This window comes from Cyanobium sp. Aljojuca 7A6, from assembly GCF_024346455.1.
GTDB lineage: Bacteria > Cyanobacteriota > Cyanobacteriia > PCC-6307 > Cyanobiaceae > Cyanobium.
On record NZ_JAGQCY010000005.1, the window covers coordinates 1 to 54325 of the forward strand.

At 68.5% G+C, this 54325-nt stretch carries 61 protein-coding genes (1 of these 61 cut by a window edge); 27 read left to right on the forward strand and 34 right to left on the reverse strand.

What is annotated here, in order from left to right:
- Positions 1–181 precede the first annotated feature (181 nt).
- Positions 182–469 carry a LuxR C-terminal-related transcriptional regulator gene (locus tag KBY95_RS05910; protein ID WP_254951512.1) on the forward strand — a complete coding sequence of 96 codons (288 nt, stop codon included), beginning with the start codon at positions 182–184 and terminating at the stop codon, positions 467–469.
- A 2-nt stretch (positions 470–471) separates the two neighbouring features.
- On the opposite strand, the gene KBY95_RS05915 is transcribed toward KBY95_RS05910, so the two are convergent.
- The 9 genes from KBY95_RS05915 to KBY95_RS05955 form a co-directional block, all read right to left on the reverse strand.
- Positions 472–1017 carry a CYTH domain-containing protein gene (locus KBY95_RS05915; RefSeq protein ID WP_254964047.1) on the reverse strand — a complete coding sequence of 182 codons (546 nt, stop codon included), beginning with the start codon at positions 1015–1017 and terminating at the stop codon, positions 472–474.
- Between the two features lie 30 nt (positions 1018–1047).
- Positions 1048–2037: an NAD(+) kinase gene (locus tag KBY95_RS05920; protein ID WP_254964048.1), complete on the reverse strand. Its 990-nt coding sequence runs from the start codon at positions 2035–2037 to the stop codon at positions 1048–1050.
- Between the two features lie 27 nt (positions 2038–2064).
- A complete protein-coding gene (gene nuoK / locus KBY95_RS05925; protein WP_254951518.1) occupies positions 2065–2394 on the reverse strand; it encodes an NADH-quinone oxidoreductase subunit NuoK in 330 nt (109 codons plus the stop codon).
- Positions 2391–3017, reverse strand: a complete 627-nt coding sequence (locus tag KBY95_RS05930; RefSeq protein WP_254964049.1) for an NADH-quinone oxidoreductase subunit J — start codon at positions 3015–3017, stop codon at positions 2391–2393. The genes nuoK and KBY95_RS05930 overlap by 4 nt, the downstream gene beginning before the upstream one ends.
- Positions 3017–3649: an NAD(P)H-quinone oxidoreductase subunit I gene (gene ndhI / locus KBY95_RS05935; RefSeq protein WP_254964050.1), complete on the reverse strand. Its 633-nt coding sequence runs from the start codon at positions 3647–3649 to the stop codon at positions 3017–3019. The genes KBY95_RS05930 and ndhI overlap by 1 nt, the downstream gene beginning before the upstream one ends.
- A gap of 78 nt (positions 3650–3727) precedes the next feature.
- The gene (gene nuoH / locus KBY95_RS05940; protein ID WP_254964051.1) at positions 3728–4879 is read right to left on the reverse strand and encodes an NADH-quinone oxidoreductase subunit NuoH; all 1152 of its coding nucleotides are present in this window, start codon (positions 4877–4879) and stop codon (positions 3728–3730) included.
- 40 nt (positions 4880–4919) lie between these two features.
- A complete protein-coding gene (locus KBY95_RS05945; protein ID WP_254964052.1) occupies positions 4920–6131 on the reverse strand; it encodes a citrate synthase in 1212 nt (403 codons plus the stop codon).
- A gap of 73 nt (positions 6132–6204) precedes the next feature.
- On the reverse strand, positions 6205–6729 hold the full coding sequence (gene sixA / locus KBY95_RS05950; RefSeq protein ID WP_254964053.1) for a phosphohistidine phosphatase SixA: 525 nt from the start codon (positions 6727–6729) through the stop codon (positions 6205–6207).
- Between the two features lie 2 nt (positions 6730–6731).
- The gene (locus tag KBY95_RS05955; protein ID WP_254964054.1) at positions 6732–8351 is read right to left on the reverse strand and encodes a DUF3352 domain-containing protein; all 1620 of its coding nucleotides are present in this window, start codon (positions 8349–8351) and stop codon (positions 6732–6734) included.
- Positions 8352–8405: 54 nt separating this feature from the next.
- Between KBY95_RS05955 and KBY95_RS05960 the strand changes: the two genes are divergently transcribed.
- The 3 genes from KBY95_RS05960 to KBY95_RS05970 all read left to right on the forward strand — a co-directional run bounded on the left by KBY95_RS05960 (position 8406) and on the right by KBY95_RS05970 (position 10641).
- Entirely contained in the window at positions 8406–8768 is a 363-nt protein-coding gene (locus KBY95_RS05960; RefSeq protein WP_254964055.1) for a rhodanese-like domain-containing protein, read from the forward strand.
- A 77-nt stretch (positions 8769–8845) separates the two neighbouring features.
- Positions 8846–9856, forward strand: coding sequence for a heat-inducible transcriptional repressor HrcA (locus tag KBY95_RS05965; RefSeq protein WP_254964056.1), 1011 nt, complete (start codon positions 8846–8848; stop codon positions 9854–9856).
- Positions 9856–10641, forward strand: coding sequence for a 20S proteasome subunit A/B (locus tag KBY95_RS05970; RefSeq protein ID WP_254964057.1), 786 nt, complete (start codon positions 9856–9858; stop codon positions 10639–10641). Before KBY95_RS05965 ends, KBY95_RS05970 begins: the two co-directional genes overlap by 1 nt.
- 30 nt (positions 10642–10671) lie before the next feature.
- Here KBY95_RS05970 and trpB read toward each other — a convergent pair whose 3' ends face one another.
- Complete coding sequence (gene trpB, locus KBY95_RS05975) at positions 10672–11931, reverse strand: tryptophan synthase subunit beta (RefSeq protein WP_254964058.1); 1260 nt, start codon at positions 11929–11931, stop codon at positions 10672–10674.
- A gap of 275 nt (positions 11932–12206) precedes the next feature.
- Between trpB and KBY95_RS05980 the strand changes: the two genes are divergently transcribed.
- The gene (locus KBY95_RS05980) at positions 12207–12530 is read left to right on the forward strand and encodes a translation initiation factor (protein WP_254964059.1); all 324 of its coding nucleotides are present in this window, start codon (positions 12207–12209) and stop codon (positions 12528–12530) included.
- Positions 12531–12572: 42 nt separating this feature from the next.
- Entirely contained in the window at positions 12573–13199 is a 627-nt protein-coding gene (gene cysC, locus KBY95_RS05985) for an adenylyl-sulfate kinase (RefSeq protein ID WP_254964060.1), read from the forward strand.
- Here the strand turns inward: cysC and KBY95_RS05990 are convergent.
- Both KBY95_RS05990 and purE read right to left on the reverse strand, forming a co-directional pair.
- Positions 13174–14259 (reverse strand): AI-2E family transporter, encoded by a 1086-nt coding sequence (locus KBY95_RS05990; protein ID WP_254964061.1) that lies wholly within the window; start codon positions 14257–14259, stop codon positions 13174–13176. The genes cysC and KBY95_RS05990 overlap by 26 nt on opposite strands.
- A gap of 79 nt (positions 14260–14338) precedes the next feature.
- A complete protein-coding gene (purE, locus tag KBY95_RS05995; RefSeq protein ID WP_254964062.1) occupies positions 14339–14896 on the reverse strand; it encodes a 5-(carboxyamino)imidazole ribonucleotide mutase in 558 nt (185 codons plus the stop codon).
- A gap of 48 nt (positions 14897–14944) precedes the next feature.
- Here purE and KBY95_RS06000 point away from each other — a divergent pair, with 48 nt between their 5' ends.
- Positions 14945–16171, forward strand: coding sequence for an N-acetylglucosamine-6-phosphate deacetylase (locus tag KBY95_RS06000; protein WP_255024596.1), 1227 nt, complete (start codon positions 14945–14947; stop codon positions 16169–16171).
- A gap of 31 nt (positions 16172–16202) precedes the next feature.
- The gene (gene bchM / locus KBY95_RS06005) at positions 16203–16937 is read left to right on the forward strand and encodes a magnesium protoporphyrin IX methyltransferase (RefSeq protein ID WP_254964064.1); all 735 of its coding nucleotides are present in this window, start codon (positions 16203–16205) and stop codon (positions 16935–16937) included.
- Positions 16938–16945: 8 nt separating this feature from the next.
- On the opposite strand, the gene KBY95_RS06010 is transcribed toward bchM, so the two are convergent.
- The 3 genes from KBY95_RS06010 to KBY95_RS06020 all read right to left on the reverse strand — a co-directional run bounded on the left by KBY95_RS06010 (position 16946) and on the right by KBY95_RS06020 (position 19316).
- Positions 16946–17836, reverse strand: coding sequence for an RluA family pseudouridine synthase (locus tag KBY95_RS06010; protein ID WP_254964065.1), 891 nt, complete (start codon positions 17834–17836; stop codon positions 16946–16948).
- Between the two features lie 103 nt (positions 17837–17939).
- The gene (locus KBY95_RS06015) at positions 17940–18731 is read right to left on the reverse strand and encodes a response regulator transcription factor (RefSeq protein WP_254964066.1); all 792 of its coding nucleotides are present in this window, start codon (positions 18729–18731) and stop codon (positions 17940–17942) included.
- Between the two features lie 9 nt (positions 18732–18740).
- Positions 18741–19316: a hypothetical protein gene (locus tag KBY95_RS06020; RefSeq protein WP_254964067.1), complete on the reverse strand. Its 576-nt coding sequence runs from the start codon at positions 19314–19316 to the stop codon at positions 18741–18743.
- A 6-nt stretch (positions 19317–19322) separates the two neighbouring features.
- On the opposite strand from KBY95_RS06020, the gene KBY95_RS06025 reads away from it, so the two are divergent.
- Both KBY95_RS06025 and KBY95_RS06030 read left to right on the forward strand, forming a co-directional pair.
- Positions 19323–20465 carry a cysteine desulfurase family protein gene (locus KBY95_RS06025; RefSeq protein WP_254964068.1) on the forward strand — a complete coding sequence of 381 codons (1143 nt, stop codon included), beginning with the start codon at positions 19323–19325 and terminating at the stop codon, positions 20463–20465.
- Between the two features lie 26 nt (positions 20466–20491).
- Complete coding sequence (locus tag KBY95_RS06030; protein WP_254964069.1) at positions 20492–21325, forward strand: hypothetical protein; 834 nt, start codon at positions 20492–20494, stop codon at positions 21323–21325.
- A 20-nt stretch (positions 21326–21345) separates the two neighbouring features.
- Here KBY95_RS06030 and KBY95_RS06035 read toward each other — a convergent pair whose 3' ends face one another.
- Genes KBY95_RS06035 through KBY95_RS06050 form a run of 4 tightly spaced genes read right to left on the reverse strand, consistent with a single transcriptional unit; the run spans position 21346 to position 24920 of the window.
- Positions 21346–21930 carry a DUF456 family protein gene (locus KBY95_RS06035; RefSeq protein WP_254964070.1) on the reverse strand — a complete coding sequence of 195 codons (585 nt, stop codon included), beginning with the start codon at positions 21928–21930 and terminating at the stop codon, positions 21346–21348.
- A 10-nt stretch (positions 21931–21940) separates the two neighbouring features.
- Positions 21941–22843 (reverse strand): 16S rRNA (cytosine(1402)-N(4))-methyltransferase RsmH, encoded by a 903-nt coding sequence (gene rsmH / locus KBY95_RS06040; protein WP_254964071.1) that lies wholly within the window; start codon positions 22841–22843, stop codon positions 21941–21943.
- Positions 22843–23952, reverse strand: a complete 1110-nt coding sequence (locus tag KBY95_RS06045; protein ID WP_254964072.1) for an FUSC family protein — start codon at positions 23950–23952, stop codon at positions 22843–22845. The genes rsmH and KBY95_RS06045 overlap by 1 nt, the downstream gene beginning before the upstream one ends.
- Positions 23943–24920, reverse strand: a complete 978-nt coding sequence (locus KBY95_RS06050) for an aromatic acid exporter family protein (RefSeq protein ID WP_254964073.1) — start codon at positions 24918–24920, stop codon at positions 23943–23945. The genes KBY95_RS06045 and KBY95_RS06050 overlap by 10 nt, the downstream gene beginning before the upstream one ends.
- 155 nt (positions 24921–25075) lie before the next feature.
- On the opposite strand from KBY95_RS06050, the gene KBY95_RS06055 reads away from it, so the two are divergent.
- From KBY95_RS06055 to KBY95_RS06065, 3 genes are all read left to right on the forward strand, one after another.
- Positions 25076–26260 (forward strand): NAD(P)H-quinone oxidoreductase subunit H, encoded by a 1185-nt coding sequence (locus tag KBY95_RS06055; RefSeq protein ID WP_254964074.1) that lies wholly within the window; start codon positions 25076–25078, stop codon positions 26258–26260.
- Entirely contained in the window at positions 26257–26670 is a 414-nt protein-coding gene (locus tag KBY95_RS06060) for a DUF2752 domain-containing protein (RefSeq protein WP_254964075.1), read from the forward strand. The genes KBY95_RS06055 and KBY95_RS06060 overlap by 4 nt, the downstream gene beginning before the upstream one ends.
- 117 nt (positions 26671–26787) lie before the next feature.
- Entirely contained in the window at positions 26788–27891 is a 1104-nt protein-coding gene (locus KBY95_RS06065) for a fatty acid desaturase (protein ID WP_254964076.1), read from the forward strand.
- Here KBY95_RS06065 and KBY95_RS06070 read toward each other — a convergent pair.
- Positions 27884–28579 carry a hypothetical protein gene (locus tag KBY95_RS06070; RefSeq protein ID WP_254964077.1) on the reverse strand — a complete coding sequence of 232 codons (696 nt, stop codon included), beginning with the start codon at positions 28577–28579 and terminating at the stop codon, positions 27884–27886. The two genes, KBY95_RS06065 and KBY95_RS06070, sit on opposite strands and share 8 nt — an antisense overlap.
- Positions 28580–28695: 116 nt before the next feature.
- Here KBY95_RS06070 and KBY95_RS06075 point away from each other — a divergent pair, with 116 nt between their 5' ends.
- Positions 28696–29151, forward strand: a complete 456-nt coding sequence (locus KBY95_RS06075) for a thioesterase family protein (protein WP_254964078.1) — start codon at positions 28696–28698, stop codon at positions 29149–29151.
- Here KBY95_RS06075 and KBY95_RS06080 read toward each other — a convergent pair.
- Genes KBY95_RS06080 through menA form a run of 5 tightly spaced genes read right to left on the reverse strand, consistent with a single transcriptional unit; the run spans position 29148 to position 32897 of the window.
- Positions 29148–29321 carry a hypothetical protein gene (locus tag KBY95_RS06080; protein WP_254964079.1) on the reverse strand — a complete coding sequence of 58 codons (174 nt, stop codon included), beginning with the start codon at positions 29319–29321 and terminating at the stop codon, positions 29148–29150. The two genes, KBY95_RS06075 and KBY95_RS06080, sit on opposite strands and share 4 nt — an antisense overlap.
- Positions 29321–29587 carry a TM2 domain-containing protein gene (locus tag KBY95_RS06085; RefSeq protein WP_216907804.1) on the reverse strand — a complete coding sequence of 89 codons (267 nt, stop codon included), beginning with the start codon at positions 29585–29587 and terminating at the stop codon, positions 29321–29323. The genes KBY95_RS06080 and KBY95_RS06085 overlap by 1 nt, the downstream gene beginning before the upstream one ends.
- A gap of 15 nt (positions 29588–29602) precedes the next feature.
- A complete protein-coding gene (locus KBY95_RS06090) occupies positions 29603–30856 on the reverse strand; it encodes an AMP-binding protein (RefSeq protein ID WP_254964080.1) in 1254 nt (417 codons plus the stop codon).
- Between the two features lie 56 nt (positions 30857–30912).
- On the reverse strand, positions 30913–31911 hold the full coding sequence (locus KBY95_RS06095; protein ID WP_254964081.1) for an o-succinylbenzoate synthase: 999 nt from the start codon (positions 31909–31911) through the stop codon (positions 30913–30915).
- Complete coding sequence (gene menA, locus KBY95_RS06100; RefSeq protein WP_254964082.1) at positions 31908–32897, reverse strand: 2-carboxy-1,4-naphthoquinone phytyltransferase; 990 nt, start codon at positions 32895–32897, stop codon at positions 31908–31910. Before menA ends, KBY95_RS06095 begins: the two co-directional genes overlap by 4 nt.
- Positions 32898–32968: 71 nt before the next feature.
- On the opposite strand from menA, the gene KBY95_RS06105 reads away from it, so the two are divergent.
- The gene (locus KBY95_RS06105; RefSeq protein WP_254964083.1) at positions 32969–34360 is read left to right on the forward strand and encodes an isochorismate synthase MenF; all 1392 of its coding nucleotides are present in this window, start codon (positions 32969–32971) and stop codon (positions 34358–34360) included.
- On the opposite strand, the gene gshB is transcribed toward KBY95_RS06105, so the two are convergent.
- Positions 34353–35342, reverse strand: a complete 990-nt coding sequence (gene gshB, locus KBY95_RS06110; RefSeq protein WP_254964084.1) for a glutathione synthase — start codon at positions 35340–35342, stop codon at positions 34353–34355. The genes KBY95_RS06105 and gshB overlap by 8 nt on opposite strands.
- The gene (locus KBY95_RS06115; protein WP_254964085.1) at positions 35339–35662 is read right to left on the reverse strand and encodes a glutaredoxin domain-containing protein; all 324 of its coding nucleotides are present in this window, start codon (positions 35660–35662) and stop codon (positions 35339–35341) included. Before KBY95_RS06115 ends, gshB begins: the two co-directional genes overlap by 4 nt.
- 88 nt (positions 35663–35750) lie before the next feature.
- Between KBY95_RS06115 and prfB the strand changes: the two genes are divergently transcribed.
- From prfB to KBY95_RS06145, 6 genes are all read left to right on the forward strand, one after another.
- A protein-coding gene (gene prfB, locus KBY95_RS06120) for a peptide chain release factor 2 (protein WP_254964209.1) occupies positions 35751–36876 on the forward strand; the annotation gives its coding sequence in 2 pieces (ribosomal slippage) (positions 35751–35825 and positions 35827–36876; 1125 coding nt in all).
- Positions 36877–36895: 19 nt separating this feature from the next.
- Positions 36896–37084: a DUF3285 domain-containing protein gene (locus tag KBY95_RS06125; RefSeq protein WP_254951583.1), complete on the forward strand. Its 189-nt coding sequence runs from the start codon at positions 36896–36898 to the stop codon at positions 37082–37084.
- Positions 37085–37092: 8 nt separating this feature from the next.
- Complete coding sequence (gene ybeY / locus KBY95_RS06130; RefSeq protein WP_254964086.1) at positions 37093–37641, forward strand: rRNA maturation RNase YbeY; 549 nt, start codon at positions 37093–37095, stop codon at positions 37639–37641.
- Positions 37642–37709: 68 nt separating this feature from the next.
- Positions 37710–38171, forward strand: coding sequence for a diacylglycerol kinase family protein (locus KBY95_RS06135; RefSeq protein WP_254964210.1), 462 nt, complete (start codon positions 37710–37712; stop codon positions 38169–38171).
- Positions 38172–38180: 9 nt separating this feature from the next.
- The gene (locus tag KBY95_RS06140; protein WP_254964087.1) at positions 38181–38777 is read left to right on the forward strand and encodes an aminodeoxychorismate/anthranilate synthase component II; all 597 of its coding nucleotides are present in this window, start codon (positions 38181–38183) and stop codon (positions 38775–38777) included.
- Positions 38778–38800: 23 nt separating this feature from the next.
- Positions 38801–39556, forward strand: a complete 756-nt coding sequence (locus tag KBY95_RS06145) for an MBL fold metallo-hydrolase (RefSeq protein WP_254964088.1) — start codon at positions 38801–38803, stop codon at positions 39554–39556.
- Positions 39557–39574: 18 nt separating this feature from the next.
- Here KBY95_RS06145 and KBY95_RS06150 read toward each other — a convergent pair whose 3' ends face one another.
- The gene (locus tag KBY95_RS06150; protein WP_254964089.1) at positions 39575–40729 is read right to left on the reverse strand and encodes a histidinol-phosphate transaminase; all 1155 of its coding nucleotides are present in this window, start codon (positions 40727–40729) and stop codon (positions 39575–39577) included.
- A 75-nt stretch (positions 40730–40804) separates the two neighbouring features.
- Between KBY95_RS06150 and speG the strand changes: the two genes are divergently transcribed.
- The gene (gene speG / locus KBY95_RS06155) at positions 40805–41353 is read left to right on the forward strand and encodes a spermidine N1-acetyltransferase (protein ID WP_254964090.1); all 549 of its coding nucleotides are present in this window, start codon (positions 40805–40807) and stop codon (positions 41351–41353) included.
- Here speG and argS read toward each other — a convergent pair.
- Positions 41331–43136, reverse strand: coding sequence for an arginine--tRNA ligase (argS, locus tag KBY95_RS06160; protein ID WP_254964091.1), 1806 nt, complete (start codon positions 43134–43136; stop codon positions 41331–41333). The genes speG and argS overlap by 23 nt on opposite strands.
- 555 nt (positions 43137–43691) lie before the next feature.
- Here argS and KBY95_RS06165 point away from each other — a divergent pair.
- The 5 genes from KBY95_RS06165 to KBY95_RS06185 all read left to right on the forward strand — a co-directional run bounded on the left by KBY95_RS06165 (position 43692) and on the right by KBY95_RS06185 (position 50897).
- Complete coding sequence (locus KBY95_RS06165) at positions 43692–44510, forward strand: hypothetical protein (protein ID WP_254964092.1); 819 nt, start codon at positions 43692–43694, stop codon at positions 44508–44510.
- Positions 44511–44638: 128 nt separating this feature from the next.
- Positions 44639–45484: a hypothetical protein gene (locus KBY95_RS06170; protein ID WP_254964093.1), complete on the forward strand. Its 846-nt coding sequence runs from the start codon at positions 44639–44641 to the stop codon at positions 45482–45484.
- A gap of 78 nt (positions 45485–45562) precedes the next feature.
- A complete protein-coding gene (locus KBY95_RS06175; RefSeq protein WP_254964094.1) occupies positions 45563–46438 on the forward strand; it encodes a hypothetical protein in 876 nt (291 codons plus the stop codon).
- A 318-nt stretch (positions 46439–46756) separates the two neighbouring features.
- The gene (locus tag KBY95_RS06180) at positions 46757–47599 is read left to right on the forward strand and encodes an HpsJ family protein (RefSeq protein ID WP_254964095.1); all 843 of its coding nucleotides are present in this window, start codon (positions 46757–46759) and stop codon (positions 47597–47599) included.
- Positions 47600–48608: 1009 nt separating this feature from the next.
- Positions 48609–50897 (forward strand): zinc-dependent metalloprotease family protein, encoded by a 2289-nt coding sequence (locus tag KBY95_RS06185; protein WP_254964096.1) that lies wholly within the window; start codon positions 48609–48611, stop codon positions 50895–50897.
- Between the two features lie 92 nt (positions 50898–50989).
- Here KBY95_RS06185 and grrM read toward each other — a convergent pair whose 3' ends face one another.
- The 5 genes from grrM to grrP (KBY95_RS06210) all read right to left on the reverse strand — a co-directional run.
- Positions 50990–52165 (reverse strand): cyclophane-forming radical SAM/SPASM peptide maturase GrrM/OscB, encoded by a 1176-nt coding sequence (gene grrM / locus KBY95_RS06190; RefSeq protein WP_254964097.1) that lies wholly within the window; start codon positions 52163–52165, stop codon positions 50990–50992.
- On the reverse strand, positions 52162–52551 hold the full coding sequence (gene grrA / locus KBY95_RS06195) for a GrrA/OscA1 family cyclophane-containing rSAM-modified RiPP (RefSeq protein WP_254964098.1): 390 nt from the start codon (positions 52549–52551) through the stop codon (positions 52162–52164). The genes grrM and grrA (KBY95_RS06195) overlap by 4 nt, the downstream gene beginning before the upstream one ends.
- A 73-nt stretch (positions 52552–52624) precedes the next feature.
- Positions 52625–53485 carry an extracellular substrate binding-like orphan protein GrrP gene (gene grrP, locus KBY95_RS06200; RefSeq protein ID WP_254964099.1) on the reverse strand — a complete coding sequence of 287 codons (861 nt, stop codon included), beginning with the start codon at positions 53483–53485 and terminating at the stop codon, positions 52625–52627.
- Between the two features lie 194 nt (positions 53486–53679).
- Complete coding sequence (gene grrA, locus KBY95_RS06205; RefSeq protein ID WP_254964100.1) at positions 53680–54075, reverse strand: GrrA/OscA1 family cyclophane-containing rSAM-modified RiPP; 396 nt, start codon at positions 54073–54075, stop codon at positions 53680–53682.
- A gap of 13 nt (positions 54076–54088) precedes the next feature.
- Positions 54089–54325: the end of an extracellular substrate binding-like orphan protein GrrP gene (grrP, locus tag KBY95_RS06210; RefSeq protein ID WP_254964101.1), read on the reverse strand. It continues 810 nt past the right edge of the window; the window shows 237 of its 1047 coding nt (coding positions 811–1047); its start codon lies beyond the right edge, outside the window; the stop codon is at positions 54089–54091.

Below are 54325 nucleotides of genomic sequence, written 5' to 3' on the forward strand. Positions count from 1 at the left end.
GCACAAGGGCCAAGAAAATCCACCCGAAGAGTTGAACCCCACTGCCGATCAGGGCTGTCCATGGCCGTCACAGACAAAAACGTTGTGGCTGGAGTCGGATTGGCGGCTATTTCAGCAGGCTCCTAGAGTGAGAGCAACCGCCGAGGAGCCGATGGCTGAGCGCAGGCCCCCGGCTCCATCGATGCCCCCGTCCCCGGAGCGGCCCATGGTGCATGCACGCAGCGAGTTATCGGAGCGGGAACTTGAGATCATTGAGCTGGTGGCCACGGGCCTCACCAACCTGGAGATCGCCGGCCAGCTGACGATCAGCAAGCGCACCGTCGACAACCACGTCAGCAACATCTTCACCAAGACCGGCGCCAAGAACCGGGTGGCCCTGCTGAACTGGGCCATGGACCACGGCAAGATCTGCCGCGATGGTTTCAACTGCTGCGCCCTGCCCCACGACGATGCGACCAGGCCCGGCTGATCTCAGCTGTCCTGGGGCAGCAGAGACTCCCGCTCCGCCGCTGGCCACGACGCCAGGGGACGGTGGGCCAGGGCTGCATTGCTGAGATCAGTGCGGCCGGTGATCTCCCTGGAACACCAGGCGGGAACGGGAACGGCCTGATCGGCCTGCTCCAGTTCCACCTCTGCCACCACCAGGGGGGCATTGGCGGCCTCAAACACATCCAGCACCCAGTCGCCGCCGGGCAGATCCAGGCCATAACGGGTCTTGCAGAGCTGATGGGCGCTGCCCTCCAGCAGGGCCTCAGCATCGGCGGCCGGGATCGGGTACTCGTACTCCTGCCGCGTCAGGGCCTGACCGGCCAGGGGGGGCGCCGCTCCGACGGCCGGCAGCTTGAGGGTGAGAAACGCCTCCATGGCGCCTTCCGGGGCCTGGGCCAACCGCACCCGCAGGGTGAGTTCCCCGTTCCCCGTCGCCAGATAGCCCTGGCGGATCGCCCTGGCCCGGAGCGCATGGGAGCGCCACTGGTCGCCGCTGACGAGGAAGCGGCGCTCGATTTCCAGGGCCATGGGGGGAGTCTCAGGGTGGAGTGAAGCGGATCAGTTGCGGGACGGTTCGCCGGCGGTGAGGCTGCCGGCCCAGTGGAGCTTGTGGGTGAGGGTGCTGTAGTACGAGGGGCTCTGTTCCAGCTGGAGCATCAGCACCGGGTGGCGACCCCGCTGCAGGATGCAGCGATCACCCGGTTCCAGCACGGTGGCATGGGCGCCATCCTTCCAGAGCTTCACCCGACGGCTGGCCTCTCCCAGGGGCCAAACCGAAAGTCGCGATCCCGGCGGAACCACCACGGCCCGACTGGAAAGGCTCATCGGGCAGATCGGCGTGACCACGATCGCTTCGATGCCCGGATGCAGGATCGGCCCACCAGCGGCCATCGCGTAGCCGGTGGAACCGGTGGGGGTGGCGATGATCAGGCCATCGCCCCGGTATTGATCCACCACCTCCCCGTCGATCTCCAACTCCAGCATGCAGGTGGGCGAGAGTTCATCGAGGCAGGGGCGGAAATAGAAGTCGTTGAGGGCGCCATGGGGGCCATCGCCGACCTCGTTCAGATCCCCGTCGACGGAGGCATCCCCGTCCTGGGGCACGCCGTCCCCCCGGTCGATCCGGGCTTCCAGCATCATGCGTTTCTCGATCGCGAAGCGGTCGTCGCGCAGGCGTTGCCAGAGGTTGTCGTCGGGATCCTGGCTCCCTGCCTCCCCGTTGCCCTCCCCCCGCAGCCGCAGCAGACGCCGTTCGTGGGTGAGGAAGCCCAGGTGGCCGCCAACGTTGAAGCTGAGCACCGGGACGGCAAAGCTGGCCAGGTGACGGGCCGCCGCCAGGACCGTTCCATCACCGCCTAGCACCACGGCCAGGTCGGGGAGTTCGGCTTCGGTGGCGAGCAGACCAGGGAACGGATTCAGCCCCAGACCGCTGATGGCGGTGGTGACGATCACCCCCTGGGAACGCAGATCCTGGGCACAGCGTCGAGCCTGGCGTTGGGCAGCCTGGCTGCCCTTGCGAAGAATCAGCCAGACACGCTCAAGCCGCATGGACAGGATTCCGCGAAACGTACACCGCTACCAGCGCAACAGGTTGAAGCGCTCCATGTCGACCGTTTCGCGGTTGCGATAGAGGGAAAGCAGGATGGCCAGACCGACGGCCGCCTCGGCCGCCGCCACGGTGATCACGAAGATGGCGAACACCTGGCCGCGAATGAGCTGGCCATCGAGGTAGTTGGAGAAGGCCATCAGATTGATGTTGACGGCGTTCAGCATCAGCTCGATGCTCATTAACACCCGTACGGCGTTGCGGCTGTTGATCAGCCCCCAGACGCCGACGCAGAACAGCATCGCCGCGACGGTGAGGAACCCCTCGAGTGGGATCGGGGACGCGAGGTCAGTGCTCATGGCTTGGAAAGCAGGGTGGGCTCTGGGGTGGTCGTCTCGATCAGCAGGGGAGTCCGCTCCTTCTCGATCAGCCCCTGGTCGGCTGGCTCACCGGTGATCACGTCGGTCGTGAAGACGTCGCGACGGGCCAGGACAATGGCACCGATCATCGCCATCAGCAGCAGCACCGAAGCCAGCTCGAAGGGCAGCAGGTAATCGGTGAACAGGTGCTCGCCGATCCGGATGGTGGCCTCTTCGCCGACCGGAGGGGGCCCAGGCAGAGCCCAGGCGGTGGTGAAGGCCACCCGCAGCAGCAGGGCGAAGAGGCCGGCGCAGACTGCCCCCGACAGCAGACGACGCAGCAGCAGGCCGGGAATCGCAGCGAGGGTTTCCTGCTTGTTCACGAGCATGATCGCGAACAGGATCAGGACATTGACGGCGCCCACATAGACGAGGATCTGGGCCGCCGCGACGAAGCTGGCGTTGAGCAGCAGGTACAGCCCGGCCACCGAAAGAAAAACACCGCCGAGAAGGAAGGCGGAATAGACGATGTTGGGCAGCAGGACGACGCCGAGGGAACCGACCACCGTGGTGGCCGAGAGCACAACGAAGCAGATCTGCTGGGTGGTGGAGGCGATCGACATCAGGACTCTCCAGTGCTGTCGGAAGGGGCGGCGCCGCTCGAGGCTGTCTCCTTCTGCAGGGACTCCAGCACCTGGGACGGCAGCTGGCCAGCCCGGGGTTCGCTGGCGGACACCCCATGGGGGTCGAGGACGCCCTTGGGCAGGTAGGCCAGTTCCCGCAGGGCGAACACCGCAGGATCAGACGTGACGCTGGTGGGCAGGCGGCCGAGGGCGACGTTGTCGTAGTTGAGGCTGTGGCGGTCGAAGGCCGCCAATTCGTACTCCTCGGTCATGGAGAGGCAATTGGTAGGGCAATACTCCACGCAGTTGCCGCAGAAGATGCACACCCCGAAGTCGATCGAATAATTACGCAGCTCCTTCTTCTTGGTGGCCTTGTTCATCACCCAGTCGACCACGGGCAGGTTGATGGGACACACCCGAACACACACCTCGCAGGAGATGCACTTGTCGAGTTCGTAGTGGATCCGGCCCCGGTAGCGCTCGGAGGGGATCAACTTCTCGTAGGGGTACTGCACCGTGATCGGCCGCCGGCGCAGGTGGTCGAAGGTGACCGCCAGACCCTGGGTCATGGTCTGGGCCGCGCTCACCGCCTCCCGGGTGTAGTCACCGACTTGTTTGAGAAACCCGAACATGGCTGGGGGCGAGGGGGTTACGGGATGGGGACCATGATGGCCCAGGGTTGCGGCGCTGTTGGTATCCGGGCAGCGGGTTCAGCCGCCGAAAGCCGCCGGGAAGGCCAGCTTGAGGCCAGCGGTGACCAGGAGGTTGACCAGGGCGATCGGCAGCAGGAACTTCCAGCCCAGGTCGAGCAATTGGTCGATCCGCACCCGTGGGGTGGTCCAGCGCAGCAGGATGGCGAAGAACACCAGCAGGTAAGCCTTCAGGATCGTGCTGACGATGCCCACCGAACCGGTGATCACCTGGACCAGGGGGGCGTCGGGGGAGACTCCCAGCCAGCCAGTGATCCACTCGACGGGAATCGGAAAACTCCAGCCCCCCAGGTAAAGCACCGACACCAGCAGGGCCGATAGCACCAGGTTGATGTAGCTGCCCAGGTAGAAGAGGGCGAACTTCATGCCGGAGTACTCCGTCTGGTAGCCGGCCACCAGCTCCTCCTCGGCCTCCGGAAGGTCGAAGGGAAGGCGCTCGCATTCCGCCAGGGCGCAGATCCAGAAGATCACGAAGCCGACGGGCTGGCGCCAGATGTTCCAGCTCAAGATGCCAGCCCCCGTCTGCTGGGCGACGATGTCAACGGTGCTGAGGGAGTTGCTCATCATCACCACCGCCAAAACCGCCAGGGCCAGGGGGATCTCGTAGCTGATCGACTGGGCCGCGGCCCGCAGCCCACCGAGCAGGGAGTACTTGTTATTGCTGGAGTAGCCACTCATCAGCAGGCCGATGGGCTGGATGCTGCTCAGGGCGATCCACAGGAAGATGCCCACACCCACGTTGCTGATCAGCAGGTTCTGACCAAATGGCACCACCAGCCAGGACAGGATCACCGGCACCACCACCAGGATGGGGCCCAGGCTGAAGAGCACGGAATCGGCCCGGGCGGGGATGATGTCCTCCTTGAACACCAGCTTGAGACCATCGGCCAGGGGCTGAAGCACGCCCAGGGCGCCGGCATATTCAGGGCCGATCCGCTGCTGAACCGCCGCGGAGATCTTGCGCTCCAGCCAGACGCTCACCAGGACACCGACCACGGCGCCCACCAGCACCAGGACCATCGGCAGCGGCAGCCACAGCAGGCGGGCGGCGCCGGCCGTGAGGCCCAGGCCCTGGGCCAGGTCGATGAAGCTCGACTGGAGATCGAGACCAGGGGGAGCGACGGCGGCACCCAACGGGCCAGTGGACAGCATCAGAGAACTCCGGTGGAAGGGAACCTAGGGGGAAACGGGGTCAGCCAGGAACCGGACGGCTTTCCAGGGGCAACCAGCCCCGTTCGGCGGGACCGGTGTAGATCTGCGAGGGACGGTAGATGCGGTTGGCACCCAGTTGTTCCTTCCAGTGGGCCAGCCATCCTGCCGTACGGGCGATGGCGAAAATGGGGGTGAACAGGTCGCGGGGAATACCGAGCTTTCTATAGACCAGGCCTGAATAGAAGTCGACGTTCGGGAAGATTCCCTTCGGCCCGAGGCGCCGCTCCGCCACCTCCTCGAGCTTGAGAGCCACGTCGTACATGGCGTCGTGGCCGAAGCGCTGGAAGAGCTCCTCGGCCAGGCCCTGCAGGATCACGGCCCGGGGGTCCTTGACCCGGTACTCGCGGTGGCCGAAGCCCATGATCTTCTGCTTCTGGGCGATGGCCCGATCCAGCCATGGCTCCACCTGATCAATGCTGCCGATCTGGTCGAGCATGTCGAGGACGTCCTCGTTGGCGCCGCCGTGCAGGGGCCCGGCCAGGGTACCCACAGCAGAAGCCACCACGGCGTAGGGGTCGGTGAGGGTGCTGGCGGTGACGCGGGCGCTGAAGGTGCTGGCATTGAGGCTGTGCTCGGCGTGCAGGATCAGGCAGGCATCGAAGATCCGCGCCGCCAGGGGATCGGGCTCGCGCTCGGTGAGCATGTAGAGGAAGTTGGCCGAGTAAGCGAGGTCGTCCCTGGGCTGGATCGGGTCCTGACCTTTGCGGATCAGCTGGAACGCGGCCACCATCGTGGGGATCTTGGCGATCAGGCGCACCACCGCATCAACGATGTACTGGGGGTCGTACAGGGCGCGGCGGGAATAGAAGAGCCCCAGGGACGCCGCACTGGCCTGCAGCGCATCCATGGGATGGCCTGTGGCAGGGAAGCACTTCATCATGTCGCGAATGCGGAAGCTGAGCCGCCGGTGCATCTGCACCTCCTGCTCAAACTCCCGCAGCTGGAAGATCGTCGGCAACTCGCCCCAGATCAGCAGGTAGGCGGTTTCGAGGAAGCTGCTGTGGCTGGCGAGCTGCTCGATGGGGTAGCCCCGGTAGGTGAGCAGGCCCCGTTGCCCTTCGATGTCGCAGATCGCCGATTGGGTGGCAGGCACCCCTTCGAGCCCTGGCCGGAACGTGGGTTTCGCCGGGGGCGATGGCGAGGGAGGGGTTCCCTGAGGGTCGTTCGCCTCTGGGGTGCTCTCCGCCGCCATACCGTTTCCTGTGGATGGAACGAACTTAGGCGCAGAAACCGTCACCCGACGTAGCGCCCGCTGCCAGCCCAGCTCAGGGGCGGGGAAGCCAGAGCTTGGGGCGCATCAGCCACTCCAGACCGGCCGTGCCGGCGAGCGAGCCGCCAACCTCCAGCACCGGAAGGCGCAGCAGGGCCATGCCTGCCTTGCGCAAGGCGATGGCGCCAGGCGGGGCCCCGAGCAGGCGGGACGCCAGCAGCCCCAGATCCGGCTCATGGCCCACCAGCAGCAGGCGGCAAGAAGACGACTCACCGCCCTGGGTGAGCCAGCCCGGCAGCAGAGGCAGGGGATCACCGCCGGGCTCCAGGGCCTGGGCCAGTTCGATGGCGGGGGCCAGACCGACCATCCGGGCGATCTCCGCGGTTTGCCAGGCGCGGGCCAGGGGACTGGAGAACAGCCGATCGGCCCGCACACCCAGGCGGTTGGCCCGCTCCAGCACCGCCCGGGTACGGGCCCGGCCGGCGACGGTGAGCTCACGCCCCGCATCCATTCGGGTGGGGCTGCGCTCCTCGGCGATGCCGTGGCGCAGCAGCAGCAGCTCCCAGGTGGGTGGCGCCATGGTCAAGATCCCCCGAAGTCGAGGCGGGCTTCCACCGCCAGGACGCCTGGCTCTCCCCCCACAGCCAGAGCCAGGCCAGTGACGGGCTCACTGAGCGGGCCTCCGGCCAGGGCGGTGAGGCGCTGCCACGGCCGCCAGGACGCCAGAACCTCGCGGGCCCCCGGGCCGTCAAGGGCCCATTGCAGGGCGGCCTCCGGAACGGCAAGGGCCTCCAGCTGCCCCTGAAGGCGGCCAGTCCCCTTGGTCTCAGGTCCATCCAGACTCTCCAGCTGGCCGAGGGACTCGCCCCACCAGGCCTGCTCACCCCGTTGCCAACGCCAGCCCAGCAGCGGCGCCTGCAGCTGCTCGGACCTCTCCGACCTGCCGTCCCGGCGGCCCGGGCCGGCCTGCAGCCGCGTCCAGGCCAGCAGCGGGTGGCCGTCGACCTCCAGGGGCGCCGCGATCAGGCCATCGGCCGCCAGGGCCGCCTCCAGCGCCAAGGGCTCGGGGCGATCCGCCGCCGTGCCCAGCAGCCAGCGATCACCGCTGGCGGCGGCCAGCAGCGGTCCGGCGTCGGACCCCACCACCAGGGCAGGCACCGGACCCGTGGCCTCCGCCGCCCCCACCAGGCGGGCGAGCAGCGGCTGCAGCAGGGGAATCGTGGCGAGACTGGCGGGATCCTGCACCAGGGCGAGGCTGGAAGCGGGACGGTGCACGGCGGCCAGCAGGGCCTGGCCAAGGCCGGCGTCGGCGCCGACTTCCGGCAGGGCGATCTTCGGCGGCAGCCCCAGCAGGGCGGACAGCCGCAGACTTGGCCCCTCAGGTCGCAGGGCCAGCAGCAACCCACCGGGCCGCTGGTCGGCGGGGGCCGGCAGCGGCAGCCCCAGCCAGCGCTCGAGGGCGCCGGGGGCGGCCTGGAGCAGGGCGGCACCCGTGCCGAGCCGCCTGAGCCCCTCCTGGAAGGACGCCTGGCCGGCCTGGTTGAGTTCAGGGATCTGGGACACGTCCAGGGCCTGCTCCAGCACACCCCGCCCCGAAGCGATCAGAACGAGGTCGTCATCGACCAGGGCCGTGGCCAGCGGCATCGGCGTGCGGCCCAGCAGGGCCCCCTTGCCGCTGATCAGCCCCATGCCCCGGTAGGTGCTGATCTGAAGATCGGTGCCCGCCAGGCTGCGGGTCTGCCAGAACCGTTGCAAGAACAGGCGGGCGCCGTCGTCGTCACGGCTGCCCAGGGCCAGCAGCCAGCCCCCCCTGGAGCCCCCTGCTGCGGTGGCTGAGTCCTCCTCGAACAGGGCCAGACCCACCGGCGCCGCCAGCCAGGAGCGCAGTTCACTGTCGTAGTCGAGACCCGCCGCTGCGAAGGCCCCGTCACGCAGCCGGCCGACCGCCTCGGCTGCCTGGCGTCGCTGGCGGGGCGGGGCGACGGCACGGGCGTAGTCCAGGGGCTGGTCGCCGTCGCTGAACAGGTGGAAGCTGAGGGGCGCATCCCTGGGCACGAACTGGGCCGCCCGCGGGACCACCAGCGGCAGGCGCTGCAGCCGCAGGGCGCTGCGTTGCCACACCAGCCACCAGCCACCGAGCCCCAGTCCGAACACCACCAGCACCAGGGCCAGCAGCACCGCCAGGAAAGGGCGGGCCTTCATGCGTTCTCAGCAGGATGGGACCATCCTGACGCCACCCCCCCTCCGACGCCCGCCATGGACGAGCCGACCCGCCCGGGGACCCCCCGGACGCTCACCGCCGCTGACCTGCAACGGCGCCTCGAGGCGGGGGAGCCGCTCCGGATCGTGGACGTGCGCGAGGACGGCGAGCTGGCCCTGGCCCGATTGCCGCTCGAGGTTCTGCATCTGCCCCTGAGCCGCCACCGGGAATGGCTGCCGCAACTGGAGACCCTGCTCGACCGGCAGCAGCCGCTGGTTGTGCTCTGCCATGCCGGCATCCGCAGCTGGGACTTCGGCTGCTGGCTGATCCAGGACCAGGGCTTTGGGGAGGTCTGGAACCTGAAGGGGGGCATCGACGCCTGGAGCCGCGAGGTGGATCCCCAGGTTCCCCGTTACTGAGCGCACGACCTGGACGGTGGAAGGGTTGGCGCCTACCTAGGATTAACAATCCATTTCTTTGCCGTTTTCCCCCGTCCTTGGACACGCTGCCGCGCCGACAACAAGAGGTCCTACGGGCCACGGTGCGGCACTACGTGGATACCGTCGAGCCCGTGGGCAGCCACACCCTGGTGCGGCGCTTCGGGCTGCCCGCCAGCCCCGCCACGGTGCGCACGGCCATGGGGGCCCTGGAACAGCGCGGCCTGCTGACCCAGCCGCACACCTCCGCCGGCCGGATCCCCAGCCAGCGGGGTTATCGCCTCTACGTCGATCAATTGCTGCCAGCCCCGGGGGCGGCAGCCCTGCAGCTGGAGCGGGAGCTGGCCGGAATCAGCCTGCAGTGGGCCGCCCTCGATGACCTGCTCCTGCACCTGGCCCGCCGCCTCGCTGACCTCACCGGCCTGCTCAGCCTGATCACCCGCCCCCAGCGCCCCAGCCCCCTGCTGCAGGCGGTGCGGCTCGTGCCCAGCGGCGATCGGCTGCTGGTGTTTCTCGTTCAGGGTCCCGACTTCAGCACCAGCCTGAACCTGCGCCTTGGCGCCGGCCTGGAGGAAGAACTGCCCATCCTGGAGCGCTGGTGCAACCAGCAGCTCCGCGCCGGCGGCGACGGCCGCATCCCCTGGGAGCGCCTTCCGGCCGAACTGCGCCGCAGCGGCGGCCTGCTGCGCCAGGCCCTGGAGAGCCACAGCCGTATTCGCAGCGAGGAGCTCGACGCCGTCGTGGCGGCCGGCCTGGGGGGGCTGCTGGCCCAGCCCGAATTCAGCCACAGTTCCAGCCTGCTGCCGGTGGTGCAGCTGGTGGAGCATGGCCCCCGCGCCCTGCTGGGGCTCAGCGACAACCCCGAATCGATCGCCAGCCACGCCATCTTGATCGGCACGGAGCATCCCCATGCGGCCCTCGGGCAGTGCGCGGTGGTCCAGGCCACCTACCGCACGGGCCACGGCGGCCGCGGCCAGGTGGCTCTGGTGGGGCCGATGCGCATGGCCTATGCCACCGCCCGCGCGGCGGTCCAGTCGGTGGCCTCGATTCTGGAGAGGCTGCTCAGCTGATGACCTATTGCCTCGGTTTTCTGCTCCAGAGCGGCCTGGTGTTCGCCTCCGACTCCCGCACCAACGCGGGGGTGGATTACATCTCCAGCTACAGCAAAATGCATGTGCTGGCGCCGGCCCCTGATCGGCTGTTCGTGCTGATGGCGGCCGGCAATCTGGGCACCACCCAGGCCGTGCTCAACCGCATTCGCCGCGACATCGAGAACCACGGTGCTGGCCCCAGCCCCCAGTGGAGTCGCCAGGAGGATCCTCCGGCCGGGCCGAGCATGCTCACCGCTCGCTACCTGTTTGAGGTGGCCGATTACATCGGCCGGCTCAATGTGATGGTCCAGAAGGAGTTCAATCCCAACCTGCGCCAGGCGGGCGCCAGTGGCGAAGCCAGCTTCATCCTCGGCGGCCAGATCGCCGGCCAGCCCCACGGGCTCTACATGGTCTATCCCCAGGGGAACGCGATCATGGCCACCGCCGACACGCCCTTCCTGCAGATCGGCGAAACCAAGTACGGCAAGCCCCCGCTCGATTACATCGGCCGACCGGACCTCTCTCTGGAGGACGCGGCGCGCCTCTGCCTGGTGTCGGAGATCGTCACCCGGCGCTCCAACCTCACCGTGGGGCCGCCTTTCGAGATCGCCTTGGTGCGGCGCGACGAATTCAAGGTGAGCCGCCACCTGAAGCTCGACAAGGAGGCTCCGGAGATCCAGCACACCATGGATGTGTGGGCCCGCCACATGCAGGAAGGGCTCAACAAGCTGCCCCGTTTCCCCTGGGAGCACGACCCGCTCTGAGGCCAGAGGGCTGGCAAGCCTGGCTGCGACCTATCCCGCCAGGCCGTCGCCCAGCTTCTCCGCCACCGTGTTGACGTCCTTGTCGCCGCGGCCGGACAGATTCAGCACCACTTCGGTGCCGGGGGCGAGGGTGGGGCAGAGGGATTCCAGCCAGGCGAAGGCGTGGGCCGTCTCCAGGGCGGGAATGATCCCCTCCAGCTCACAGACCCGCTGCAGGGCCTCGAGGGCCTGGGCGTCGGTGACGGCGGCATACTCGGCCCTACCGATGCCCTTGAGGTAGCTGTGCTCCGGTCCCACGCCCGGGTAATCGAGGCCAGCGCTGATCGAATGGGCCTCCTGCACCTGGCCTTCGTCGTCCTGAAGCAGCAGGCTCATGGCGCCGTGCAGCACCCCAACCCGCCCTTCCGTGATGGTGGCGGCATGGCGACCGGTGGCCACGCCCTCTCCTGCCGCCTCCACGCCGACCAGGCGCACGCCGGCGTCCTCAACGAAGGGATGGAACAGGCCCATGGCATTGGAGCCGCCGCCCACGCAGGCGATCAGCACATCCGGCAGCCGGCCGAAGGCCTCCAGGCACTGGGCTCTGGCTTCCTGGCCGATCACGGCATGGAAGTCACGGACCAGCATCGGGTAGGGGTGCGGGCCGGCCACCGAACCAAGGATGTAGTGGGTCGTCTCCACGTTGGTGACCCAGTCGCGGATGGCTTCACTGGTGGCGTCCTTGAGGGTGGCGCTGCCGGCGGTGACCGGCTGAACCGTGGCCCCCAGCAGCCGCATCCGGAACACGTTGAGGGCCTGGCGGCGCATGTCTTCGGCGCCCATGTAGATGACGCACTCCAGCCCGAAGCGGGCACAGACCGTGGCCGTGGCCACGCCGTGCTGGCCGGCGCCGGTCTCGGCGATGATCCGCTGCTTGCCCATCCGCAACGCCAGCAGGGCCTGGCCCAGGGCGTTGTTGATCTTGTGGGCGCCGGTGTGGTTGAGGTCTTCGCGCTTCAGCCACAGGCGCGGGCCACCCTCCGGACGGCGGTAGTGGGCGGTGAGGCGCTCGGCTTCGTACAGCGGCGTGGGACGACCGACGTAATGGCGCAGCAGGTGATCAAGCCGGGCGGTGAAGGCGGGGTCGGCCCAGGCCTCAGCGGCAGCCGTCTCCAGCTCCGCCAGGGCGGGCATCAAGGTTTCGGGAACGTACTGACCGCCGAAGGGACCGAAACGGCCCAGTCCATCCGGGCGGACCGACGGCTGCAGCTCGGCGGGGTCGACGCGGCGGGAAGGGACGGTGCTGGTCACCGGCGATGCGAAAGATTCCCTTTCACACTAGGGAGGCACCATCCAGGGCTGCCGGGACGAGCCCTGACAGCGGCAGTGCCACCCCAGACGCCCATGTACCCCGTGCAGGCGGCCCCGATTGGCTCCCTGAAGGGGCTTCCGCCCCAGGGATGATGGTGAGGCTGTGGACGAATGGCTGTCCCTGCCAGAAACAATGCGCCCCAGATCCTTGCCCTTGAAGCTGGCCGCCGCCGCCGGCCACCCCACGCAGCACCCCATCAGGGGGGGGTGCCTCCATGCCTAAGGGCGGCTGGAAGGAGTTCAGCGGGTCGGACAGCCTGCAGCGGCCTGAGCCCCCATCGGCCCAGCCGCCCAAGGGCCTCCAGAGGGTGCGCGTGCAGCGCACCAAGGCCGGCAAAGGGGGCAAGCTTGTCACCACGATCACGGGGCTGGTGGCCCCGGAGGCCGAGGCCCGCCAGCTGCTCAAACGGCTGAAGGCCGGCACCGGCAGCGGCGGCACCTTCAAGGACGGGGTCATCGAACTGCAGGGCGACCATGTGGCGGCGGCCCTCGCCGCCCTGGAGCAGGACGGCTACCGCCCGAAGCAGGCGGGGGGGTAGGGGAGAATGCGGGCCGAAGCTGCTGTTCATTCCGTGCCCGAGATGACCTCGCCTTCCAAGGCCACCAACATCGTCTGGCACCACTCCACCGTGAGCCGCGGCGCCCGGGCCCACCAGCGGGGACATCGCAGCGCCATCCTCTGGTTCACGGGGCTCTCAGGAGCGGGCAAGAGCACCCTGGCCAATGCCGTGAACTCGGCCTTGTTTGAGCAGGGGCTGGCCTGTTATGTGCTCGATGGCGACAACGTGCGCCATGGGCTGTGCAGCGATCTGGGTTTCTCCGACGCCGATCGCGAGGAGAACATCCGCCGGATCGGTGAGGTGGCGAAGCTGTTCCTGGATGCCGGCGTGGTGGTGCTCACCGCTTTCGTCTCCCCCTTCCAGGCCGACCGCCAACGGGCCCGCGACCTGGTGGACTCGGGCGATTTCCTGGAAATCCATTGTGCCGCCGACCTGGAGGTCTGCGAACAACGGGACACCAAGGGGCTCTACGCCAAGGCCCGGGCCGGGGAGATCAAGGAATTCACCGGTATCTCGAGTCCCTATGAGGCTCCCGAGACCCCCGAGCTGCGGGTGGCCACCGGCGAGCAGAGCCTTGATGACTCGGTGGCCCAGGTGATGGCCGAACTGGAGCGGCGCGGCATCATTCCGGCTCCGGCAGAGCCCTGAATGCCTCTGCCCTCAGGCGCAGGGCCCAGGCATCGAGGAAGGTCTTGGAGCAGCTGGCGACCGGCACAGCCAGCAGAAGACCCAGCAGTTCCCCCAGCCCCAGCAGCCCCCCCAGCCGGGCGCCGATCGGGAGGCTGATCAGCAGCCAGGCCGGCTGCAGTCCCACGATCGAGCCCATCAACCGCGGCTGGATCACCTGGTCGACCACCTGGCCGACGGTGATCGCCACCGCCAGCACCTCCAGGCCGGTACGCGGATCCTGGAGCGCCAGCAACACGCTCACCCCCACGATGGTGAGGGCACTGGCATAGGGAATCAGGGTGGTGAAGCCGATCGCCACGGCGAACAGCACCCCATAAGGAATCCCGAGCAGGGTGAACACCAGGCTCTGGGCGCCGCTGAGGATCAGGGCCAGCACCACCTGGCCAGCGAAGTAGCCCCGGAAGGTGCGGTCGAGGGTGCTGAGCACCAGGGCGCGGGTGCCGCTGGGCAGCCACTCCACCAGCCCCCTGGCGATGCCCTCGCCCCCCAGCAGCAGGAACACCGCCAGCACCAGGACGATCACCGTGTTGACGGTGATGCCCACCGTGGCCCCCAGGATCCCCAGCACCTGCTGGCTGAGCTGGGAGGCGATCTTGCTGGTGCGGGTGATCAGATCGCTGCTGAGCCCGCCGAAGTCAGTAGGCAGCCCCCGCTCGCTGGCCCAGCTCTGCAGCTGCCCCAGCAGGGTTTCCCCCTGGGCCAGCCAGCTGGGCAGGGCCAGCACCAGGTCACCGAGCTGCTCCACCAGGCGGGGGACCAGCACCAGGGCCGCCAGCACCACCACCGAGAGGCTCAGGCCCAGCACCAGCAGCAGGGCCACCGGCCGTGGCAGACCGCGCTGGATCAGCCAGCGACTGGGGATGTCGAGCAGGAACGCCAGCAGGGCGGCCGTCAGGAACAGTGCCGGGAACGGCGCCAGGGGCACCAGCAACTGGCGCAGCACCCACAGGTTGAGCACCAGCAGGGGCAGGGCCAGGGAGAACCGCAGCCAGGGGGGCAGCACCAGCCGCTCGAGCATCAGCGGGAGCCGGGCTTGGCCCCGGTGGATCGACGAACGCCATCCAGCTTGGCCTGCCGGGCCGGGGACGGCCAGCGCTTCAGGCCTGACCCATCGACTCCAGGTAAGCGGCGCTGCCCAGGGTCTGCAGGCGCGCATCCTTGGCCACCACCTGGTCATGCAGTCCGCGCCGGTAAGCCTCCAGGGCCTCGGCGAGCACCGGATCGGCGATGGCCAGGATCGAGGCCGCCAGCAGGCCGGCGTTGAGGCCGCCGCCGATGGCCACCGTGGCCACCGGGACACCGGCCGGCATCTGCACGATGGAGTGCAGGGAATCCACCCCGGAGAGGGCCTGACTGCGCACGGGCACACCGATCACCGGCAGCAGGCAGAAGGCCGCCACCATGCCGGGCAGGTGGGCGGCACCGCCGGCACCGGCGATGATCACGCGAATGCCTCGGGAGGCGGCGGCCTCAGCAAAGGCCGCCATCTCCCATGGGGTGCGATGGGCCGAGAGCACCCGCACCTCGCTGGCCACCCCCAGCTGCTCCAGGATCCGCACGGCCGGCTCCAGCGTCGGCAGGTCGGAATCACTGCCCATCACGACCGCGACACGGGGCCGTGGGGCAGGCACCGAAGCAGGAGGAGTCGGATCCATGGAACGGGGACGGCGAGGATGGCATTGTCCCGTCCCGCGGCTGCCCGGATGCGCTGGCTGACCAACCTGCGACTGGCGGGCGACGAACCGGCCTGCGACGAGGCCGAGGGGCGCAGGCACGTGGGCTGCTGGCGGGTCGGTGTCGACGGCGACGGGCTGATCGCCCGGGTGCGGCCGATGCCACCGGGGAGCCGGGCCGCCGGCGAGGACTGGGGCGGCGACTGGCTGTCCCCGGGGGGGGTGGATCTGCAGATCAACGGCGGCCTGGGCCTGGCCTTCCCCGAACTGACCCATGGGGATCTGCCCCGCCTGCATGCGCTGCTGCAGCTGCTCTGGCGCGATGGGGTGGAAGCCATCTGCCCCACCCTGGTGACCTGCGCCCCGCAGGCCCTGCGCCAGGCCCTGGCGGTGCTGGCCGAGGCCCGCCGCCGGCACCGGCCGGGGCACTGCCGGCTGCTGGGCGCCCACCTGGAGGGGCCGTTCCTGGCGCCGGAGCGACGCGGTGCCCACCCGGCCCAGCACCTGCAGGTCCCCAGCCGGGCCGCCCTCGACGCCTTGATCGCCGGTTTCCAGGGGGGCGCCGAGGCCGATGTCGCCCTGATGACCCTGGCGCCGGAACTGGAGGGCGCCTCCGAGGTGATCGACGATCTGCAGGCCGCCGGCGTGGTGGTGAGCCTGGGCCACAGCGGCGCCAATGAGGAGCAGGCCCGGCAGTCCTTCGGGCGGGGGGTGGGGATGCTCACCCACAGCTTCAACGCCATGGCCGGGCTGCACCACCGCGCCCCGGGGCCCGTCGCTGCGGCGCTGCTCAAGGGGGAGGTGGCCCTGGGGCTGATCGCCGACGGCGTCCACGTGGCTCCGACCATGGCGGTGCTGCTGCAGCGGCTGGCGCCCCGCCAGCTGGTGATCGTCAGTGATGCCCTGGCCCCCTACGGGCTCGCCGACGGCACCCACCGCTGGGACGAACGGCTCCTGCTGGTGCAGGACGGCAGCTGCCGGCTGGAGGACGGCACCCTGGCCGGGGTCACCCTGCCGCTGCTGGAGGGGGTGCGGCGGCTGGCCGGCTGGAGCGGCCTGGTACCAGCCTCGATCGCCGCCGCCACCCTCGCCCCCCGGCGCCTGCTGGGGGAGCGACGGCCGCTGGAGCTGCTGCTGCTGGGGATGCCCCTGGGGGACACCCTGCGCTGGAGCACAGCGGACGGCAGCCTGCGCTGGCGGCGCCCGGACACGGCGGCCGGCGAGCCCCAGGGGGTGCCCCTGGCCCCAACTCCCTAGGATCCGGCCCACCAGAACGGCCCTGCGCCCCATGCCCCCGGAACTGCAACCCCCCGCGCCCGCCGAGGTACAGGCCGAGACGCAGGCCGAGAAGGCCGAGGTGCAGGCGTACTTCGAAAGCACCGGCTTCGAGCGCTGGAACCGCATTTACAGCGACAGCGAGGAGGTGAACCGGGTCCAGCGCAACATCCGCATCGGCCACCAGAAAACGGTGGACGCGGTGCTGGCCTGGCTGCAACAGCAAGGCGACCTGTCGAGCCGCAGCTTCTGCGATGCCGGCTGCGGTGTGGGCAGCCTCAGCCTGCCCCTGGCGGCCCTCGGGGCCGGCTCGATCGCCGCCAGTGACCTTTCGGCGGCCATGGTGGCCGAAGCCAGCCGCCGCGCCGCCGAGGCCGGTCTGGCTTCCGAGCGGCTGAGCTTCAGCGCCTCCGATCTGGAGAGCCTCCAGGGCAGCTACGACACGGTGATCTGCCTGGATGTCTTCATCCACTACCCCCAGGCGGCGGCCGAGGCGATGGTGCGGCACCTGGCGGCCATGACCGAGCACCAGCTGATCGTCAGCTTCGCCCCCTACACGCCGCTGCTGGCGGTGCTCAAGCAGATCGGCCAGCTGTTCCCCGGGCCGAGCAAGACCACCCGCGCTTACACCCTGCGCGAAGACGGGATCGTGGCGGCCGCGGCCGCGGCCGGCTTCCACCCCGTCCACCGCAGCCTCAACCAGGCCCCCTTCTACTTCTCCCGCCTGATCGCCTTCGAGCGCGGCTGAGCCGGCGCTCAGCCGCCCTGGCCCCACTTCGGCAGGGGCGCCTCCCAGGTGAGGCTGGCCCCGTCGGGTCCCGCCAGAGCCAGGCGATGGGCATGCAGCCGGTAGCCCCCCTCCCCCGGCAGCACCTCCGCCCGGGCCGATCCCCCGGCCAGATAGAGGGGATCCCCCAGCAGCGGCGCCCCGATGGCGGCGCAGTGGATGCGGATCTGGTGGGGCCGGCCCGTGGCGATCTCCACCTGGGCCAGATCCCCGTCCGGATGGCGCCGCAGCAGGGTCAGCTCACTGATCGCGGCCAGCCCGTCCGGGGCGGCGCACCAGATCGTCCCCAGCAACGGGTGGGCCCGGCGGCCGATGGCGATGGTGATCGGCAGGGCTTCGCCCAGCTCCAGCTGGAGGCCCCCCGGCAGCAGCAGCGTGCGGTAAAGCTTGCGGCAGGACGGGGCCTCGCCTTCACCCGCGGCGCTGCTGTCCCGCAACCGCTGGCTCAGCCAGGCGCGGGTGGCCGGGCGGCGGGCGCAGACCAGCAGGCCGGAGGTGAAGCGGCCGAGCCGGTGCACCGGTCGCGGTGGCGGCGCCCCGGCCGGCCCGGCGGCGCTCTGGCGCTCCAGCAGCCGCAGCACGGTGTGCTCCAGGAATCCTCCGGCTGGCAGCACGGGCAGGCCGCTGGGCTTGTCGATCACCAGCAGATCGCCGTCGTCGTGGATCACCCCCCAACCCACCGGCACGGCGGGCTCCTGCCAGGGGGAACGCCGCCAGAGCAGCCGGTCGCCCGTGGCAAGGATCGCCTCAGCCCGCAGCGGCTCACCATTGCGGCTGATCTCGCCGGCGTCGAGGCGCCGTTGCCAATCGGCCGCTCCGGAGTGGGGGTAACGGCCGGCGTAGTAGGCCACGACGCGCATTCCGGCTCCGCCGGGGGGAACGCGGTCGCGGTAGGTCCAGCCGTCGTTGCGCTGGGCCGGCAGCCAGCCCGCTTCCTGGCTCAGCGGTGGGAGGTGGCGGACCTCAATCCACCAGCCCGTGCTCGAGGGCGAAACGCACCAGCTCGGTGCGGCTGGCGGTGCCGGTCTTGATGAACAGCCGGCTCACGTACTTCTCCACATTGCGGATCGAGGTTTCCAGCCGGCGGGCGATCTCCTTGTTCATCATTCCCTCCGCCACCAGCTGCAGGACGCTGGCCTCGCGGGGGGTGAAATCAAGCTTGACCTCAGTGACGGGCTTGCGGGCACTGCCGCCAGCGCCGCTGGCGCCACCGCCCCCCAGCATCGAACGGATCTCGGTGATCTGACGGGCCATGGCACCGATGTCGGCATCGGCGAAGCGGGCCGCCTCCGCCAGCAGCCGCTCCTGGCGACGCACCACGTTGCGCACCCGGGCCACCAGTTCATCCGGGTCGAACGGCTTGGGGATGTAGTCATCGGCGCCGGCCTGGAAACCGGCGATGCGGTCAGCCGTCATGCCTTTGGCGGTGAGGAAGATCACCGGCGTGCCCCCAAGGCGCTCATCGGCCCGCAGCCGCTTCAGCAGGCCGTAGCCGTCGCAGCGGGGCATCATCACGTCGGTGATCACCACATCGGGCATCTGGGCCTGGGCCGCCGTCCAGCCTTCCTCACCGTCATTGGCGGTGGTGACGGCGAAGCCCTCGTCCTCCAGGTAGGCCTTGACCGCCGTGCGCAGCCCCGGCTCGTCGTCCACCAGCAGCAGCCGCACCGGGGTGCTGGCGGAGACTTCCAGTGCCTCCTCCGTCCCGGACGGCTCGGAGATGGGGCCGTCGGCGGCGGATGGATCTTGGCTCATGGGGCAAATCTATCGACCGGGACCGACCACCACCTGTTCTTTCTCTCGTAACAGGCCGCTGTAGCCGAGCTGACGGGCCAGGGGGCCGAGTGTGGCGGGGTCCTTGCCGGCCTGGGCGGGCACGCAGACGGCCCACCACATGAGGTGGTCGAGACGGTTGGAGGGGGTGATGACCCCGCCGGGATTGAGCTCGCGGATGATCAGCCGGCGTGCGGTGCCGGTGATCCGCAGGGGGCTGGTGAGGCTGCAGCCGATCTTGTCGGTGGCCACGGTGACCCGGTCATCGAGCTCCTCCCACACCTGCACGCGCCACATCCCCGGCTGGTTGGGTTCGCTCACCAGGCCGTAGAGACCCACCACCTCCCGGCCCCGGTGGGTCACCCGGTCCAGCAGCAGCTGAAAGCCCGGCGGGCGGTTCTCGGCGTTGCTGCGGGAGTCCTCCTGGGCGGCCGCAGGCCAGGCCACCGTCGCAGTGACCACAGCCACGGAGACAGCCGCCAGGGAGAACGTCGCCAGCAAGGCCAGGGGTAGCGCAGGACCCAGCCGCAGGGGGAAGGCACCGGTGGCGCGAGGACGGTTCAGCATGGCCCCATGCTGACCTACCTCGACCACCACGCGAGCACGCCGTGCGATCCGGCGGTGCTGGCGGCGATGGCGCCCTGGTGGACCCAGAACGCCGCCAATCCCTCCAGCCGCCTGTACCGGCCGGCCCTGGAAGCGGGAGCGGCCGTGGACATCGCCCGGGACCGGGTGGCCCAGGCGCTGGGCATGGACAGCGACGCGGTCATCTTCACCAGCGGCGCCACCGAAGCCAACAACCTGGCGCTGCGCGGAGTGGCCGAGGCGGCCCTGGAGCGGGGGGAGCCCCGCCGCCGGCTGGTGACCCTGGCCAGCGAGCATCGGGCCGTGCTGGAGCCCCTGGCCTGGCTGGAGCGCCACGGCTTTCCGCTCACCGTGCTGCCGGTGGGGGCCGATGGCCTGGTCGCCCCCGAGCGGCTCGCCGAGGCCCTGGGCCCCGACACCCTGCTGCTGTCGGTGATGGCGGCGAACAACGAGATCGGCGTGCTGCAGCCCCTGGCCGACATCGGTGCCGTCTGTCGTGAGCGGGGGGTGCTGTTCCATTGCGACGCCGCCCAGGCGGTGGGCCACATCCCCCTGGCCATGGCGGACCTCGGCATCGACCTGCTCAGCCTCAGTGGCCACAAGCTCTATGGCCCCAAGGGGGTCGGCGCCCTGCTGCGGCGCCCGGGGGTGCCCCTGGCCCCCCAGCAGCTCGGCGGCGGCCAGGAGGGCGGCCTGCGGGGCGGGACTCTGCCGGTGCCCCTGATCGTGGGCCTCGGCGCCGCCGTGGCCGGCGCCCTGGCCGACCGTCAGGAGCGGGCCGCACGCCTTGGGGCCCTGCGCGACCGCCTGTGGGAAGAGCTGGAGGCCCTCGGCGGTGTACGCCGCAACGGCCACCCGCTCCATACCCTCCCCCACAGCCTCAGCGTCACGGTGGAGGGGGTGGACGGCACCCGCCTGCACCGGCAACTGCGCCGCAGCGTGGCGGTGAGCAGCGGTTCGGCCTGCAGCCAGGGCAGCCCCTCCCACGTGCTGGCCGCCCTCGGCCTCGACCGCCGCGCCGCTGGCGCCACGGTCCGCTTCGGGCTGGGGCGGGGAACGACGGCGGCCGACATCGACGTGGCCGTGGCCGCCGTTGGCGCCGCGGTGGCGGACTTGCGAGTGCCTGCCTAGCTTTCGGGGTCTATGGCCTTGCGTTGATGCGCGCACCCGTCGGGCGCCCTGGGCCCCGGCTCAACTTCGGTGATGCCCTCCAGGAGGGCTGGCGGGCCTTCAGCCGCAGCCCGGGGCCCTTCGTGGGCTTCCCCCTGGTGGTGATCGCGCTCCAGTTTCTGATCCAGCCCCTGCAGAGCCACATCAGCAACGGAGGCGTGGCCTCCACCGACCCCCTCGACTGGCTGCTGTACCTGATCGGGTTGACGGCGAACCTGCTGCTCAATCTCTGGTGTGCCATCGGGCTGGTGCGTGGCGCCGGCAGCGCCATCCAGGGCGGCCACCCCTCCCTGGGGCAGCTGATGCGCTGGGATGGCGAGGTGTTCGGGCGGCTGCTGCGGGCCTGGCTGCTGCTGGCGGCTGTGGTGCTCGTGCCGCTGATCGGCCTGCTGCTCCTCGTGGGTGGCCCCCTGGCGCTGCTCGGGTTCTACGCCGACCAGCTGGTGCCGTTCAGCCGCACCCTGGTGGAGGTGCTGGGCCTGAGCCTGGCGGTGGTGTTCGCCCTGCTGCTGGGGGTGCTGCTGCTGGGCGTGATCTATCTGGCGATCAACCAGAGCTTCCTCACCCAGATCGTGCTGTTCGAGCGGGCCGGCTCCCGCACCGCCCTGGAACGGGGGCGGTCCCTGGTGGACCCCAGCTGGCTGATGGTGCTGCTGCTCACCCTGATCGAGGGCCTGCTGCTGCTGCTCGGTCTGCTGGCCTGCCTGGTGGGGGGCTTCGTGGCCTGGCCCCTGGTGGTCTGCATCGCCACGGCGGCCTACCGGCAGCTGGTGCTGGCCAGCGGTGGCGTCGATCCCCTGCCGCCCCACCCCAGCCGCTGAGGGCGACGCAGCCGGACGCCTCAGGCGGCCAGGCGGGTGGCGAAGGGGCCTGCGGTGAGCAGCACGAACCCCAACACTCCCACCACAGCCAGCAGCAGCTGGGCCAGGCGACTGACCAGCATGCCGGCCACCACCGCCAAACCCACCAGCAGGGAGCGGCGCAGCCGCCCCAGGCCCGGCGGCCCAAGGGAGGGCGGGGCGGTGAGCAGCTCGCCGAGGCTGGCCCCGAGCAGGGGCCCAACAAGGGCGCCAAGCAGGGGCCCACCCACCGGCAGGGCCGGCAGCAGCCCCAGCAGGCCCACCACCAGACCCAGGCCGGCACCGACATAACTCCAGCGGGTGGCCTGCAGCCGGGCCGGGCCGAGCAGCAGGCCCAGGGCCTCGGCTCCCCAACCCAGGGCAAGCAGCACGACACCCAGCAGCAGGGCCGGCCAGCCGGCGGCCCAGCCCACGGCCCAGCACCACAGCAAGGCACCCAGGGGCAGCAGGGTGAGGCCAGGCGCCACCGGCAGCACGGTGCCGGGGATGGCCAGGGCCTGGATCAGCAGGGCGAGCCACCAGAGCAGATCGACACGATCGAGCGTTGGCAGGCTGGCCGGGGTCATGGCGGCAGGATCAGGCCACGCGGCGGGCCAGCCTCAGCTTGGCCGAGCGGCTGCGGGGGTTGGCCAGCTCCTCCTCCTCGCTGGCCACCAAGGGTTTGCGGGTGAGCCGTTCCAGGCGGGGATCGGTGAGGAAGGCCGTCTTGACGCGCCGGTCTTCCAGGGAGTGGAAGCTGATCACCGCCAGCAGCCCACCCGGCACCAGCCAGTCGGGGGCCTGAGCCAGCAGCTGGTCGAGGGCCCCCAGCTCGTCATTGACAGCGATCCGCAGGGCCTGGAAGGTGCGGGTGGCCGGATGGATGCGGCCGTGGCGCGCCTTGGGAGGGAAGCACCCGGCCACGGCATAGGCCAGGTCGGCGGTGCTGCGACCGCTGCCGGCCCAGGGGCGCTCGGCCACCAGACGCCGGGCGATGCGGCGTGACAGCCGCTCCTCGCCGTAGGCATGGATCAGATCCGCCAGCTCCGACTCCCCCAGCCGGTCGATCAGTTGGGCGGCCGTCTCGCCAGCCTCCGGGTCCATGCGCATGTCCAGGGGGCCGGGGGCACGGAAGCTGAAGCCCCGGCTGGGCTCATCCAGCTGGGGACTGCTGACCCCCAGATCGGCCAGCACGACCAGAGCTGGCTCGGTGGGGAGGTGGTCGGCGAAGTTGGCGGCCTCAATGTGCACGCGGTCACCGAAGCGGGCCAGGGCCGCCGCGGCGGCCACCCGGGCGCCGGGGTCGCGGTCGAGACCCACCAGCCGCAGGGCGGGATGGGCCTCCAGCAGCAGGGCGCTGTGGCCGCCACCGCCGAGGGTGCAGTCGATCAGCACGCCACCGCCGGGTCGCTCCGCCAGCAGGGCGGCCAGCGGGGCCAGGCCCTCCTGCACCGCATCCGCCAGAACAGGCACGTGCGCGAAGGAACCCGAAGCCACCATCAGCCCATCCTGGCCTGCAGCGGCCGCGGCCGCCGCCGGCCCTGGTTGAGGTCCTGGCTGAGAAGGCGCCAGCCGCGCTCGGCGGTCTCGATCGCCTCGTGCAGCATGCGGCCGAGGGTGAAGCGGATCGCCAGCCTCTCCAGCTGCGCCGCCGGCAGCCGATCGAGCCGGGGATCGTTGAAACGCTCCTCGAGCCCCTGCCAGGCCGCAGGCAGCAGCAGGGGGGAGGCGGGCGGCGGCGGCAGGGACCCCGCTTCCCGGCCGATCAGGCGGCTCCAGAGGGCCAGGCGTGCCGCCAGCACCCGCAACAGCTCGGCCTGGTCGGCCTGAAGCGATTCCAGCAGCGCCCCGGCATCAGCCTCCAGCATGGGCTGGTCGGCGAGATCCCGGCTGGCGCTGAGCAGCCGCGAACCGGCCCCCTCCAGGGTCTCCACCAACCGGTGGAGGGGATGGCGGGAGGGCTTGGTTCCCAGCTCAACATCGAGGGCCGGCCGCTGGCCGCGCAGCGTCTGCAGGGTCGTCTGGCGGGCCCGCAGGCGGGCAGCGGCCGCCGCCGGATCGGCGGGCGCCGCCGCGGGGGGCAAAGCCGCGGCCTCGAACTCCAGATCGTCGGCCAGACCGGCGAACAGCTCGGCCAGACTCGCCAGCACGGCCCTCTGACTGCGGCTCGGCCAGAACAGGCGCAAGCTCAGCAACGCCGCCAGGATGCCGGCGACGGTCCAGATCAGCCGCAGCGGCAGCCAGGAGCTGAGCGCGTTGTCGTGGACGATCCAGCCCATCACCATGATCATTCCGCCCACCTTGTAACCGACCTTCAGCCCCAGGGCGCCGCCGATCAGCCGCAGCGACCCCAGAGCGATCGCCAGGCCCACGGGCATCGGCAGGCCCTGCAGACCGCGCACGCCGACCACCAGCAGAACCCCGCCCAGCAGCGAGCCCAGGATCCGCTGGCGGCCCAGCTCCAGGGAGGAGCCGTAGGTGCCGCTGCAGACCGCCAGCACCGCCAATGGGGCGTAGTAACCGAAGGCGAGGCCACTGAGGCTGCTGAAGCCGTTGACCAGCCCGGTGGTGAGAGCAAGCCGCAGATCGACGCGGGTGATCAGGGGCATGGGGCGACACCACGCAGGCGGGCGAGTTCCTGACCGCTCTCCAGCAGCGGGCGTTGCTCCTGGGCCAGGGCCAGCAGGGTGAGCAGCGAACGGCCGCTGCCGGCGGCCAGGGCCGTCCAGTCCTCCAGCGGGATGACCGGGAGATCGGCACCGCCACCCCCCTCGCATTGGGCCGCCAGCGCCTCAATGGCAACGCTGAGCGGGCTGGGACAGGCCGGATCGGGAGGCGGCGGATCGCTCGCCAGGAGCAACCGCTCCCATTGCAGCCAGTGAAGGCGCAGGCTCTGCCAGAGCTGCAGCCGGCGGCGCCAGTCACCCGCCTGCAGGAGCCGCCAGCGCGGCCCGCTGAGCTCCTGATGCAGCAGGGTCTCCATCCGCTCCAGGCCAGCACCCAGGGAGGCAGGCGACAACGGGCCCGGGCGGGGGGCCTCCCCGGCCAGCCAGTGCCTGTAGCCCGCCAGCTGACCGCGCAGCATCGCCACCAGCCCAAGCTCCGCCGCCTCGAGCTGCTGGAGACCATTGCGGGGCCAGAAGAGCAGCCCCACGGCAATGGCCACGATGCAGCCGATCGAGGTGTCGAGGGCACGGTTGAACACGTAATCCCAGTTGAGCGCGGCGTGGCCGGGGATCATCAGGAACATCACCGGGATCAATGCGGCCGTGCTCAGGGCGCTCTGCCAGCCCAGCAGCCGCAACATCGGGGCGATCAGCAACAGCGACAGGAGCACCCCGGGCCACCCGGCGGCGATGCTGTGAACCAGAAAGGTGATCAACCCACCGGCCGCCGTGCCAAGGATGCGGCCGGTGGCGGCCTTCACGGTGAGATCGTCGTTGTCGTCGACCACGATCACCACCGCCAGCAGCGGGTACCAGGCGAAGGCAATGCGGTCGAAGCGCTCCACCAGAGCCGAGGTGATGAAGGCGGCCACCGCCAGCTTGAGGCTGTTGCGCAGCAGCTGGGGATTCATGCAGGGCCGTCAGGGTCGTGGTCATGATCGCGCCGCCACGGGGCCGTAGCGGCGCCGGAGCCCCACCCGGATCAGGCTCCGAGCCAGGCCCGCATGGCTTCCACCTACCTAGACTCCGCTCCAACTCGGTCCCGGCCCGTCAGCCGCCCTCCTTCATGACCCAGCTCGAGACCCGCACCGAGCCGATGGTGGTCAATTTCGGCCCCCACCACCCGTCGATGCACGGGGTACTGCGGCTGGTGGTGACCCTCGACGGCGAGGACGTGATCGACTGCGAGCCGGTGATCGGCTATCTCCACCGCGGTATGGAGAAGATCGCCGAGAACCGCACCAATGTGATGTTCGTGCCCTACGTGAGTCGCTGGGACTACGCGGCGGGCATGTTCAACGAGGCGATCACGGTGAATGCGCCGGAACGGCTGGCCGACGTGCCCGTACCGAAGCGGGCCAGCTACATCCGGGTGCTGATGCTGGAACTCAACCGCATCGCCAACCACCTGCTCTGGCTCGGCCCGTTCCTCGCCGACGTCGGGGCCCAGACGCCCTTCTTCTACATCTTCCGGGAGCGGGAGATGATCTACGACCTCTGGGAGGCGGCCACCGGCCAGCGACTGATCAACAACAACTATTTCCGCATCGGCGGCGTGGCCGTCGATCTTCCCTACGGCTGGCTGGAGAAGTGCGCCGATTTCTGCGATTGGTTTGGCCCCAAGATCGATGAGTACGAAAAACTGATCACCAACAATCCCATCTTCCGCAAGCGGATTGAGGGGCTCGGGGTGATCGGCAAGGAGCAGGCGATCAACTGGAGCCTCTCCGGGCCGATGTTGCGGGCCTCAGGCGTGCCCTGGGACCTGCGCAAGGTGGATCATTACGAGTGCTACGACGATTTCGAGTGGTCGGTGGCGTGGGAGAAAGAGGGTGACTGCTATGCCCGCTACCGGGTGCGGATCGAGGAGATGCGCCAGTCCCTGAGAATCCTGCGCCAGGCCATCAGCATGATTCCCGGCGGCCCCACCGAGAATCTGGAGGCCCGCCGCATGGCCGAAGGAAAGAAGAGCGAGTGGTATGGCTTCGACTACCAGTACGTCGCCAAGAAGGTGGCTCCCACCTTCAAGATTCCCGAAGGTGAGCTGTATTGCCGCCTGGAGTCGGGCAAGGGCGAACTGGGTGTCTTCATCATGGGCAACAACGACGTCACTCCCTGGCGCTGGAAGATCCGCGCCGCCGATTTCAACAACCTCCAGATCCTGCCCCACATCCTCAAGGGGGCCAAGGTGGCCGACATCATGGCCATCCTCGGTTCGATCGACGTGATCATGGGCTCCGTCGACCGGTGAACAGTGTCGGTCGGCGCTGGATTCGCCGGCTGGAGCGCTGCGGCCCCCTCCTGCCCCTCGGGGTGACAGGCCTGCTGGTGCTGAAGGGGCTGCACCCAGGCCTGCCTGGATTCAGCTGCCCCCTGCGCGCCCTCACCGGCCTTCCCTGCCCCACCTGCTACCTGACCCGGGCCACGGCGGCGAGCTTGGTGGGGCGCTTCGACGACTCCCTGGCCCTGCACGCCTTCGGGCCGATGCTGGCCGCCGGCCTGGTCATCTGGTCGCTGCAGGCCCTGCGGACCGGCCGACTCGTGCCCAGGGTCCTGCGGGGCCACCACCTCGCCGGCATCGGCCTGCTGCTTCTCCTCTACTGGGCCGGACGGATGGGGCTGACCTACGGCATCGGCCTGCAGGCCTTTCCGCTCCCCTGATCCGGCGGGGGCGGCATCCGACCGAACACGCCACCGCCACGGCCATTCCGTGGGCCGACCTACGCTGGATCTGGGATGGGCCTCCCCCGTTGCTCACCGGTCCACACCAGGAATTCCTTGCCCCTTTCGTCAAGCCCTGCAGCACCCACCGGTGCTCAGCTTCTGATCGCCCAGCCCGACTACGCCAAACAGCTCCGCCCCCTGCTCCCCGCCGACGCCTTCACCCCCGTTAGGGGCACCCTCACAATCCTCAGCCTCAATGGGGCCATCCTGGTGCTGGGCTGGGCCATGGCCCGCCAGCTTCAGGCCAGCCATTGGCAGGGTCTGCTTCTCTTTTTGCCCTTCGCCCTGGTGATGGGCAACGCCGTGGTGGTGATGCTCTTCGGCACCCACGACATGATGCACAGCAAGGCGATCCGCCAGCCCCAGCTGCGCTGGCTGGTTCAGTTGCTCGGCCTGGCCCTGCTGTGGATGCCCCCGACCCTGTGGAAAGCCGTTCACAACCGGGAACATCACGGCAAGACCAATTCCGAACAGGATCCGGATCGCAATTACAACGCCAACCAGCCAGCGAGCTGGGGAAAATGGATCCAGAATCTGTTTGTGCCATCGGTTGAAGTGCACCCGTTCTGGCTGACTGTGGGCATGACCTCAGCCTGGGGTGTGCACGCCTTCCGAAACCTGACATCGGTACTGCTGTTCAACAATGGATCCACGCGCTATCCGGTGTTCTCCTTTCAGGTGAGCAGCCGGGAGAGGCGCCAGATTGCCATCGAACTGGCCGTCATCGTTTTGATCCACGCGTCCATCATTGGCTTCATCGGCCTACGCCCTGTGCCCCTGCTTCTGGGCTACTTTCTGCCCATCTGGATCGGCTACAGCGTGGTGATGGCCTACATCTACACCAATCACATGGCCTGCCAGGCCACCGACACCAACGACCCCCTCATCAACAGCATTTCGCTGAAGATGCCAGTCATTTTTGACGCCCTTCATTTCAACTTCTCCTATCACACCGAACACCATATTTTTCCGGGCATGAATCCTGATTACTACCCCCAGGTGCGAGCACTGCTGCAGGAGCATTATCCGGATCGCTTCAACCTGCTGAGCGCCCCCCACGCCTGGCAACTGCTGAGGCAGACCCCCCGGCATTACCTGGATGCCACCACCTTCGCCAGCAGTTGCGGCACCATTGTCCAGTCCTGTCCCCTCAGCTGAGCACGCCTTGGTGATAGGCGGCGTTCTGGATGTAGAAGGTGGCTACCGGCACCGCGACCAGAGAGCCCAGGCCGCAGGTGAAAATCGTCACCACCAGCACCAGCAGCCAGGCGATCAGTTCAATGCCAGCGAAAGTACGGCCCTTCGCTGATCCATACACGGCCTGAAATGACGAGGAGAAGGCTTCAAGGATGGGGCTGTCGGTGAGAAACACTTTGTTGACATACACCGGCATCACCAGGGTGACGGCGATGCCGGGCAGGATGCAGAACACGAAACCGATCGCGGCCACAACCGTGAACAGGACACCGGCCAGGAGATAGCGGATGGGCCGATGCATCAGAACCCGCAAGGCAGGTTCGGTGCCGATGATCTCACCACTGGCGTAATGCATCGCCGGGACAGCCACGAACAGCACCCCCACCAGATTGGAGAGGATCGTGAAGGGCAGCTGCACCAGATTGCCAAGGACCGCCGCCACACCGGAAGCGGCATCACCGCCTGCGCCGCTGCTGGACAGTCCGACGCCGAGGGCCGTGAGCGCCAGGGAGGCCACAACGCCGATGACCGTCAGGACAATCGTGACCACCCAGATCAGCAGGATCGTGGGGATGTGGGCCAGGAAGGCGGCCCAGGCCTTGGAGATGGTGGGCGGCTCGTAGGCGATGGCGGCGGCCAAGGGAGGCATTCCGTACTGCGCGGAACCTAGGGGCGTTCCGGGAGGCCAGCAACGGGCAGGTGCCGGCGGCGGCAAAGGGGCGCCAGGATGGGCCCACGGGCAAGACGGCGACGCCACGGAGGTTGATGTCCCCATCCAACCCACCACGCACCCCGGCGGACTGGCTGCTGCTCTGCCGCACGGTGCGCTTCGGTGACACCGACGCCGCTGGGGTGATGCACTTCCACCAGCTGCTGCGCTGGTGCCATGTGGCCTACGAGGAAAGCCTGGAACGGTTCGGCGTGGCGTCCGGCGCCATCTTTCCCGGGCCGGGCCGGACACCGCCCGTGGCGCTGCCGATCGTGCACATCAGCGCCGACTACCTCAGGCCGCTCGTCTGCGGGGATCCCCTGGCCATCGAGTTGCGGCCCCTGCAGCGCGATCGCGGCAGCTTCGAGATTCGCTACCGCTTTCTGCACAACGGCAAGGAGGCCGCCACCGGTCTGACCTGGCACGTAGCCATTGAGGTAGCCAGCCAGCAGCGTACGGATCTGCCCGGCAGCCTCGTGAATTGGCTGGAGGCCAGCCGGCCGGACGGCTAGCGGCGGTTCAGCAGGGCCCACACCAGGGCGGCCAACTGCAGGGGCAGCAGCGCCCCCATCAGGGCCAGGGGATGGAGACCATCGTGCGGCGTAGCCCCCAAAGCCACGAAACTGACCAGCCCACCCCCCACCAGCAGGGCGAGGCCCAGCCTCGGGTGGGGGGCCGGCATCAGAACCACTCCCGGGTGGCGTCGATGTACTGGGCCTGGAATTCCTCCGTCGACTTGGTGAGGTAGATCACACCTTCAATCACCCCGATGATCCCCATCACCGAGGCGCCGAAGCCGCAGGTGAGCACCGTGACCAGCAGCATGATCAGCCCGGGTTTGCTGTAGCCCAGAACGAATTTGTGGATGCCCAGCGATCCCAGGAAGATGGCCAGCAGCCCTGCTGCCAGCTTCTTGTTGCTGGTCTCGACCTGTTGGCTGTCGGTCATCGGTGTGGGTGCCGTTCAGAAGGCTTCTAGCGAGTCCAGCCACCGCTGCCAACGTCCCCGTTCCCATTTGCCCGCGGCGGTGGGGGCCAGCGACGGGCAGAGGTGCCAGGACCGCGGCCGCTCGGCGGGGGGCCAGGCGGCCGTAAGGGCCTGCAGCACCTCCAGCAGTTCCGCCCCTTCGCCCTCCTGCCGGGGACGCACCAGGGCCACGAGCTGCTGCCCCCATTCCGGATCGGGCCGGGCCAGCAGCAGCAGCGCCTCCAGGCCTGCGCCAGCGCAGGCCGCCTCAACCTGCAGCCGTTCCTCCAGCTGCTCCGGGAAGACCGTCTCGCCGCCACTGTGCAAGGCCCCATCCAGGCGGCCCAGCACCGCCAGCCCCTCGGCGTCGAGCCGCCCGGCATCGCCGCTGCGCCACCAGCCGCCCGGTTGCAGCGGCAGGGGCAGCAGCCGGCCCGCCACAAGCCGGCCGGGGCTGAGGCGGCCGCAGCGCACCTCCACCGCGCCGGTGGCGCCATCGAGGCGCAGGGCCACGTCGGCCAGGGGTTCACCGCAGCCCGCGGCTCCGGCCAGGAACCGCTGCGGCGGCAAGGCACACACCATGGCGGCGGTTTCGGTGGCGCCGTAGCAGGGGGCCAGGGGCAGGCGGGCGCGGCGGGCGGCGGCGGCCAGCGGTGCCGGCAGGCCCGCACCACCGACCCAGATCACGGCGCAGCCCGCCAGCCAGGCGGTGGCCTCGGGGCTGGCCAGCAAACGAGCCAGCTGGGTGGGCACGAGCGAGAGCAGCACCGGGCGATCCCGGGGCAGGGGGCAGGCCTGGGGCAAGTCCTGCGGCCGGCGCAGCAGTGAGGGGGCCAGCCAGCGCCACTCGCCCCCCCAGTGGCGGGCGCGCACCAGGGGCAGCAGGCCGCTGACGTGGTGCAACGGCAGGGGGTCGAGGTGCAGGCAGGCGGCCGGCTCCAGCCCCAGGGCCTCCAGCCAGGTGGCGGTGGCGGCGGCGGAAGCCTGCAGGTGGGCCAGGGGTTGCAGGCACCAGTGACGCCCACCGGCGCTGCCACCGCTGCCCACCACCACGGCGGCCCCGAACCGTGCCAGGTCCGCCAGTTCCCCCGGGGCGCCGCCAAGGGCGCCGGCCAGGTCCGCCTGCTGGCCGGGCCCCGCCAGGGCCACCAATTGCTGCCGCCCCCAGGCCTGCTCCAGCTGGGCCGCCGCCGCCTCGGGGCCGGCCCGGGCGGGGTCAAACAGCTGGGGCGCCCAGGAAGGATCGGCCACGCAGGCTCTCCGCGGAGGGCCACGCTAAGGGCCACTCCAGGCCCCCCGCCAGGGGCTCAGGCCGCCGCCGCCCAGACCCGCTGCGGGTCCCTGTCGAACAGGGGGCCGCTGGGCGACCAGTCCGGGGCCAGGCCGGGGGCCACCGGCGTCGGCCCGCGCCATTGCAAGGCCGCCAGGTGGGCTGTCCAGCGGACGCCGATGCCGGTTTCGAAGCCGGTGCTGAGCATCAGCCGGGGCACCCCCCGGCCCAGCTGGCCCAGCAGGGGCCTGGGATCACCGTCCTGGGACGGGCGCCGCACCTGCCAGCCACCCCAGCGTTGGCGCAGCTCGGGCCACTGCCGCAGGGATTCATCCAGGGCCACGGGAATCCTCAGGGCCAGCGCCTCGAGGCCCTCCTGGTCGTGCGGGGCCAGGGGCTGCTCCAGCCACTCCAGCCGCGGTTCCTGCGCCAGCCGCTCGGCCCAGGCGGTGGCGGTGGCCCGGTCCCAGCCGCCGTTGGCATCGAGCCGCAGGCGTGCATCGGCCGGCAGGCGCTCCAGCAGCGGCTCCAGCCATTGCCGCTCCAGCCCATCGGCTGCCACCGCCACCTTCCACTTGACGGTGAGCGCCGTGGCCACTGGGCCGGCGAGCCGTAGCTCCAGGGCCGCGAGCATCGCCCCACCGGCGGGCAGCAGCCAGGCCGGTGGCGGCGCGGCGAGCCAGCCGCCACCGGCAGCGGCTCCCACCACCCCGTCGCATTCCGCCAGGGCGGCCCCCAGGGCGAAGGCCAGGCTGGGCGGCAGGGCCGGCAGCCTGCGTTCCAGGTCGCTGCGTTCCACGGCGGGGCCCAGGGCCGCCAGGGCCGCCGCCACGGCCGGCGTCTCGCTGGGCTCCAGCGGCGCCGCCTCCCCCCAGCCGACGCCGCCATCGGGGTCCTGCAGCCGCAGCAGCCAGCCCCGTTTGTCCTGCAGCCGGCCGCTGGACGTCTGCAGCGGCCGGGGCAGGCGGAAGCTGAAGGGCCTGATCTCCAGCCCCAGCCACCCCTCGGGCCTTCCCCCGGCCACAGGGGCGCTCACCGGCCCGCCAGCGCCGTCAGCCAGGGGCCGAGGGCCAGGCCAGCGGCCAGCCCCAGCCCATTGAGCGCCTGGAACCGCAGGGCCAGGAACTTGCTGCCGACGAGGCGTTCGGGCCTGTGGTGCTCCTCGCCCAGGAGCCGGATCAGGGCCCGGGCCGGCGGCAGGCCGATCGCCCCCAGCAGGGCCGTGGGCGGCCACCAGCCCAGCAGCACGGGCGCCCACTGCAGGGCCAGGGCGGTGGCCACGAACCAGGGCACCAGGGCGGCGGCCCGCTGGCTGCCGAGGCGCACCACCGGCGAACGCTTGCCGTGGGCGGCGTCTTCCTCCACCTGGTGGAAATGGGAGCAGAACAGCACCAGGCTGGTGGCCACCGCCGGCCCGCTGCCCAGCACCAGCGCCGCTCCCCACGGCACCCCGCCGGTGCCCTCCCCGGCCGGAGCCAGGGCCAGCAGGGCGGCGGCCGTGGCACAGGGACCGAAGGCCAGCCAGCAGAGGGGTTCCCCCAGGCCGCGGTAGCCGAGCCGGAACGGTGGCCCCTGGTACAGGTAACCCAGGCCGCAGCAGAGCAGCACCAGCAGCAGCACCACGGCGCTGCTGCGCAGGGCCACCAGGGCCATCAGCGCCAGGCCGAGCAGCAGGCAGCCGTTGGCCAGCCACAGCACCCTGTCGCGCCGGCCGGTGAGGTTGACCACGGAATGGGGCTTGCCGTGGGTGTCGACGCCGGTGTCGGCATCGAAGACGTCGTTGGCAAGGTTCTCCCAGGCCAGCAGCAGCACCGCCGCCAGCAGAAACAGCACCAGCTGCTCGGGCCGCAGGGCCAACCCCTGGCCGAGCCGCCAGCCGGCCGCCAGCAGCACCGGCATCACCGCCACCGCGTACATGGGCCACTTCACGGCGGCACGCCAGAGGCGGCCGCGAGAGGAGGCCTCCGAGGCGGCGACGCCCCCGGCGGCGTAACGGCTTGCGACGACCTGTGGCTCAGACATGGGGGCCGCGGGCGTTGGGCGGGGAAAGGCCCATACATTTGAGCAGCCTTCCGCCCCGGTCCCGCGGCCCCTTGGTGCAGGCCCCTGCCAGCTTCTCCGCGCTGCTCTCGGCAGCCACCGCCGCCAGCCGGCGTCTGGAGGAGGAGGGAGTGCTCAGCCTGGCCCTGCCGATGGCGGCCCTCGACCCCCTTGTCGCCCTGCCCCACCTGGGTGGCAGCGGCGACTTCCGCTTCCTCTGGGACGGCGCCCCGGGGCTCAGCATCGCCGCCGCTGGCCAATGCAATGGCCTGGAGCTGAGCGGTCCGCGCCGCTTCGAACTGGCCCAGCGTTTCAGCAGCCTGAGCCTGAGCCGCCTGGCCCGGGAAGCAGCCCCCTGCCCCCCCCTTGCCCGGCCCCGGGTGCTGCTGGCCTTCGCTTTCTTCGAGAGCCCCCTGCAGCCCGGCACCGGCGCGGCGGGGGTGCAGGCGGTCCTGCCCAGCTGGCAGCTGAGCCGCCAGGGCCGCCACTGCTGGCTGCGGCTGCAGCGTGCCCTCGGGGGCGGCATCTCGGCCCGCAGCGTGGCCGAGGAGCTCTGGGACACCCGCCAGCGTCTCGAAGCCCTGAGCTCTTCTGGGCACTCCGGGGCGAGCCGGGGCCTACCGGTGGGCATCGCCCATGGCTCCAACTGGCAGGCGGGCTACCGCTCCGCCCTGGATCGGGCCCTGGAGCTGGTGGAGCGCGGCGAGCTGCAGAAGCTGGTGCTGGCGGTGCGCCAGCAGCTGGTGCTGAATGGTCCGCTCGATCCCCTCAGCCTGCTGTCGCACCTGCGCCGCAGCCAGCCCGGCAGCTGCCGCTTCCTGTGGCAGCAATCAGAGCGGGAAGCCCTGGTGGGGGCCTCACCGGAACGGCTGCTCACCCTGCGGCAGGGCCAGCTGCGCAGCGATGCCTTGGCCGGCACGGCCCCGCTGGGGGAACCAGCTGACGACCTGCTGCAGTCGGGCAAGGACCGCCACGAGCATGAGCTGGTGGTGGAAACGATCACATCCGTGCTGCAGAAGGCGGGCCTGGAGCCCCGGCGGCCACGGCGGCCGCGGCTGGCCCGCCATGGCTCCCTGGTGCATCTGCACACCCCGATCACGGCCTCATTGCAGGGCCAGGCCCCACTCACCCTGGCCGAAGCCCTGCACCCCACCCCCGCGGTGGCGGGCCTGCCCCGGCGTGAGGCGATGGCCTGGCTGCGCAGCCTCGAGCCGTTCGAGCGGGGGCACTACGCCGCGCCCATCGGCTGGATCGACACCGAAGGCGACACGGATCTGCGGGTGGCCATCCGCAGCGGCACCCTGCGGGGCCGGCAGCTGGAGCTGACAGCCGGGGCGGGGCTGGTGCGGGGATCCCACCCTGAGCGGGAACTGCAGGAGGTGGCCCTGAAGCTGGGGGTGCTGCAGCAGCAGCTCAACCTGCCGCTGGCCACCTCCTTCAGCTGACCAGCAGGCGCTCGATGACCTGATCGGCCAGAGGGCGGCGCCCCAGCCACTCCACCTCCCGCACCCCGGTGGGGCTGGTGACGTTGATCTCACTGAGCCGGCCATCGATCACGTCGATGCCGACGAAGAAGAGCCCCTCGGCCCGGAGCACTGGGGCCAGCTCGGCGCAGATGCGCTGCTCGGTGTCGCTCAGATCGGCGGCGACGGGGGCGCCACCCAGGGCCAGGTTGCTGCGGAACTCACCCGCCTTGGGCAGCCGATTCACAGCGCCCAGGGGCTCCCCATCCACCAGCAGGATCCGCTTGTCGCCGGCGCTGACCCCCGGCAGAAAGGCCTGAACCATGACGGGCAGCGTTTCCTGGAGGGTGACCAGCTCCAGCAACGCCCGCAGGCCGGGAGCCGCCGCCGCGGCCCGCACCACCCCCTGGCCGGCCCGGCCCGCCAGGGGCTTGAGCACCACCTCCTCATGGCCTGAGGCGAAGGCCGCCAGCTGCTCCACCCGAGCGCTCACCATGGATGGCGCCATCAGATGGCTGAAACGCAGGGCGCCCAGCTTCTCGTTCCAGGCCCTCAGGGCCGCCGGACGATTGAGAACGCGCACGCCGGTGGCTTCGGCCATCTCCAGCAACTGGGTGGCGTAGAGATAGGCCTCGTCGACGGGCGGATCCTTGCGCATCCAGATCCAGCGGAAGTGATCCAGCGGCAGCTCGCGGGGCTCACCGGCCTCGTACCAGGGCTCCGGCACGGTCCATCCGTCCGCCGTGGCGGCCATCTGCGCCAGTCGCAGCGGCTGGACCCAGGCCCTGGGCCGGTGGACGCCATCATCGGCCCCGGCGGTGGAGAGATCCGCCTGGGTGCAGACCCAGACCTCCAGACCCGCCCGCTGGGCCGCCTGCATCAGGGCCACGCTGGAATCCTTGGCTGGCCGCAATCGCGTGATCGGATCGACCACGAACAACTGGGCCTCCCGGTCGCCGGTCACGCGGCCAGTCGCAGGAAAGTTGCCAGCTCGCCGGCAGCATTCAGTTTCTGCAGCTCGACATAGCCGCCGATGGCGATGCCGTCGATAAAGATCTGGGGAACGCTCGCACGACCGCCTGAGCGTTTCATCATGACTTCCTTGTTGATCTCATCGTCATCGATGATGAATTCGTTGTAGGTAACGCCGAGTCTGTCCAGCAGGCCCTTGGCCCGGATGCAATCGGAGGAGAAGCGGTAGGTGTAGATCTCGACCTTGGCGGGGGGCTTCACCTCCAGGGTCTCCTGCCCGGCCAGCTCTGGGGGGACTCCTGGGATCTCCATCCAGTCTCTCGCGGCCATCTTCACCCAGCCTAAGGGGAGACACCACGCCCCACCTGATACGGTCGTGGCACAAGATCTGCTGGCTGCGGTGCTCGACCTCACCGATTTCAAGCGCGACCTCTCCGAACTCACCGATCGCCTGGGCCATGCCCAGGACTGTCTTTGACGTACCGGCTCTGAAGGCGCGTCAACGGGACCTCGAACAGCTGGCCTCCCAGCCCGGGTTCTGGGACGACCAGGCCACGGCGCAGAAGAAGATGCGTCAGTTGGATGACGTCAAAGCCCAGCTGGAGCAACTCTCCGCCTGGCGGGCCAGCATCAATGATGGCCAGGCCACCCTTGAGCTCTACGACCTGGAACCCGACGACGAGTTGTTGGCGGAGTCGAACACCTCGCTGCAGTCCCTGCGTGCCGACCTCGACCGCTGGGAACTGGAGCGCCTGCTCAACGGCCCCTACGACAAGGAAGGCGCCGTGATCTCGATCAATGCGGGGGCCGGCGGTACCGACGCCCAGGACTGGGCCCTGATGCTGATGCGGATGTACACCCGCTGGGCCGAGGACCACGGCATGAAGGTGACCGTGGACGAGCTCTCCGAAGGGGAAGAGGCGGGCATCAAGAGCTGCACGATCGAAATCGACGGTCGTTACGCCTATGGCTACCTGCGCAACGAGAAGGGCACCCACCGCCTGGTGCGGATCTCGCCCTTCAATGCCAATGACAAGCGCCAGACCAGCTTCGCCGGGGTGGAAGTGATGCCGAAGCTCGACGAGGACGTCAAGCTCGACATTCCCGAGAAGGACCTGGAGGTCACCACCTCCCGCTCCGGCGGCGCCGGCGGTCAGAACGTCAACAAGGTGGAAACAGCGGTGCGCATCCTGCACATCCCCACGGGCCTGGCGGTGCGCTGCACCCAGGAGCGCTCCCAGCTCCAGAACAAGGAGAAGGCCATGGCCCTGCTGATGGCCAAGCTGCTGGTGATCGCCCAGGAGCAACGGGCGGCGGAAATCGCCGACATCCGCGGCGACATCGTCGAGGCCGCCTGGGGCAATCAGATCCGCAACTACGTGTTCCACCCGTACCAGATGGTGAAGGACCTGCGCACCGCCCAGGAGACCACCGACGTGCAAGGGGTGATGAACGGCGATCTGGATCCCTTCATCCAGGCGCTGCTGCGCCAGGGTGTGGAGATCGCCGCCGACGCGGCCGCCTGACCCCTGCTCCAGCCACCCGATGCCCGAATCCGCCACGTCCAGCGCCGCTGCCCCCGGCCAGGAGAACCCCAGCTTCGTGAAGCTGGCCATGCGCAACATGGTGCGCAAGGGACGTCAGAGCCTGCTCCACTTCGGCCTCACCGCCCTGGGGCTGAGCGGTTTCCTGTTGCTGATCGCCTGGCTGGGGAGGCCCAGCCTGCCCGGATGAGCACACCGATGACAGACCCAGCGGCGGTGTCAACACCGGAGATTGATCTGGCCTTCAGCCTGGAGCCGGGGGCCTGGGCCGCCGCCATGGCCGTCCCAGGCAGCCCCCTGGTGGATCCCGCCCTGGCCGAAACGCTCTGGGGCACCCACCTCGGAGCCTGGCTGGCCGAGCTGGGCCCAGAGTTGCCGGCCCCGCTGCGGGCGCCGGGCTACAGCCTGGGGCTGCAACTCTGCGACGACGCCACCATCGCAGGCCTCAACCAAACCTGGCGCCACCGCAGCGGCCCCACCGACGTGCTGGCCTTCGCCGCCCAGGAGGAGGCGCCGCCAGCCCTAGAGGGGTGCGGCGAGGCCTGGTTGGAGCTGGGCGACATCGTCATCTCCCTGGACACGGCCCAGCGGCAGGCCCGCAACGCCGGCCACGGCCTGGCGGAGGAGCTGTTGTTTCTGGCCAGCCACGGGCTGCTGCATCTGCTGGGCTGGGACCACCCCGATGAGGCCAGCCTGGCGGCGATGCTGGAGCGGCAGACGGCGCTGCTGCGGGCGTCGCCGTCCTGACAAAGGCTGTTCGACGCGTCCAACGGCGGTAGTGTTCGCCTTGCCCCTCCAACGGCGGTGCGATGCCAATGCTCGTTCCCGAGGAACAACCGCCGGCTCTGCGCGATGTGACCAGTGACGTTCAGCGGCGCGGCAGGCGCCTGCGGGTGGGGGCCTGGAAAGTGGCCGGCGACTTGCCGGCGAGCTTCCGCTATGCCGCCCAGGGTCTGGCCTACGGCTTCGCCAGCCAGCGCAACTTCCGTATCCACGTCTTCACCGGTGTTGTGGTGTTCGGCCTGGGGCTGTGGCTGCGGCTGGCCGTCGATCGCCTGGCCGTGCTGGTGCTGACCGTGGCGGCGGTGCTGGTGCTCGAGCTGCTCAACACCGCCACCGAGGCGGTGGTGGATCTGGCCATCGGCCGCCAGTTCCACCCCCTGGCCCGCATCGCCAAGGATTGCGCCGCCGCCGCCGTGCTCGTCGCCGCCCTCTCCTCGCTGCTGATTGCCCTGCTGCTGCTCGTGCCCCCCCTGCTGATCCGCCTCGGCGTCTAGACCATCCCCATGCTTCTGGTTCTCGACAACTACGACAGCTTCACCTTCAACCTGGTGCAGTACCTGGGTGAACTGGCCCCCGATCATCCCCTGGCCGCCGAGGTGCGGGTGGAGCGCAACGACGCCCTCGACCTGGAGCAGATCCGGGCCCTCCAGCCGGCGGCGATTCTCATCTCTCCTGGCCCCGGCGATCCTGACCAGGCCGGGGTCTGTCAGGAAGTGCTGCGGGACCTCGGGCCCACCGTGCCGGTGCTGGGGGTCTGCCTGGGGCACCAGTGCCTGGCCCAGGTGTTCGGGGGGCGGGTGGTGCGGGCCGGCGAGCTGATGCACGGCAAGACGTCACCGGTGCACCACCGGGGAGCGGGCGTGTTCGAAGGCCTGCCCGAACCCCTCACCGCCACCCGCTACCACAGCCTGATCGCCGAGCGCGACAGCCTGCCCGACTGCCTGGAGATCACCGCCTGGCTGGAGGACGGCACGATCATGGGATTGCAGCACCGCCACTATCGCCACCTGCAGGGAGTGCAGTTCCACCCGGAGAGCGTGCTCACCCAGGCCGGTCACCAACTGCTGGCTAATTTCCTGCGTCAGGCGGCCCACTGCTAGTTTCGCGCCACATGACCAATTCCATGGTTCACCCCACCTGCAGGACCACCACCAGCGGCCTGCGCCTGGGGGTCAGTCTGGCCCTGGCAGCCGGACTGACCCTGCCGCTGCCGGCGATGGCCCAGAAGGGTGGCGGTGTCACGATCACCAACCTCGGCCACAGCGCCCTGATGATCCAGGGGGGCGGAGCCCGGGTGCTGCTCAACCCTTTCCAGGCTGTGGGTTGCGCCGCCGGCCTGAGCGAACCGCGGGTCAGCGCCGATGTGATCCTGGCCAGCAGCCTGCTGAAGGATGAGGGCGCCCAGGTGGCCAGCGGCAAGTTCCTGGTCAAGCCGGGCTCCTACCGCCTGGCCGGGCTGCAGATCGAAGGCATCGCCGCCCCCCATGATCGGGTGGGGGGCCGCCGCTTCGGCAACGCCACCCTGTGGCGCTGGCGCCAGGGCGGCCTCGACATCGCTCACCTCGGCGGCACTGCCGGCCGCCTCAGCCCCGCCGATCGCGTGCTGCTGGGACGCCCGGACGTGCTGATCATCGGCGTGGGCGGCGGCGGCAAGGTCTATACGGGCCAGGAAGCGGCCGAAGTGGCCCGGGAGCTGCAGGCCCGCCGGGTGATTCCGGTGCAATACAACAGTGGCAAGCCCCCGGCCGGCTGCGATCAGGGGTCGGTGGAGCCATTCCTCAAAGCGATGGCGGGTGCCACGGTGCGGCGCAGCAGCGGCCGCTCCATCAGCCTGGTGCCCCCGCTGGGGGATGGGGTGGTGGTTGAGGTGTTGCGCTGAGCCGTCCTCTCTGAGGCGTCAGTTCAGCCCATCGATCCGCCGGTAGGCCTGCCAGAACTGGCCCATCTGTTCGCTGCTGCCCAGGCTGACCCGCAGGGAGCCGTCGATCAGCGGCTTGCCGGCCATGGAGCGCACCAGAATTCCGGCCTGGCGCAGGTCAGCCTCCACCTCGGCTGCGGGGCGACGGGGCCAGAGCAGCAGGTAGTTGCCGCCGGCGGCGTGGTGGCGCACCCCCGCCTGCCGCAGTTGCTTCAGGAGCCAGTCGCGGGCGCGCAGCACCTCGGCCACATAGGCGTCCACATAGGCCTGGTCAGCCAGGGCGGCCTGGGCCGCCGTCACCGCAAAGCTGTTGATGTCGTACGGGCCGCAGACCCGGCCCACCCGCTCCACCAGGGCCGGTGCGCCGATGGCGAAGCCGATGCGCAGTCCCGCCAGGCCGGCCGTCTTGGCCAGGGAGCGCAGCACCAGCAGGTTGGGAACCGCGGCGAAGGGATCGCCGTTGGCCCCAGCCGCCAGCAGCAGGGGCAGCACACTCTCGCCGGTGAAGGCCTCGTAGAGCTCATCCACCACCACCAGGGTGGCCGGCGCCGCCGCCGCCAGCTCCAGGATCCGCTGCGGCGCCAGCCGGGTGCCGGTGGGGTTGTTGGGGTTGCAGAGCAGCAAGATCCTCGGGGCCGCCGCTGATCCAGCCGGTCCCAGGGCCGAGCGGATCTCCTCGAAGGGGAAGTCGAAATCAGGCAGGCGGTAGGGGATCGCCTCAATCGCCATGCCCTGCATGCGGGCGCAGGGGGTGTAGTAGCCGAAGGTGGGGCTTGTGGTGAGCAGGCGCTCACCGGGGGCACCGAAGGCGTGAAAGATGGCATGGATGGCCCCGTCCACGCCATTGAAAAGGCCGATGTGGGCCGGCGTGAGGCCCCGGCCCCCCAGGGAGGCCACCACCGCCTCCCGCAGCCCGTCGTACTCGGGATAGATGGCGTAGTGGTCGGCCGGGATGGCGCGGATCGCCGCCACCACCCGCGGGCTGGGCCCGATGGTGTTCTCGTTGAAGTCGAGCCGCAGCAAGCCCCGGCGTCCCTCCAGGGGGGCGCTGTAGGCCGTGAGGGATTCCACCTCGGGGCGGGCCCAAGGGCCTGGGGGAACGGCCGGGCTCTCGTCTGGGGTCGGACTGCTCACGGAGCCGGAGTCGGATCGCTAGGCAGCCATCCTGCTGCGCAGCCCTACCGTTTGATCATGTGCGCAGGAGATCCGGTGGTGAAAGCGGAGCTGGCCCTGCGGGCCCTGGAGCGGGGCGACCTGCGATTCATTCACGATCAGGTCAACAACAGGAGCGTGATGGCCTACTGGTTCGAAGAACCCTATGAGTCGTTCGACGAACTGGAAGAGCTCTACATGCGCCATATTCACGACAACGCCGAGCGTCGCTTTGTCGTCGAGAACAAGGACAAGGAACTGATCGGTCTGGTGGAACTGATCGAGATTGATTACATTCATCGCCGGGCTGAGTTCCAGATCATCGTGGCCCCGCAGCACCAGGGCAAAGGCTTCGCGCGGTTCTGCGTCCACAAAGCCCTCGACTACTCCTTCACCATCCTGAACCTGCACAAGATCTACCTTTCTGTCGCCGTCGACAACGCCAAGGCGCTGCACCTGTATCAGCAATGCGGCTTTGTCGAAGAAGGCCACCTGGTGGGCGAGTTCTTCATCGAAGGCCAGTACCGCGACGTCAAACGCATGTACATCCTTCAGGAGGATTATCTGGCCAGATCAGCCAGCCTCACATCCTCTCCAGAGTGGTGATGCCCAGCAGCCCCAGGCCCAGCTTGAGGGTGTCGGCGCTGAGGCGGCAGAGGGCCAGCCGCGATCCGCGGGCCGGTTCTTCGGCCTTCAGCACGGGCACCTGGTCGTAGAAGCGGTTGAACACCTGGGAGAGCTCGAACAGGTAGCTGCACAGCCGGTTGGGCAGCAGTTCCTGCTCCACCTCCAGGATCACCGCATCGAACTGCAGCAACTGGCGAACCAACGCCCACTCCTGGGGTTCGCCAAACACCAGGGGCGCGGGGAAAGCGGCGCCGGCGGCATCGGCACCGCCCTTGCGCGCGATCCCAGCGATCCGCACCACCGCATAGAGCAGATAGGGAGCGGTGTTGCCGCTGAGGGCCAGCATGCGATCGAAGCTGAACTGGTAGTTGGTGATCCGATTGGTACTCAGGTCGGCGTACTTCACCGCCGCCAGGCCCACGGTGGTGGCCACCTCCTGAATGAAGGCCCCGTCCTCGTGGCGCTCCTCCTCAGCCAGGCGGCGGCGCAGGTCGGCTTCACAGCGCTCCACCGCCTCATCCAGAAGCTCCTTGAGCCGCACGGTGTCGCCGGAGCGGGTCTTGAGCTTCTTGCCGTCCTCCCCCTGCACCAGCCCGAAGGGCACATGCTCCAGACGGCCGTCGTCGGGAATCCAGCCGGCGCGGCGGGCCACCTGGAACACCCCGGCGAAATGGCTGGCCTGGCCGGCGTCGGTCACATAGATCACCCGCCGGGCCCCATCACCATCGGGAGAAGCCGCGAAGCGGTAACGGATGGCCGCCAGGTCGGTGGTGGCGTAGTTGAAGCCGCCGTCGCTCTTGCGCACGATCACCGGCGGCGCCTGGCTGGCCGCCCCGTCCTCCCCCACAAGGAACACACACTGGGCGCCGCCATCACTCACCAACAGGCCCGCGCCAGCCAGATCGGCTACCACCGCCTCCAGGTAAGGGTTGTAGAAGGATTCGCCCCGCTCCTCGAGACCGATGTCGAGGCGGTCGTAGAGGCGCTGGAATTCGCGGCGCGACTGATCGCAGAGCAGTTGCCAGGCCTTGCGGGACACCGGATCGCCGCTCTGCAGCTTCACCACTTCTTCGCGCGCCGTGGCCTGGAAGGTTTCGTCGGCATCAAAGCGGGCCTTGGCCTGGCGGTAGAAGGCCACCAGGTCGCCCAGGTCGACGGCGTCGGCGGTGTCGAGGGCCTCGGGGGCCACCTGCTTGAGGTGGGTGATGAGCATGCCGAACTGGGTGCCCCAGTCGCCCACGTGGTTGAGCCGCAGCACCGGATGGCCGCGGAACTCCAGCACCCTGGCCAGGGCGTCGCCGATGATCGTGGAGCGCAGATGGCCCACGTGCATCTCCTTGGCGATGTTGGGGCTGGAGAAGTCCACCACCACCGGGGCACCGCCGCCGGCCACGGCCTCCACCCCCAACCGGGGATCGGCCAGGCAACGAGCCACCTCGGCGGCCAGCACCTCCGGCTTCAGGGTGAGGTTGATGAAGCCAGGGCCGGCGATCTCCGGCGGCAGGCAGAGGGCCGCGAAGGCCGGGTCGGCCGCCAGCCGCTCCACGATCGCCGAGGCGATCGCCCGCGGCGCCAAGCGCAGGGGCCGGGCCAGGGCGAGGGCGCCATTGGCCTGGAAATCACCGAACTCCGGCTTCGACGCGGGGCCGAGCTGGGGATCCAGTGGCGTGCCGGCCTCCCGCGCGGCGGCCGCCGCCTCGGGGAAAGCCCGGCTCAGAGCCCTTTCCAGCAGGGTTTGGAGTTCCTCGACGATCAGAAGCATGGAGGCGGTGAACCGGGGCAGCGGCAGCAACAGACCCCCTGATCATCCTTCGCGGCCAGGCGGCTAACGGCACGGCCAAGGGGCTTCTTGCACCGCTCCTCTGCAGCCCTGAAGCGGCATCACGTCCCGACTCCATCCGTGGGACGAGCTCTCTGGCCCTTTCTCGGCGATCGTTTGTGCCGCCGGAGCCCAGCGCGGGAGTGGCGCCCGCCCATGCCGATGGCGCGACGTAGAACACGCTCCAGCCAGCGGGTGGGTCGTCAGGGAATCCACCTGATCGAAGGGGCCGTTCCCCGAAGCGACTCCGTTGGCCGAACATCCCCCTAGCCCAGTGGCGGCAAGGGATCCGGCCGGAAGGGGCGCCGCCAGGGCGGCCAGGGGCACCAATCCGCCCTCCCGCCTTAAGGATTGGCTAAACCACCTTTGAGCACGGTGACAAAACCTGTGGTAAGGTGAAGGGGCGTTCATTTACTTGCAATGTTGGCCTCGGCCCGCCGAAATCAGCTGCTAGCGCTGGGCTGCTTGGCAGGTCTTTTTACAGGGGCCTCCCCTGCAATGGCTTTCACCTCTTTCGACGTACTTTTTGACGGCACCACTAAGAAAACCAGCTCTGAAGCCACTGGAGTCAGTGGCAAAATGACGTTCAGCTTCAAAAAGAAAGATCCACTCGACAACAAATACACCCTCGATCTGACGATCCAAAACACTTCACCTGTTGCTGGCAATCCCTCCGGAAGCCTTACGGCATTTGCCTTCAATGTCCCTGGGGCTTCCAATAGAACTCCAGATTTCAAACTCCTTGAATATGAGCCATTAATCTCCAACTTTGGAGATGTTTTTGGAGCATCAACCTCAAGCAGATACCCAGAAGTGAACGTTGATAATAACGAAATTCTTAAATTTCCTACGGCAACTCCCAGAACAGCCGCCTACGCCCCATTCAACAATTTTACATTTTGTGCGCGTGACGATGGCAATAGCTGCCACGGAGGTAGCGGACATACAGATTTTGGGCTTAAAGATGGCGAAACAGCTTCTGTTCGGTTCACCCTAGCCTCAAATCTTTCCAACATTAACAGTGCCAGCTTAGTGGCTCAATCATTTTACGATCTTTTTAAACGCCCGACATTCACTAAGGATGGTGACTACAAGAATGCCCAGATTGCTCTCCGCTTCCAAAGCGTGACAACATCAAGTGGCCGAACAGGCAAGAGCGACAAAGTGGCTGGATACCCTTCCCTGCCTCCACAGGGACCTGGCGATGAAGTGCCTGGCCCATTGCCGATCCTAGGGGCAGCAACCGCCTTTGCCTTCAGCCGAAAGTTACGCCGTCGCATCTCAGTGACTGGATCTGAAAGAGCCGTAACGTCCTGAATCCATCCGTTTTGGAACAGAGTTATTCATGAGTTGCCTTTCTCTTCGGTGTTGCTGAGTTTCCATACTTCGCCGAAGAGATCTTGCCAATGTCATGATTCGTTCACGACACGGTGCTGGAATCTCAGATGGCTTCTGACACCCCATTCAGGCCCTCCGAGACGTCCGTCCTCGCCGATCGGCTCTCGGTCTTCGCGATGGCCCTGTTCGTCATCTACGGCGTCAGGGTGGCCGCAACGGCGATTCCCTTCCGTCCCCTCGACACCCTCTGGCAGCTGAGCATCAGCTCCGCCCTGATCGAGGCCGCCGCCATCCCCCTGGTGGGTCTGGGGTTGCTGCATCTGGCGGCCTACCTGGATCCCGACAATTCAGCGCTGGTACGACGCAAGGAGGCCTTGGCCCGTTGGGCGATTCTTGCTGTGCTGGGGTTCTTGCTGCTGGTCCCTGTGCAGGCCTTGGCCTCCTGGAGCACCGTCGCCACAGCCAGGGCCAGGCTGACGACACAACAGACAACCGCCAACCGAAACTTCGCCCTGGTCCGCGAAGCGATCAGCGCCGCCACCAGCTTGGAGGATCTGCAGGCACGCCTGCAATCCCTCCAGTCACCGGAGCTGGGCATCCGCTTCGAGAATCTGGGCCTGCCGCTGCCCGAAACCAAGCGCCAGATGCTCATCCGCCTCAACGAAATCGAGGAGCAGGTGAAGACACGGATCATCGCCCCGCCGCCGGAAGCCATCGAAAACGTGGCCAGCAACGCCGGCCGGTTGATGGCCACCAGCTTCGTCTATGCCCTCGCCTTCGCCATCGCCGCCCAACGGCGGGGACAGGACATCCCCTTGCTGGTGGAGCTGCTGACGATCTGGAGCGTGCGTCGGCAAGCCGGTCGGCCCCCGCGTGGAGCTACCGGCGCCCCCGATGGGGACTATTTCGCCCAGCTGGCGCCACCGGACGACGACCCCACCCGCACCCCCTGAGTCGAGGCCCGAGGAGCGAAAACTTTGAGCAGGGTGAAAGACTACCTGCTAAGGTGAAAGCGGATTAAGGATGCTTTCATGCGGGTCCCAGCCACAACCCTCCTCCTGCTGCTTGGTGGCCTGGCGGGTTCGCTGGCGCTGGAGGCCCCCGCCCTGGCCCGGACGTCCTTCGACGTGATCTTCGACAGCGGCATCGCCGGAACAAGCTTCTACAACACCGGCGTGAAGGGCAAGATGTCCTTCGACTTCCGCAAGGACCCGGGCAACGGCAACACCTACACCCTGGATCTCGGCGTCACCAACACGTCGCCGGCCTCAGGCGCCTCCTCCGGCACCCTGGTGGGATTCGCCTTCAACGAACCCTTGCTCGGCAACGGCAGCGAAGCCATCTCCCTGCTGAGCTACAACCCCCTGTCCTCCGGGTACGGCCGGGTGTTCGGAAACTCCAACCGGGGCATTCGCGTCAATCCCCAGGAGTCCCTGGATATCTCCAACTTGCGCACCGCGCCCTACGCCCCCTTTTCCAACTTTGACTTCTGCGCGCGCATGAGCAGCCGTAGCGGTTGCCATGGTGGCTCGGGCAGCACAGGGATCACTGGGGGAAGCAGTGTGAAGGTTCAGTTCTCGCTGAAATCCAACGATGCGAGTATCTCCACCGCTGACCAGGTTGCCGAGCGCTTCTATGGCCTGTTCAATTCCTTCGAGCCAGGCGATCGTTGGAGCAAAGCCCAGATTGCCCTTCGCTTCCAGAACGTCAAAAAGGCCAACGGGAAAACGGAAAGTGGCGGCGAAAAGGTGACAGGAGCGGCGTTCTGGAGGATTCCGAATGAAGGCCCGACAAACGAAGTTCCTGGCCCGCTGCCCATCCTTGGAGCCGCAGCAACCTTCGGCTGGAGCCGGAAGATCCGGCGCCGCATCCAAGCCGTTACCCCCGAAGGTCGCCTCACCCCCTGAATTCCATCGCCATCCATGAGGCTGGAATCAAAGCTGCATTGACCTTGCATTTTCAGCAGCTCATTCGTCCATATCTGCCCGGCCTCTTGATCACTGGAGCACCCAGCGTCTTCGCTCCTGGTCATAACCGGTCACACATTAAAGGCCCGGTCGGTTGGCAGACTGGCAACATTCATCGTTTGGGGGTGAATCCGCTGCGAGACAGTTCAGCGGCCTGATCGCTTGCTGTTCCGTGGCCCTCGAGCCCCATCCCATCGACATCCACGCAGACACCCCGACAGGCAAGCCAGAGAGCCGCTTTCAACCCTGGCATTCCTGATGACCAGCAACAAGGAATTCAAAGAGTTCGATTCGGCGATCCTCGCCGATCGGCTGGCCTTCATGGCGATCGCGTTGTTCGTGGTCTACCTGATCACCCTGCTGGCCAGCATTCTTCCCGTCCGCCTGCTGGACACCGCCTGGCAACTGCGCTTCATCTCCGCCTGCCTGGATTCGGCCACGGTTCCCCTGGTCGCCCTCGGGCTGCTCCACCTGGCGGCCTATCTCGATCCGGGCAATCCCACCTTGCAACGACGGCGCGACGGCCTGGCCCGTCTGGCGATCGTGGCCGTCATCGGCTTCCTGCTCATCGTTCCCCTGCAGGCCTATGCCGGCTGGCGGAGCGTGGCCACGGCCAGGGCCAATGTCGCCCGCCAGCTTTCGGCCGCCACCAGCACCTTCGATCTGTTGCAGGAGTCCATCACCACGGCCACCAGCCTCGACAACCTTCAAGCGCGCCTCCAGGCGATCCAGACCCCCAGCCTCGGCATCCGGTTCGAGGATCAGGGGCTGTCGCTGCCGGAAACCAAACGCACCATACTCGCCCGCCTCAAGGAGGTGAGGGAACAGGTGGAGGCCAGGATTCAGGCCCCGACGCCCAAGGCCATCGAGGCGGCAACCAGGGACAGCCTGCGCGTCATGCTCTCCTCCTTCGCCCTGGCCATCGCCTTCGCCATGGGCGCCCAGCGCAAGGGCCAAGACGTGCCTTTGCTGGTGGAGTGGCACACCAGGTTCAGCCTCCGAGGCCCTCAACGGACGGCATCCCCGGCAGAAGCCTACTTTTCCCAGTTGGGTCCAGAAGACGACGACACCACGGAAACTGGGCTACCCCCTCCCCTCTGAGACCTTGCCTGAAGGCGTCCTGGATGGCACCATCCCGCCAAGACAACGGATGGAACGGGCAAGAGCCAACGGCTGCACAAGTGATGCAGATCACCGAAATGCTTAATGGCGCTTAGGCCGTTGATGCGCTGGCCCTCAGCTTTCGGAAAGCCTTTACAAAGGGTTACACGGGCCAGCCGTGGGACAGGCAAACTCCTTGGTACAGCTGCGGTTTGCCCCTCTTCCACCCCTCTTGCCGTCCGATTCCAGGCCCAGGCATGGCGTCACAGGAGCCTCAGCTGGCTTGCCTTGGGCAGGCTGCCAGCCTGCCGATACAAAGATTCTTGAGTCCGAACACATAGGACTTCCGGTGAAAACCTAAGCCCTTGCTCAGCCTTGGCCATAGAACTCTCCTTCTGAATTGGCCTGAGCACAAAGACAGCCAGGCTGCTGCAGAACGATGATGTGTGTGGGGGAAAAGGTTCCCTTCCATCACCACCCCCCCAGCAACAGAGTCAACCACCCCAGTGACTTGGGCGCAGTGACTCTGAAGATGTCTCTGAGACTCCATCTGGCAACAGTTGGATGCTTTGGGCGCGGATGGATCTCGCTTGTTGTTTACCCTCTATTGGCCATGACTTACACCACAAAGGCAGGGGGCCAACGATCGCCTTCCTTCCTCTTCCCTGAGTTCTCCAACCAAACGAGTCGTTTCACCGATACGACACTTTCCCTTCTAGCTGACGCCTCTGCAGTGACAGCTGAAACGCCAAATCTGCTGATTCCATCTGTTCTGGCCAGCACCACGGCCCCATCGCCCCTTTCGGCCAACGTTATCCGGGAGTCGCTGGAATCCAACTATCTGGCCCAAAGCGCCCAGGGAGCCGTCTTTGAGAAGGGTGTCTCCATCGCCACCACCCCTGATGTGGCTCTGAACAGTCATCAGGTGTTGAGCGATTCCCTACCAAGCGCAGGCGCCGACACAGCCTCCTCTTCAAGGGGACTCAGTTGCGGCTGCAGGGCCTGCTCCGTGCTGGCGGTCAGCAGCGGTGACGGCGCCGAAGCCTGGGACACAACCGCCGACCAGGCTCCCCTGGTAATGGGCAACGTCGCCACCCTCGGCACGGGGGTGGATTTGAGCAAGGTGTTCCAGCTGCATAGCAACCCAACGGCCACGAAGACGATCTTCCTCGACTTCGACGGCTATGCCATCAACAACACCCCCTGGGAAAACGGTGGCAACCTGAAACTGGCCAGTTTCTACAGCAGCTTCGATTCGACTGCTCTCACAGAAATCCAGCGGATCTGGCAACGGGTGGCTGAAGACTTCGCGCCCTTCAATGTCAACGTCACCACCCAGGACCCCGGCAGCGAAAACCTGCGCAAATTCGGCACCGGCGATGACCGCTGGGGCATCCGGGTGGCCTTCACCCACAACCTCAACCTGCTCACCGGTAAAGCGATCACCAACGCCGGCGGTGGCGGCACGGCCTACTACAACAGCTTCAACTGGAGCACCGATGACGTGGCCCTGGTGTTTAACAGGGGCGAATACACCTCTGCAGCCACCGCCAGCCACGAAGTGGGCCACGCCCTCGGCCTGAAACATGACGGCGCCGGCACCACCACCGAGTACTACGGCGGCCATGGTGGCACCGGCCCCACCAGCTGGGGAACCATCATGGGTGCTCCCTGGCTGGGCAACGACGAAAACCTCACCCAATGGAGCAAGGGCGAGTACACCAACGCCAACAACACCCAGGACGACCTCGCCACGATCACCAACGGCAACGGCTTCACCTATGCCGCTGACGACCATGGCAACGACTTCGCCACGGCAACAGCTCTGAGCGGCCTGAGCTTCAGCAGCTTCGGCATCATCGAGCGGAACACCGACATCGACATGTTCCGCTTCGAGACCGGGGCCGGTCAGGTGTCCTTCAACATCGTCAACGCCTCGCGGGCCTTCATCGGCACCGCTGGCAGCTACGTCACCGAATACCTCTCCGCCCGTGGCGCCAACCTGGACATCGCCGCGAGCCTCTACCGGGCCGACAAGAGCCTTGTCCAGACCTTCAACCCGGCCGATCTCACCACAGCCAGCTTCTCCATCAACCTCGACGCTGGCACCTACTACCTCGGCATCGACGGGGTGGGCTTCGGCAACCCCTTCGCCAGCACCCCCACCGGGTACACCGACTACGGCAGCCTCGGTCAATACATGCTGAGTGGCGCGGTTCAATCCACCACCAGCCAACCTCCGAACATCAGCCAACCCCCGCCCTCCAACCCCACGCTCCTGGTGCTCGATCCCAACGGCACCGTTGAGCTGCTCCGCGACTCCAGCACCGATCTGGTCTCCGTTCGCGTCAACGGTGTTATCTCCGCGGTCCGCTTCAGCGGCTCCCAACTTAAGGCCAGCCAATTCGCCGACAGGAAGATCCTCGCCGCTGAAACCATCAACGGCAAAAACCAGATTCTCTGGCAGGTGGTCTCCACCGGGCAAATCCGCACCTGGTCGCTGGATAGCAAGTGGAACTTCATTTCCTCTAACACCCTGGCCACTCCCACCAGCAGCGAGGGCCAACTCCTCCAGCAACTGTTCGTCGTCGATGCCGATGGCACACCGCTGACCACGGAACCCCCGACAACGCCCACGACCATCACGCCCCCCGTGACCGACACAACCCTCCAAGTGCTCGATCCCAACGGTGCCGTTCAACTCCTACGTAACACCAGCACCGATCTGGTTTCGGTTCGGATCAACGGCGTCACCTCAGCCGTCCGCTTCAGCGGCTCCCAACTTAAGGCCAGCCAATTCGCCGACAGGAAGATCCTCGCCGCTGAAACCATCAACGGCAAAAACCAGATTCTCTGGCAGGTGGTCTCCACCGGGCAAATCCGCACCTGGTCGCTGGATAGCAAGTGGAACTTCATTTCCTCTAACACCCTGGCCACTCCCACCAGCAGCGAGGGCCAACTCCTCCAGCAGCAGTTCATGCTCAACGCCAACGGCGCCCCGCTGGCCTCCGCGCCCTTGAACACCGCCACAGAGGCGATCGACCCGATCATCGGCGGCGGCACCAGCCTCGCCCCGGCCGCAGGCGACGACTTCGCCTACGACCAATCAGTCCTGGAGGCTGGCCTGCCCGAGGATCTGAGCTTCAGCACCGAGCCGATTCTGGCCCTGGCTGAGCTCACCACCCTGGGCGCCACCAACCCCACCAGTTCCGATCCACTGGTGTCGCCGTTCCCCGTCGCCGGCCTCGACACCTCAGCCACCAGCCCCTGGCTGGTCGCCACCCAGCCCCTGCTTTGACAGGTTGCCTACGCGCCGGCGTTTCACGGCTAACAGATCCAAGAGCCGCTGCCTGACCGCAGCGGCTCTTCTGTATGGATGTCGACTGAGCCTCAAGCCACCAGCCCCAGCGCCTGCTCCAGGCCGGCCAGCACCACATCGGCTGTGAGCTTGATGCGGTAGCGGCAGGCCTGGGTTTCGGTGCAGGCGAAGGTGCCGTGCTCCCAGTACTTGTTGCTGCCGGCGCCGCCCCCGCAGAGGCCGAAGTAGGCGCACTCCGCGCGGCAGCGGTCGGTGCCGGCACGCATGTCCGCCAGGATGCGCTGGAACTTGGGGCTGGCGGCGATCGAGACCAGGCTGTCGGTCTGCACATGGCCGAGCACGAAGTCGCCATAGGTGTCGGTCTGCACAGAGAGCAACTCGGGATCAAAGGTGGAAATCGCCCCGCGGGCATCCACGTTGACGATCGCGAACGGGTTGTTCATGTCGGTGCATTCCAGGCGCGCATCGGCCTGGGCCAGGCTGCAGATGCCCTCGAACTCCCGCACCCGCATCCGCTCGGGGTGCTCCTGCCACAGCTCCCAGAACCGCTGCAGGAACTGGCGATAGGCCGCCTCGGCATGGGGACGGCTGAGGGTGGACACCCGGTTCTCCCCCTCCGTCTCCTCCATGTTGAAGGCCACCTCGGTGATGCCGTTCTCGACGAAGAAGGCGTAGAGGTCGTCGGCGTGGCCGAGGGACTCCTCGGTGATCACGGCGATCACCTGGAAGGGGATGCCGCGGCGGCGCAGGTGCTCGATGCCCCGCACGGTGGCGGCGTGGGTCCCCAGGCCGGTGCGGGTGCGGCGGTGGACGTCGTGGAGGAAGGCCGGCCCATCCATGCTGACGCCCACGGCGATGCCGTTGCGCTCGAAGCAGTCGCACCAGGCCTCGTTGATCAATGTGGCGTTGGTCTGCACCGATTGGTGGATGGTCAGGGGCTCCCCCTGCCAGCGCTCCTGGGCCCGCCGCACGCAGGCGCTGGCCGCGTCATAGAAGGCGATCGGCACGGTGAGCGGTTCACCGGCGTGCCACAGCAGGGTGAAGTCGCCACCCACATAGGGGCTTTCCAGCACCCGCTCCAGGGCCGCCTCCAGCAGCTCCAGGGGCAGCCGGTGGCGGTCGTCCCGGTTGGGCAGGTAGCAGTAATCGCAGTCGAGGTTGCAGTAGGGGGTGGGCTGGACCACCAGCAGCTGCAACGGCCCGAAGCCCTCCGGATTGCCCGGCGGCGGGGTACCGGGGGCGATCACCAGAAGTTGCGGAAGCCGCCGTTACGGAAGCCGCCGTTGCCCCAGCCGCCATTACGGAAGCCGCCATTGCCCCAGCCGCCATTGCGGAAGCCACCGTTGCCCCAGCCGCCATTGCGGAAGCCGCCATTGCCCCAGCCGAAGCGGGGCCCGCCCCCGTTCACGAAGATGTAAGCGAGGCGGCCATCGGCTGCTTTGGCCTGACCCTCCGCTGCCTCCGGGCCGGGCGACTCCTGCCCCATGGCCTGGGAGATGCGCCGCAGGCGGGCGTCGATCGACCCAGGTGCGGCCTCCATGGGGGATGACGCCTGGGCCAAAGCACCAGCCGGGGCCAGGGCCGCGAGCAGGAGCAGGAAACCGAACAGACCGGAACGGGGGTGGTGCGTCATCGGAGGGCGGCCAAGGATGGGAGGAGGAGCGGGACGAGGCGATCAGGCCGCTGCAGGGCGGAGGTGCAGGAGGTCATCGGGGAGCTGCCGGTGAAGGGGCCGCCAGATGGAAACCTTCGCGGGTCAGCAGCACGGATTCGAAGAAGGCGCGGACCCGCTCGCTGGGGACCACCAGCACGCCGCTGGGGCCGAACCACGGGGCGACGCTGGCCACGGCCTCGGGGCGGCCCTCCAGATAGCCCTGGAGCAGGCCCGCAACGGCCAGGTTGACCACGTTCAGCAGCCGGGAGTTGTTCTCCGGCACGATGCAGCCGACGCCGTAGCTCACATAGGGCTGCTCAGGCACCAGGGCCATGCCGGAAAGCTGGCGCTGGTGCCGCAGGCCGGCCAGCACGTTGGCATCGCCCAGCACCCCCGTCACCCGTTTCTGCTCCAGGGCCGTGACGGCCAGGGCCAGGGTGGGGAAGATGACCGCCTTGGCGCTGGGCTGGAGGGAAGCCAGAAGGCCGGCCCCGAGGGACCCCTCCACCACCGCGATCGGCTGAGCGGCGAGGGAGGCCGGCGAACCGTCCAGGCTGCCGCTGCGGGTGAGCAGCCTCAGGCCGGAGAGGCCGATCGGCAGGGAGAAATCGACCAGCTTTTCCCGCTCCCAGCTGAAAGGCACGCCGCAGGCCAGGCCGGCATTGCCACTGGCGACCGCCTCCACCGTGACGGCGGTGTTGTCGACGGGGGCGAAGCGGATCCGCACCGTGTTGCCCAGTTCCGCCTTGAGCTGGCGGTCGATGCGGCGGGCCAGATCAATGGCGTAACCCTCCGGTTCCCCCTTCGGCCCGATCTTGATCAGGGGCGGGCTGTCGGCGGGACCCACCATCAGCACCTCGCCCGACTTGGCCGCCTGCTCCAGCACGGCGTCGGCGGCACTGGCTGGCGCCACGGACCCCAGGGACCAGAGGCAGGCCAGGGCTCCCAGGGCCAGGACTCTGCTGCGGCGGGATCGGACGGAACCGGAGGCAACCGGCGCAGCAGGACAATCCATGGGCAGTGCCTTGAACGTGCTGCACCTTAAGGGTGGTTTCCGGGCTTGCCCACGGCAGCGTTGGGGCTTGAAACGCCCCGCCCTGGCCGGCCCTACCAGTTCCGGAACGCCCCACCGCGCATGCCGCCCCCATTCACGAAGCCGCCCCCGCCCCTGGCATTGACGAAACCGCCGCCCCCGTTGCGGAAGCCACCGCCGCCGCCGTAATAGGGGTGGGCGTTGGCGAAGCCGCCCCGTGCCGCGTTGGCGAAGCCGCCCCGGCCGGCGTTGGCGAAGCCATAGGCCAGCCGCTGATCGCTGGCGGAGGCGCCATCCGCACCGCTCAGGTCACCCTGGTCTCGGATCGCCGCGGTGATGCGCTGCAGCCGTTGCTCGATAGATCCGGTGGCCGAGGTGGGCTGCACGGCCGCCTGGCCGGCGGCGGGAGCCGTCAGGGCCGCCAAGGCCAGGGAGAATCCGAGCAGGGCCGTGCGGGAGGTGATGGACATGGGGTGGATCTCCTTAACGGGCAGGTGAGGTGGGGGCGACCGCCGATGGGGTCGTGGCCGGCAGGGGCCTGACCCGTTCGTAGTTGAGCAGAACGGACTGGAAGTAGGCCTTGATCACCTCGGGGGGCAACTCCAGCACTCCCTTCGGACCCAGCCAGCGGTTGACACTGGCCACGGCAGCCGGCTCATCGTCGAGGTAGCCCTGCACCATCCGGGCGATGGCCAGATTGACCAGGTTGCGGAAGGTGGA

Coding starts and splice junctions, on each gene's coding strand:
- KBY95_RS05915 (WP_254964047.1), bottom strand. CDS start 1,017: ATGGCCCTGGAAATCGAGCGCCGCTTCCTCGTCAGCGGCGACCAGTGG.
- KBY95_RS05945 (WP_254964052.1), bottom strand. CDS start 6,131: ATGGCGGCGGAGAGCACCCCAGAGGCGAACGACCCTCAGGGAACCCCT.
- KBY95_RS06020 (WP_254964067.1), bottom strand. CDS start 19,316: ATGCTGAACCGTCCTCGCGCCACCGGTGCCTTCCCCCTGCGGCTGGGT.
- rsmH (WP_254964071.1), bottom strand. CDS start 22,843: ATGGTGGCTTCGGGTTCCTTCGCGCACGTGCCTGTTCTGGCGGATGCG.
- KBY95_RS05960 (WP_254964055.1), top strand. CDS start 8,406: ATGGACGAGCCGACCCGCCCGGGGACCCCCCGGACGCTCACCGCCGCT.
- KBY95_RS06055 (WP_254964074.1), top strand. CDS start 25,076: ATGACCCAGCTCGAGACCCGCACCGAGCCGATGGTGGTCAATTTCGGC.
- KBY95_RS05910 (WP_254951512.1), top strand. CDS start 182: ATGCCCCCGTCCCCGGAGCGGCCCATGGTGCATGCACGCAGCGAGTTA.
- KBY95_RS06045 (WP_254964072.1), bottom strand. CDS start 23,952: ATGCCCCTGATCACCCGCGTCGATCTGCGGCTTGCTCTCACCACCGGG.
- KBY95_RS06010 (WP_254964065.1), bottom strand. CDS start 17,836: ATGCGCGTCGTGGCCTACTACGCCGGCCGTTACCCCCACTCCGGAGCG.
- KBY95_RS05990 (WP_254964061.1), bottom strand. CDS start 14,259: ATGCTCGAGCGGCTGGTGCTGCCCCCCTGGCTGCGGTTCTCCCTGGCC.
- argS (WP_254964091.1), bottom strand. CDS start 43,136: ATGCTTCTGATCGTCGAGGAACTCCAAACCCTGCTGGAAAGGGCTCTG.
- KBY95_RS06030 (WP_254964069.1), top strand. CDS start 20,492: ATGCGCGCACCCGTCGGGCGCCCTGGGCCCCGGCTCAACTTCGGTGAT.
- ybeY (WP_254964086.1), top strand. CDS start 37,093: ATGACAGACCCAGCGGCGGTGTCAACACCGGAGATTGATCTGGCCTTC.
- KBY95_RS06180 (WP_254964095.1), top strand. CDS start 46,757: ATGACCAGCAACAAGGAATTCAAAGAGTTCGATTCGGCGATCCTCGCC.
- KBY95_RS06070 (WP_254964077.1), bottom strand. CDS start 28,579: ATGCCTCCCTTGGCCGCCGCCATCGCCTACGAGCCGCCCACCATCTCC.
- KBY95_RS06175 (WP_254964094.1), top strand. CDS start 45,563: ATGCGGGTCCCAGCCACAACCCTCCTCCTGCTGCTTGGTGGCCTGGCG.
- KBY95_RS05970 (WP_254964057.1), top strand. CDS start 9,856: ATGACCTATTGCCTCGGTTTTCTGCTCCAGAGCGGCCTGGTGTTCGCC.
- KBY95_RS06140 (WP_254964087.1), top strand. CDS start 38,181: ATGCTTCTGGTTCTCGACAACTACGACAGCTTCACCTTCAACCTGGTG.
- bchM (WP_254964064.1), top strand. CDS start 16,203: ATGCCCCCGGAACTGCAACCCCCCGCGCCCGCCGAGGTACAGGCCGAG.
- KBY95_RS06165 (WP_254964092.1), top strand. CDS start 43,692: ATGGCTTTCACCTCTTTCGACGTACTTTTTGACGGCACCACTAAGAAA.
- grrA (WP_254964100.1), bottom strand. CDS start 54,075: ATGTCCATCACCTCCCGCACGGCCCTGCTCGGATTCTCCCTGGCCTTG.
- KBY95_RS06015 (WP_254964066.1), bottom strand. CDS start 18,731: ATGAGCCAAGATCCATCCGCCGCCGACGGCCCCATCTCCGAGCCGTCC.
- ndhI (WP_254964050.1), bottom strand. CDS start 3,649: ATGTTCGGGTTTCTCAAACAAGTCGGTGACTACACCCGGGAGGCGGTG.
- KBY95_RS06085 (WP_216907804.1), bottom strand. CDS start 29,587: ATGACCGACAGCCAACAGGTCGAGACCAGCAACAAGAAGCTGGCAGCA.
- KBY95_RS06125 (WP_254951583.1), top strand. CDS start 36,896: ATGCCCGAATCCGCCACGTCCAGCGCCGCTGCCCCCGGCCAGGAGAAC.
- KBY95_RS06115 (WP_254964085.1), bottom strand. CDS start 35,662: ATGGAGATCCCAGGAGTCCCCCCAGAGCTGGCCGGGCAGGAGACCCTG.
- KBY95_RS06000 (WP_255024596.1), top strand. CDS start 14,945: ATGCGCTGGCTGACCAACCTGCGACTGGCGGGCGACGAACCGGCCTGC.
- grrA (WP_254964098.1), bottom strand. CDS start 52,551: ATGACGCACCACCCCCGTTCCGGTCTGTTCGGTTTCCTGCTCCTGCTC.
- nuoH (WP_254964051.1), bottom strand. CDS start 4,879: ATGCTGTCCACTGGCCCGTTGGGTGCCGCCGTCGCTCCCCCTGGTCTC.
- KBY95_RS05920 (WP_254964048.1), bottom strand. CDS start 2,037: ATGCGGCTTGAGCGTGTCTGGCTGATTCTTCGCAAGGGCAGCCAGGCT.
- KBY95_RS06050 (WP_254964073.1), bottom strand. CDS start 24,920: ATGAATCCCCAGCTGCTGCGCAACAGCCTCAAGCTGGCGGTGGCCGCC.
- KBY95_RS05930 (WP_254964049.1), bottom strand. CDS start 3,017: ATGTCGATCGCCTCCACCACCCAGCAGATCTGCTTCGTTGTGCTCTCG.
- menA (WP_254964082.1), bottom strand. CDS start 32,897: ATGTCTGAGCCACAGGTCGTCGCAAGCCGTTACGCCGCCGGGGGCGTC.
- KBY95_RS06035 (WP_254964070.1), bottom strand. CDS start 21,930: ATGACCCCGGCCAGCCTGCCAACGCTCGATCGTGTCGATCTGCTCTGG.
- KBY95_RS05980 (WP_254964059.1), top strand. CDS start 12,207: ATGCCTAAGGGCGGCTGGAAGGAGTTCAGCGGGTCGGACAGCCTGCAG.
- nuoK (WP_254951518.1), bottom strand. CDS start 2,394: ATGAGCACTGACCTCGCGTCCCCGATCCCACTCGAGGGGTTCCTCACC.
- cysC (WP_254964060.1), top strand. CDS start 12,573: ATGACCTCGCCTTCCAAGGCCACCAACATCGTCTGGCACCACTCCACC.
- KBY95_RS06135 (WP_254964210.1), top strand. CDS start 37,710: ATGCTCGTTCCCGAGGAACAACCGCCGGCTCTGCGCGATGTGACCAGT.
- KBY95_RS06025 (WP_254964068.1), top strand. CDS start 19,323: ATGCTGACCTACCTCGACCACCACGCGAGCACGCCGTGCGATCCGGCG.
- KBY95_RS05955 (WP_254964054.1), bottom strand. CDS start 8,351: ATGAAGGCCCGCCCTTTCCTGGCGGTGCTGCTGGCCCTGGTGCTGGTG.
- purE (WP_254964062.1), bottom strand. CDS start 14,896: ATGGATCCGACTCCTCCTGCTTCGGTGCCTGCCCCACGGCCCCGTGTC.
- KBY95_RS06080 (WP_254964079.1), bottom strand. CDS start 29,321: ATGCCGGCCCCCCACCCGAGGCTGGGCCTCGCCCTGCTGGTGGGGGGT.
- KBY95_RS06145 (WP_254964088.1), top strand. CDS start 38,801: ATGGTTCACCCCACCTGCAGGACCACCACCAGCGGCCTGCGCCTGGGG.
- sixA (WP_254964053.1), bottom strand. CDS start 6,729: ATGGCGCCACCCACCTGGGAGCTGCTGCTGCTGCGCCACGGCATCGCC.
- KBY95_RS06075 (WP_254964078.1), top strand. CDS start 28,696: ATGTCCCCATCCAACCCACCACGCACCCCGGCGGACTGGCTGCTGCTC.
- KBY95_RS06170 (WP_254964093.1), top strand. CDS start 44,639: ATGGCTTCTGACACCCCATTCAGGCCCTCCGAGACGTCCGTCCTCGCC.